Here is a 54,214-nt window from a genome sequence, read left to right on the forward strand (position 1 = left end):
GTGCGCTTTTTGGCTGTTGTTTGCTCGTAATCAGCAAACCCGAGCTGCTTGCCGCCCATCACCCCAGTCCCGGCCTTGGTATGCGCACCTATTCTCGCGTGGATGCCCTGCGTTTTCCAGAGTCTCCCTAATAAACCACCAGGGGTTGATGCTGTTGAGCTGGTCGTGAATGAGGCGTTTGATATTCCGTTTCAGCCGTTGGGCTTGATGGCGGTCTTGTTGTTGTATTTGGGCTTGTATTGAAATCATTTGAGTTTCTCCTTTTTCTTCTCACGCTGAAGCACTGGCACACCCTTCGGCATCCAGCACATCTCTTCTGTTAGTTGCTCGCAGCTGTTGCTTCTCAATCCACCGAGTAAGCACTACGGGCAGTGATTATTTATACGAGTTGTTGTTTTTACAGGGTCGCCATATGAGGATTTGCCGACACTCCAATATCCGCAGGCAAAGCCAACAAGGGCGACACATCGCGCAGGCTTGTTTTTATTGCTATTTCGCTATTGTATCACTTGGCGACGCACCCATTTTTATAGCTTAGGAATAAGCATCCTTTTTGGTTTTCCTTTCAGGCTGTCTGCCAACTCGGCATCTTCAATCTGCCTGTTGGTTTGGCATAAGTATCCAGAAGCATCTTGGTGGAGTGCCCTGCCGCCGCTGCCAAATCAGCTGGGGAGTTTCCCATCGCCAAAGCGTGAGACAGAAAACTGTGGCGTTGGGCGTAGAGGCGGCGGGGCTTCAATCCACAACGCTCCAGGCTGCGGTGCCACACACGTCCCACCAGATGGTCGTAGATATTCGTGTGGCTGGTGGGGGTGACAAACACCAATCCGTAGGGGTCATACACACCCAGCTGCTTCATCTGCTGCTGGTGTTGCCTCAGGGTCTCCAGTACCTGGGGCGTCAGTGGCACCACACGCTCCTTGCCTGTCTTAGTGGGAGCCCAACTGTGCTGACCTGAGTTGTAGCCATCACGCCTCAAGCTCTTGCTTATCAGCACTTCTCCATCCACCCACCTCAGGCAATCCCAGGTCAAACCCCTGATTTCACCATTCCTCATCCCTGTGCTAAGCCACAGCAGGAAGAGCGGGTAATACCAAGGCTCGTTGCTCTCCAAATCACTCAGCACTGCTTGGATTTCTTCCACGCTCAGCACATCGCTCAATACAGAGCGCCGCTGCCATTTGAGCTTGTGGGAAAACAGGTGGCGATTTCCCCCACAGCACTGGCGGTAGTGGGTCATCAACCCCGCAATGGTGCTATCACCCAATCCCTCTGCCCTCAACCACCCCAGGAAGCCTTCTGCGTCACTGCGGTTGCGAATGGGATTGTCATACCGCTGTAGCAGCTTGTAGGCGTGAATGGCAGCAGCCTGGCGTTTGGTCTCTGCCCTGACCCTCAACGCCTCCAGCAGCCCCACCTCCTTGCCGTTGATGAGCGGTTGATATGCCATCAGGCTGCGGTCAAAGGTGCCCTGGCAGTAGTCGCTCCAGATTTGGGCGGCGATGGCGTGTGCCTTTGCCACTGCCACAGGGTCACTCCAGCGACCCAGGCGGTTGATAAAGGCATCTCTCCCGTCAATCCGCACCCTGACCTGGAGACTGCCGTTGTTGTTTCTCAGCGATGGTGGTTTCTTCACTGGGTGCCGCTGCTGCTGACACCAGGGCTACGGCTCCACCACTGACAAAGCCAAGCCAGCCAACTCACCTTGTAGCCCTTCTTAGCTCTGGGGGTCTCTGGGAGAAAATCTGGGAGTTTTTGAGGGCAGTGGCTTGGGGGTTGGCTGGGAGACCCATTGGCAGCACTGAAATCTCAAGCCCAGCCTGAGCTCCTTGAAGTCAAGGCTCGCTTCACGCAGTGGTGAATGCCGTAGCTCACATAGACATAAAACCGCCCAGGCTCCCCAAACAGGGTTTCGTTGCTGGGGGAGCGGCGGCGATAGCCGTGGCAGGCGGGCTCGCTTTGGCAATACGCCTCCGTTTCCACCACCACGCCCCACAGCAGCTCGCCTGAGGCTTGGCGTTTCACCAGCAGGCAGCCGATGAGCTCAGGGGCAACCTGCTCGGCGGGGCGGGCGAAGAAGGCCTTCGGCAATGGATTCACCACAAGTTCGACGTGTTGCTCGCCACTGGGAGCAGCCGCCAGCAAACTGAAGTCCTTAGTGCCAAAACCAGGGTCCGCCATGCACACCACCGGTTTCTCCCTCGCCACCGTACTGATCTTTGGCAGCGGCCTTTTTGTACTAGCCACCCTGTTTTTTGGCACCAAAGGCGGCTACTACGACAGCGACGACTACGACGGCAACGGCACCGCTCACTGACCCTGACTAGGCAGCCTCTCGGCCTCAGGGCAGTCTTCGGAGGTGATCACGTCATCGGGGCTGCCGCTGCGGCAGACGTAGGCCAGCCTGGTGCTGACGGCCCCGATCGAATCGAGCCGCACGCTCTCCTCCCAGCTGTGGGTTTCGTCGTCGTCTTCAGCGTCGTAGCGCAGGGTGACGAGATCCCCCTCGAGCTCCACCACCGTGGCCTCCTCAATCCAGCGCTGCTGGTCACGCAAAAACACCCACACCGGGCGCTGTTCGGCACAAAACTGATAAAGCTTGCGGTGCAGCATGGGCCGAGGCACTGCTGGCCTTCAAACATTAGCCAGTCTCCAGGCTCTACCTGCTGTTCACCATGATCCAATCCGCCAGCTCCAATGACGCCATTCGCCTGCAACTGCGTAGCTGGCCTGAGGTGGAGACCTATCTGGAAAATTGCAAGGGCGTGATCGTGCCCCTGGGCTCCACCGAGCAGCACGGCCCCACCGGCGCCATCGGCACCGATGCGCTCACGGCCGAGGCCGTGGCCCTGGAAGTGGGCCGCCGCACCGGCGTGCTGGTGACTCCGGCCCAGGCGTTCGGCATGGCCGAGCACCACTTGGGCTTTGCTGGCACCGTGAGCCTGCAACCCTCCACCCTGCTAGCCGTTCTGCACGACGTGGTGCTGTCACTTGCCCGCCACGGCTTCGAGCGCATCTACGTGATCAACGGCCATGGCGGCAACATCGCCACCAGCAAGGCCGCCTTTGCCCAGGCCTATGCCAGCGCCGCCGATCGGGGCCTGGCGGTGGCGCCGCGGCTGCGCTGCAAGCTGGCCAATTGGTTCATGGCTGGCCCGGTAATGCAGGAGGCGCGCAGCCTTTATGGCGCGGAAGAAGGTCACCACGCCACCCCCAGCGAAATTGCCCTCACCTTGCACCTGGAGCCGAGCCTGCAGACCAAGCAGAGGCCCCTGCCTGATCCAGCCCCGGCCGGCCCCATCCACGGCCCCGAAGATTTCCGCCGCCGCCATCCGGATGGCCGCATGGGCTCAAACCCCTACCTGGCCCAGGCCAGCCATGGCGAGCGCTTCTTGGAGCTGGCCGCCACCGCCCTTGCCTCAGACCTGGAAGCCTTTCTGACCTGAGCGCTAGCGTCGGCATAACTGGTAAATCCCGATGAGCAAGATCACCGAAGACGACGTGCGCAAGGTCGCCAAGCTGGCCCGCCTAGACCTGCCCGAGGCCAAGATCGCCACTTACACCGGCCAGCTCGAGCGCATCCTCGACTACGTAGCCCACCTTGAAACAGTAGACACCGAAGGAGTGCCAGCCACCACTCGAGCGGTGGAAGTAGTAAACGTCTGCCGTGAAGATCTGGTAACCCCTACGGACGTGCGCGAAGAGCTACTAAATGAAGCTCCCCAAAGGGAGGGGGACTTCATCCGGGTGCCCAAAATCGTAGCAAGCTGAGCTGAGTCAACTATCCAGTTAACGTACCGGCGAAATTGCAGTGCGATGAAGCAACTCCAGCACTCGCCTGCGGGCATGACGGGTGGGCATTAATGCAGCAATAGGCCTAAGTTTACTGCGCTTTTTGCGATGACTTCGAACGCCAAAAAAGATATCGTAGAGGAAGTTAAAACCATCATTCTTGGTTTCAAACAAGCCAAGCCGTTGGGGCGAACCTTTGGCATCAAGGATGGGCTTAGTGGCGTGATAAGCAGGGCGGTATTCAAACCAGGGTATAGACGGCCACAGGTGATGAATAAGGTGATAATTCTGACCCATGATCAACCAATTCATCAGTCGTCCCGGATATACGCGGGAGTTGTGCCAGCGGTTGCGCGACTGGAAGGGGCGGTGGGGCAAGTAGTCAAAGAACAGGCCCAAGGTCACTCCGACCATTAGGGCAGGGGCAAACCAGCAGTTGAAAATAAAGTCAAGAAAGCCAAATTTTGCAGCGGCCACAACTATCGCCACAAATACAACCCGAGCTAGGCCCCACTCAAACAGTTCGTAACGACGCCACAAACGGCGGCGGAAGAAAAACAGCTCGTGATAGAAAAATCGTGGCGCAATCAACCACAGGGGTCCAAAAGTGCTGACGATGTGATCAGGATCGTTCTTGGGATCATTCACATGGGCATGGTGCTGCAGGTGCACCCTGGTAAAAACGGGAAAGCTGAAGCCAAGCAGCAGGGCAGCGCCATGGCCCATCACCGCATTCCAGAAGCGGTGCGGATGGGCCGCGTTGTGGCAGGCGTCGTGAATCACCGTGCCCTCTAAGTGCAGGGCCAGAAATCCGGTACCAAGCAGCACGGGCAGGGGCCAGCCAGCCACAAACCAGCCCCAAATCGTGAGGGCAGCCAAGCCGTAGCCAGCCAAAAACAGCCCAACCGTGGGGTTCCAGGCAGCAGGCGGGTCAAGAAATTCGCGCGGCACAAGCCGCGAGGGAGATGCCATTGCCCCCTCGGAGTGCACGGCAATTGAAGAGGCGCCCAGAACCTGTGTCATCTCAGCCGAACCAGATCCCAGAACGTTGCATCAAGGCAACTTAAGAAAGTGATGATGCCCACCGGGGGACTTGAACCCCCACGACCAAAGCCACTGGTACCTAAAACCAGCGCGTCTACCAATTCCGCCAGGTGGGCAGAACTGGACTGTAGAGACAGATGCGTGGAGTCGCCCACAATGGGGGACTCCACGCCTTCTGGCCATGCTCGCCACCCTGGGCGGACTCCTGGCGCTGCTGCTGGGACTCGCCATCCTGCTGCTGCCGCTGCTGGCCACCGAACTGAGCCGGCCACGGGATTCGGCCTGGGGCGCCGTAGTGCTGCTGCTGGGCCTGGTGCTTGTAACCAGTGCCGACCGGCTCACGGGCGCACCGATGCTGGGCGTGCTTTGCGGTGGCCTACTAATCGGCAGGCTCGCAGGCGAGGTTTCCCAGGGCCGTTGGCGGCAGCTCACCGCTGAGGAGCAGCAGCGGCTTTGGTCGACGGAACGCTGGCAGACGAGCCTGCAACAAGCCGGCGCCAGCCTGGCCCATCTGCTCGCCCTCCTGACCACTGCCACTTCAGGCATAAGCCAATGGCTGACTCAGCAACGCCAGCCCAAAGCCAGTGGCAAACGCTGGGTGCGCCCGGAAGAGCCGAGCTCCATAAGCGAGATCGACAGCCTGGTGATCGACAGCCTGGTGACGGCCGAAATCCCGGAACCGCAACCGCTGCCCGAGCCCTCCAGCAGCCAGGCGGGATAATCAGCTCTGCTGCCCCCAGGCGACGTGACCGCCAGCCCTGCGCCCGTCTCCTACCCCCTCTCCTACAAGGACACGCTCAACCTGCTGCAGACGCCCTTTGCGATGAGGGCCAATGCCAAGGTGCGCGAGCCGGAAATCCAGGCGTTCTGGGCCCAGCAGCGGCTCTATGAGCGCCTGAGCCAGCAGAACCCCGGCGAGGTTTTCACCCTGCACGACGGCCCTCCCTACGCCAATGGGGCCCTGCACGTGGGCCATGCCCTCAACAAAATCCTTAAGGACATCATCAACAAAACCGCCCTGCTGCAGGGCAAGCGAGCGCGGTTTGTGCCTGGCTGGGATTGCCACGGCCTACCAATCGAACTCAAGGTGCTGCAGGGGCTCAGCAGCAGCGACCGGTCCGATCTCACCCCGGTAACGCTGCGCCAGAAGGCCCACGCCTACGCCCTCGAGCAGGTGGAGGGCCAGAAGAGCGGCTTCCGCCGCTGGGGCATCTGGGCTGACTGGGAAACGCCCTATCTCACCCTGCAGAAGGACTACGAGGCCGCCCAAATCGGCGTTTTTGGCGCCATGGTGCTTGCTGGCCACATTTATCGAGGCCTCAAGCCGGTGCACTGGAGCCCCAGCTCCCGCACCGCCCTGGCCGAAGCCGAACTCGAATATCCCGACGGCCACACCTCCCCCAGCGTTTTCGCGGCCTTCCCGGTGGTGGCGCTACCCGAGGCCCTGGCCACCCAATTAGAAACAGCCGGCCTAACGGCCAAGGCGGCCACAGGGGCTGGCGGCCTGGCAGTGGCTATCTGGACCACCACCCCCTGGACACTGCCGGCCAACCTGGCGGTGTCGGTGAATGGGCGGCTCGACTACGCCATCTGCGCAGTGGCTGCCAGGGGCGACGCCCCCACCCCAGCCGCCAGCCACATGGTGGTAGCCGCTGAGCTGATTGAGAGCCTGCAAACCAGCCTGGGGCTAGAGCTCACTCCTCTTTTAATCCTTAAGGGCAGCGAGCTAGAGGGAATTACTTACCGCCATCCGCTGCTGGAGCGCACCAGCCCGGTGGTAATCGGTGGCGACTACATCACCACCGAGGCCGGCACGGGCCTGGTGCACACCGCCCCGGGCCACGGCGTAGACGACTTCAACACCGGCAAGAAATACGGCTTGCCTGTGCTTTGCCCCGTGGATGAGGCCGGCAACCTCACCGCCGAAGCCGGGCCCTTTGCTGGCACCAACGTGCTCAAGGACGCCAACCCCGCGATCCTCAGTGCCCTGGAAGCCACCGGCCTGCTGCTCAAGCAAGAGCGCTACGAACACCGCTACCCCTACGACTGGCGCACCAAAAAACCGACGATCTTCCGCGCCACCGAGCAATGGTTTGCCTCAGTGGAGGGCTTCCGCGCCGCCGCTCTTGGCGCCATCGCCGAGGTGGATTGGCTGCCGGCCAGCGGCCGCAACCGAATTGAGGCGATGGTGAGCGATCGCGGCGACTGGTGCATCAGCCGCCAGCGCACCTGGGGCGTGCCAATCCCCGTTTTCTATCACCGCGAAACGGGTGAGGTGCTGCTCAACGAAGCCACCCTGGGCCACATCCAGGCCCTGATCGCCGAGCACGGTGCGGATGTGTGGTGGCAGCGCGATGAGGCAGGCCTGCTGCCTGAGGCCTACGCCGCCGAAGCCAGCCAATGGCGCAAGGGCAGCGACACCATGGACGTGTGGTTTGACTCAGGCTCCTCCTGGGCTGGCGTGCTCCAAGAGCGCGGCCTTCACTACCCCGCCGATCTCTACCTAGAAGGCAGCGATCAGCACCGCGGCTGGTTCCAGAGCAGCTTGCTCACCTCGGTGGCCGTGAATGGCCACGCCCCCTACAAGCGGGTGCTCACCCACGGCTTCACCCTCGATGAGAAGGGCCGCAAGATGAGCAAATCGCTGGGCAACGTCGTCGATCCGGCGGTGCTGGTGGAGGGCGGCAAGAACGAAAAGCAAGAGCCGGCCTATGGCGCCGATGTGCTGCGCCTGTGGGTGAGCTCGGTGGATTACTCGGCCGACGTGCCGCTGGGGCCTGGGATCGTCAAGCAGCTGGCGGATGTGTACCGCAAGGTGCGCAACACGGCCCGCTACCTGCTGGGCAACCTGCACGACTTCGATCCGCGCCCCCAGGCTGAAGGCGGCGATGCCGTGCCCTACGACCAGCTGCCCCTGCTGGATCAGTGGATGCTGCAGCGCACCGCCGCCCTGATCGACAGCGTGACGGGAGACTTCGAGCGCTATGAGTTTTACCGCTTCTTCCAGGCCCTGCAGAACTTCTGCGTGGTGGACCTCTCCAACGTCTACCTCGACATCGCCAAGGACCGCCTCTATGTGAGCGGAGCCGATGAGTTCCGCCGCCGCAGCTGCCAAACGGTGCTGAGCCTGGTGCTGGAGCGTCTCGCTGGGCTGATCGCACCGGTGCTCTGCCACATGGCCGAGGACATCTGGCAAAACCTGCCCTACCCGGTAGCCGAAACCTCGGTGTTCGAACGGGGCTGGCCCACGGCCCCCGATGGCTGGCGCCAAGCGCAACTGGAGGCGCCGATGGAGCGAATCCTGGAGTTGCGATCTTTGGTGAATCGCCAACTGGAGAGCTGCCGCTCCAGCGGCCAGCTCGGTGCTTCGCTGGAGGCCCAGGTGCAGCTGGAGCTGGAAGCAGGCAGCACCAACACGGCGGAGGCCCTGCGCTGGCTGGCCAGCTCAAGCCACCCCAGCGTCGACAACCTGGCCGACTGGCTGCTGGTGTCGGGCCTCAAGGAAGGCGGCGTAGCGCCTGCCGAGCTGCTGGCCGAAGCCAGCGAAAACGGCATCACGGTGCGCATTGCTAAGGCCGAAGGCCAAAAATGCGAGCGCTGCTGGCATTACGAAAGCGACATCGGCCAGCACAGCGCCCATCCCAGCCTCTGCGGTCGCTGCGTGGCGGTGCTGTCCTGAACGCCAAAGGGGGTGGTCGCCACGCCGCCTGGTTGGGATGGGCTGATCTGGGGGCTCAATCCCAACCGCCGGATTCAAGGAAAACCTCAGGGGAAACGGGCCCAGCCAACAGCTGTTCCGAGGCCGGATTCAGGGGGGCCTGCAGTAATTCAGCTGTTTCGATCACCGCCCCCTCGGGCAGCAGTGGCTGGTCGGGATCGAAATCGGTGGGGTGGGTGGTGCTGCTCGAAAAACCCCGAAAAATCAGCAGCTCGTAGGGCTCAAGCGGACCTGCCGCCAACTGAAGCTGGCCCCTGAGCCGCAGCACCCGATCGGGCCGCTCCCGGCTCAATTCTTCCAGCCTGGCCAGCAGTGCCATCGCAGATGCAGCGGAGAGGGTCATGGCCAGAGAGAAGGCGGGGCGGCAGAGGAAGCAATAGGGCTGATCCTCAGAAATCGCCAGCGATTCGCCCCTGCTTCGGCAAGCGCACCAGCAGCCATTGCAACAGTCCCACTACATAGGCAACCAATCCCACGTAACCGATGAAGGCGGCCACGGCAGGGGTCCATTCACCGCCAAAAATGAAGGCAAACAGCCCCTCAACATGCCGGTGCAGGCCAAGGGGCGGCTGAATCCATACGGCGCAAAGGGACTGGGCCAAGCCTCCGGGGCCCAAACAGCCCAGGGCCGTGGCAGTAAGCAGGGCGCCAAGCACGGCCCACACCGTGAGACTCCAGCGCCAGATGCGCAGGGTCAGGGGCAAGGGACGCCAGGGCGGCAGGTCGGCCAGCTCCTCGTTGAGATCCACCCAGAACCAGACGCTCAGCACCACCAGTAGCTGGGCCAGCAGCAAAACCACAAAGCCGAGGGGCCTCCGGTCGGTGAGCAGCAGGGTTGCAAGCAGCAACAGGCTGGCCACCTTCCAATAAATCCCCAGCAGGCGCACCAAGGATCCCTCCTTGCGTAGCGACGCCCAGATCAGGAGCACTAGGGGCAAGCCGACGCTGAACAGCATCGCCAGGCGGACATCGAGCCACACCAAGGAGCGGTACAGAGGTTCTGGTAGGGCGGCGAGCACGCGTGTGGTTCGGTAAGGCGCCATTATCCGCGTCCCCGGCAAGCGATAGGGTCCAAGTCATGGCCGCCTTCTCCCTGCCCAGCTGGCTCTCCCGCACCTTCGGAGCCCGTCCAGCCCAGGCCTGGTGCCGCACCGCCCTGGCCAGCGAAACCTCGCTGCAGGCGTCGGTTGAAGAGATCGCCAGCCAGCTGCGGGGGGCCGGTCCAGCAGATCTGGCCTTGGTCTTCGTCGCAGCCAGCTACGCCAGCGACCTGCCCCGGCTGCTGCCCCTACTTCAGGAGAAACTCCCAGCCAGCCATTGGCTTGGCTGCCTGGGCGGTGGGGTGGTGGGCACCGATGCTGGCGGCACCCCCCATGAGCTGGAGAACAAACCAGCCCTGAGTGTCACCCTGCTGCGCCTACCTGGCGCCGAGCTCCACCCTTTTGCGATTGATACCGACTCCCTTCCCGACCTCGACGGCCCGGCTGATCCCTGGCGCGACCTGCTCGATGCGCCAGCAGCTCCCAGCCCCTCGATGCTGCTGCTGGTGGATCCCAGCTGCTCCCGGATCAACGATCTGATCAGTGGCCTGGATTACGCCTGTCCAGGGGCGGCGAAAATTGGCGGCGTCGCCGGCCCACACAGTGCCGGCCATGGCTCCCTGCTGTTTGGAGATCAGGTGGTTCGCGGTGCCGTCGGCTGCCTCATTGGTGGAGCCTGGCAACTCGATCCGGTGGTGGCCCAGGGCTGCCGGCCGATCGGGCCGGTTTTTGATGTGGAGCAAGTTCAGCGCAACGTGGTGCTGGAGGTGAGCCAGGGCCAGTCCCGCCGCAGCCCTGTAGCAGCGCTTCAGTCGATCCTCACGGATCTGAATCCCGAGGAGCGGGAGCTGGTGAAGCACTCGCTGTTTCTAGGCGTGGGCCGTAGCAACTTCAGCCTCAGCGCCGCAGATCCAGATGGTCCCACCGCTTTTCTGGTGCGCAACCTGCTTGGTGTCGACCCCCGCAACGGAGCCGTAGCCGTGGCTGAACGGATGCGGGTGGGACAACAGGTGCAGTTCCAACTGCGCGATGCCAGCACCTCCAGACTGGAACTGCGCCAGCTGCTGACCAGCCAGCGGGGTCGCAACCCGGAGCCCCTAGCCGCCCTGCTATTTGCCTGCCTAGGCCGTGGCGTTGGGCTCTACGGCAGCGCCGATGGCGACGTGGAACTGTGCCGGGAAGTGTTTGATCAGGTGCCCATCGCCGGATCGTTCTGCAACGGCGAAATCGGCCCGGTCGCCGGTAGCACCCATCTGCACGGCTACACCGCCAGCCTGGCCTTCCTGGTGCCGCGCGGAGAGGGCTGATGGTGCGCCAGCACGTCAATCCACTCAGCCGCTTTTTCCAGCTACCCCGGCCCCTGCCGCCGCCAGCCGAGCTTTTCAGTCAGCCGGATCTCCCCCTGCATCTGGACATTGGCTGCGCCCGCGGCCGCTTCCTACTTGCCCTGGCCCAGCACCAGCCCAACTGCAACTATCTAGGTGTTGAAATCCGCCGGCCATTGGTGGATGCCGCCGAAGCCGACCGCCAGGCCCTGGGGCTCGGCAACCTCCACTACCTCTTCTGCAACGCCAACATCAGCTTGCAGGACTGGCTGGTGGCCCTGCCAGCCGGGCTGCTGCAGCGGGTGACCATCCAGTTTCCAGATCCCTGGTTTAAGCAAAAGCATCAAAAGCGGCGGGTGCTGCAGCCCGCCCTCCTGCTGGCCCTGGCCGAGGCGCTGGGGCCTGGCCGTGAGCTGTTTATTCAGAGCGATGTGCTGGCGGTGATCACACCGATGGTGCAGCTGATCGAGGCCAGCGGCGGCTTCGATCGCCCGGCCGCCGATGGGCGCCCCTGGCGTGCCGGCAACCCCCTGGCGGTTCCAACCGAGCGCGAAACCTACGTGCTGAGCCAGGGGTTGCCGGTCTACCGGGTGCTCTACCAACGCAACGACCGCAACCTGGAAGGCCTGACCAACCTGGAAGATCAGCTCGAAGCGGTTGATAATCGGGCCTGAAGCCAGGCTGCACCCCTTGAGCGCCCCCCCAATGCCAATTTTGTTGCGCTGGCAGGGCTGCCTGCAGCGCTCTGACAGTGGTCCCCTGGGGCGGCAGCTAACCCTGATAGCCGGCCTGGTGCTCTGCGCCCTGATGGTTGGCCTGCCCCTGGTAACCCGCAGCGGCCTCAGCCTGCTGGTGCTGGCCAGTGGCCTCCTATGGCTGCTGCTGGCCCTGACCACTACCCATGGACCGCTGGTGGAGATCGACCGCTGGATTCTGGGGATCCTGGCCATCGCCCTGCTGGCCACAGGTTTCTCACCGGTGCCCCTGGCCGCCGCCAAGGGGCTGGTCAAACTTGTGAGCTATCTGGGCGTCTACGCCCTGATGCGCCAACTGCTGACCCTGGCTCCGGTCTGGTGGGACCGGATCGTGGCTGCGCTGCTGGCTGGAAACCTGGTCACCTGCGTGATCGGCATCCGCCAGCTCTACGGCGACAGCGGCGAACTAGCCCGCTGGGCTGACCCCAACTCCGTGGCCGATGGCACGGTGCGCATTTACAGCACCCTCGAAAACCCCAACCTGCTGGCGGGTTATCTGCTGCCGGTGCTGCCCCTAGCCCTCGTGGCCCTGCTGCGCTGGCCGGGGCGAGCCCGCAAGCTCTTTGCTCTCACTGCCATGGTGCTGGGCGTCGCCGCCCTGGTGCTCACCTTCAGCCGCGGCGCCTGGATGGGTTTGGTGGCCGAGGCGGCAGTGATCTTGCTTCTGCTAGCCGTGCGGGCCACCCGGGCCTGGCCCTTGCTCTGGCGGCGCCTGTTTCCCTTGCTGCTGCTGCTAGGCGGGGCCGCCCTGCTCGTGGTGCTAGTTACCCAGGTGGAGCCTCTGCGAGTGCGGGTGATGAGCCTGGTGGCCGGCCGGCAAGACAGCTCCAACAACTTCCGCATCAACGTCTGGCTTGCAGCGCTGGATATGGTCCAGGCCCGCCCGTGGCTTGGCATCGGCCCCGGCAACGACGCTTTTAACCAGATCTATCCGCTGTTTCAGCAACCCAAGTTCAACGCGCTCAGCGCTTACTCCATCCCCCTGGAGCTGGCGGTAGAAGCCGGCATTCCTGGCCTGCTGGCCGGGATCGGCCTGCTGCTGGCCAGCCTGCGCAGCGCCACCAGCCTCTGGCGCAGGGATAGCTGCTTCAGCCTGCCGGCCCTGGCGGCGATCGCCGTAATTGCTGGGCTCACGGTGCAGGGACTAACCGACACGATCTTTTTCCGGCCGGAGGTGCAACTGAGCGGCTGGTTTTGCATCGCCACCCTGGCGGCCGGAGCTAGCCGCGCCGAAGGTCGTGGCTGAGCCAAGCCTGATTGCCGGCTTCGACGCCGGCCAAACCCACACCAGCTGTCGCCTCAGCGATGCCTGCAGTGGTGAGCTGCTAGGTGAAGGCCAGGGGCCTGGAGTGTGCCATCTGGCCGCAGCCGACGGCCCCGCCCGCTTCCGCCAGGCCCTTCAAGGCAGCCTGGCGCAGGCGCGCCTGCACCTGCCGCACACCGGCACGCCCCTGCTAGCCGCCGGCATTGGCGCCAGCGGCATCGAAGTGGGCAGCTCCGTCCAGGAGCTGGGCCGGCAGCTGGCAGCCGAAGCCCTGCAACTACCCCTGGAGCGCGTAGTAGTCACGGGAGATGAGCGCACTGCCCTGCGCGGAGCCATGGGCAACCACCACCAGGGCGGCATCGTTGTGATCAGCGGCACTGGCACCATCGCCGTTGGGCGCAATCCGGCAGGCCAGGAACACCGCTGCTCCGGCTGGGGCTGGCTGCTAGATGGGGCTGGCTCGGCCACGGACATCGGCCGGGATGGCCTAGCCCTCAGCTTGGCGATGGCGGATGGACGGCAGCCCGATTCGCCCCTGCGAGCCCGGATCTGGGCAGGACTGAATGTGAGCACAGGCGACCCCCAGGCCGCTCAGGCCATCAAAGCTTTGGTTGTAGAGCCTGGCTTCGGGGCCGCAGGCTTTGCCCGCCTGGCACCGCTGGTGGCAGTCGCCGCTAGCGAGGGTGATGCTGGCGCCGCCGCCGTTGTGGAGCGCTCCGCCCAGGCCCTGGCATTAATGGCAGCCACCATCTGCACAAGGCTGCAGCTAAACGCCCCGCGAGTGTGGCCCATGGGCGGGGCGCTGGAGCACCTTGCCTTGCTGCGCTGCCGGCTGGAGGCCAGCCTTAGGGAGTACTGCCCAGGCGCTCAACTGCAGGTCCCCGCCGCAGATGCCTGCAGCGGAGCCCTGAGCCTGGCTCGGGAATGCCTGGAAGCTAGGCCGCGTTGAGGTGCTGCTCCGCTGCAGCAGCCAGCTGGCTTGACCAGTGGTCCACCAGCTGCTGATCGGCGGCCTCCACCATCACCCGCAGCAGTGGTTCGGTGCCACTGGCGCGCACCAGCACCCGGCCACGACCCTCCATCGCAATCTCCGCCTGCTCCACGGCGAGCCGCAGCGGCTCGCAGGCTTGCCACTGCTGGCGCCGTTGCCGGTCTGGCACCGTCACATTCACCAGGGCCTGGGGGTAGGGCTTGAAACTGCTATCCATCCAATCGGCCAGTGATTGGCCACTGCGATGCAACAACGTGGCCACTTGCAAAGCGGTGAGCAGCCCATCGCCACTCATGCCGTGGCGGGCCGACAAAATATGGCCCGACTGCTCGCCACCCAGGCCAGCGCCCATCTGCTCCATCGCCTGGTGGACGTATTGATCACCAACGGCGGTGCGCTCGAGCACCCCTCCCTTGGCCTGCCAGGCACGCTCAAAGCCGAGGTTTGACATCACAGTGGCAACGATGCGATTGGCTGGCAACTGGCCCGCATCAAGCAGGGACGTTCCCCAGAGATAAAGGATCTGGTCACCATCCACCACCCGGCCCCGGCCATCCACCGCCAGCATCCGATCTGCATCGCCATCGAAGCCAAAACCCATGCTGGCTCCGCTCTCCAGCACCGCACGCCTGAGCGGCCCAAGGTGGGTGCTGCCGCAGTCCACGTTGATGCGGGTTCCGTCCGGCTTGCCGTGCAACACGGTGAGTTCAGCGCCTAAGGCACGAAACGCAGCCTCTCCACAGGCAGAAGCCGAGCCCCAACAGAGGTCCAGCACAATCTTGCAACCTTCCAAGCGCCGACCCATCACGCTCGCCACCAAGGACCGCTGGTAGTCGGCTAGTAAATCGGGGCGATCGTGCACAACTCCTGTGCCCAAGAAGCCGCCGGAAGCACCTATTGCCGGTCCAGCCCCAACCCCCTGCAGCCCAGCCTCGATCGCCTGCTGCTGGCCGCGGCTCAGCTTGGCGCCGGAGGCCCCAAATACCTTGATGCCGTTGTCTTCAGGGGGGTTGTGGCTGGCGGACACCATCAGACCGCCAGCCGCGCCAAGACGGCGAATGGCGCCAGGAATCGCTGGCGTAGGGCATAGCCCCAGGGTCCATACCTCCCTACCTGCAGCCGTGAGCCCGGCGGTGAGCGCCGCCACCAGCATCGGGCCACTGCTACGGGAATCCATGCCGATGAGCACCGGCGCCCCCTGGGGCAACACCTGGCCGCACCAGAAGCCAACCTGCAAAGCCAAAGCCGGGCTCACCTGGGTTCCCACCCGGCCACGGATGCCATCGGTCCCGAAACCGGCCACACCACCCCGCAGGGGCAGGCCAACAGGATGGGGAGCCAGGTCGGCCATGGGCAGCAGCAGATGCCTCAGTGGGGTCCAGGTTACGTGGGCTGCTGCAAAGCGCTCACCATGGCTGGCCTGGGCCAGGTAGGGGCCGGAGCCCATTCAGCGCCAGCGGCGGGGCCACCAGATCCAGAGCACCAGTTCGCCAATCGTCCAGAGCAGCAGCGCACCAACCACCCAGCCCGGCAGCCAGCTCAATGGCCAAAAGGGGCGCAGCAGCAGCACCAGACCCGATACCGCCAGCACCCGCAGAGCCCGCAACCGCTGCTCAGCCCCAGGCAAGGTAGAGAGATAGGGGGGTAGGGAGGGCAGGCGCACCAGCTAAGTGGGATTCACACCTCCCCAGAATGCCGAAGCTGCGCCGCTATTGCCCTTGGCTCGCCTCCCCCTGCTGCTGGCCCTCACCTGCTTGGGCAGCGGCGCCGCCTTGGTGGGCGGCAGGGCACTACTGACCCTGATTCCCGCGCCAGACCCCAGCACACCCACCCCCACCCTGGAGCGCCTGCGGCGGTTCTCGCCCGATCCGGAGCGGCGGCGGGAGGCCAGCTTGCTGCTGCTGCCGCGCCAGGCAAAAGGCGACCTAGCCGGCGAGCGCCGGTTGCTGCGCGGCCAGGGCTGGGGTGGCGATGAGCTAGCCGCCCTGGTGCTCAAACGCGATGCCCTGGCCGCCGAAGCCCTAGGTGATCAGGCAGCCGCCCAGCAACGCTGGCAGCAGCTTGTGCGGCGCTTCCCCGACACGCCCGCCTCAGCCGATGGGCTTTATGCCCTGGGCCGGCAGCAGCCCCAGCTGCGGCAGAAACTACGCAGCCGCTTCGCCTCCCATCCCGCGGCCCTAGCAGCCGCCGTGGAGGCGGGCCCGAGCGACGCAGATCGCCTCCAGGCAGCCCTGCACCTGGCCCGTCACGGTGTGCGCTGGCCCGGTGCAGGGCCACGCTTCCGCCAGGCCTGCCAGAGCACGCCCGCAGCAGCTACCCCTGGCCAGCGGGACCAATTGGCCAGGAGCCTGGCCCAGCTAGGCGACTCGGCCGCTGCCCTGAGCTGCCTCAAGGGCAGTCCGCCGAGCCCAGCAACCCAGCTAGCCCTCAGCCGGGCCCTGCTCGGTGGCGGCAGCCAGCAGCAGGCCCAGGCCGAAAGTCTGCTGCTGCAACTGGCCAAATCCGCGCCGCGCTCCAGCCAGGCCAGCGAGGCCGCAGCCCTGCTCAGCGAACAGCCCGGGCCCAGGGCTCTCCAGGCCTTGAAGGGGCTGCCCTCTGCCCTGCAAGACACGGCCCCGGTGCAGGCGCGGCGGGCGATGGAGAGTGGCGACATCGGCGCGACGCTGGCGGTGCTGCAGCGCTGGCCCAACGATCCAGCCAGCTGGGAACTGCAGTGGCAGCAAGCCCGCCAGGCCCTGCTCAAGCGTCAATGGGCAACGGCCACAACGCTGCTGAGTGCACCGATCGGTCGCGAATTGCCGGTGGGGCTGGTGGGACGCCAGCGCTTCTGGCTGGGTTTCAGCCAGAAGCAGCAAGCCGCCACCGCCAAAGCACAACGCACCTGGAGTGATCTGATCAAACAGCATCCCGGCGGCTACTACGGCTGGCGGGCGGCGGTGCGACTAGGCCGCGGCGATCTCAACCTCGATCCCCGCAGCAGCCCGGCCCTTGTGCAACCCCAATGGCACCCCCTGGGCAGCGGCGACTGGCAGATCGACCGGCTCTGGCGCCTGGGCCAACCCCTGGAAGCCTGGGAGCACTGGCGCACGGAGCGGAGTTCCCCCCCCACTAGTCCCCAGGAGCTGATTACCGAAGGCCGGCTACGCCGAGCCGTGGGAGACCACTGGATAGGACTCGGCCAACTCGAGCAAGCCAGCCTGCGCCTACCGGTGAATGCAAACTGCGCCCTGGCCCAACAGCTTGAGCTCGACCTGCAAACCGCCAGCTTCGTGGCGGAGCTCGAGGAGGCTGGCTCAACCGCCGGGGTACCGGCAACCCTGCTGGCAGCCGTAGCAAAACAGGAATCGCGCTTCAGCCCCGGGGTGAGCTCCGGCGCCGGTGCCGTCGGCTTACTCCAACTGATGCCGGCCACCGCCGCCGAACTAGCCGGCACGCCCCTGGCAGCCGATGACCTCACCGACCCAGCCCGCAATGCCCAGTTAGGCGCGCTCTACCTAAAGCAACTGCTGGGCCAGTGGCAGGGCAACCCCGTGCTGATGGCTGCCAGCTACAACGCCGGCCCCGGTGCCACCGCTGGCTGGGTGACACCCCAACTGCAACAAGAACCGGAGCTATGGATAGAGGCCATCCCCTACCCGGAAACCCGGCTGTACGTCAAAAAAGTGCTCGGCAACTTTTGGAACTTTCAAGAGAGGCCTCTGGCTAGCTGCTAGCCACCGCTTGCCAGCCAGCGGCCCACCCATGCCCCTGACAACACGAGCACACCCAGCACCCCTGCCAGGAGCACCGGCGGGGGTGCCACCCGAATCCGAGCTAGATCGAGGCGTGCCAACAACACAGTGGTGCCCAGGATCAGCACATTGGTGAGCACTTTGAGGTGGAGCAGATAGAGGCCACCCACCGTGACGATCAAAAGGCTGATCACCAGGCTCATCACCCGACTGGCGGCCATCAAATTGGAAATCCGCTGCAGCAGCAGGTCGGGCATGGTGCACACCACCACCACCAGCAAGGCGTGGAGACAGTCAAGCGACCAGAACAAGCTGGATAACTGCCCCATCCCCGACGCTGCCGCACCCTCGAGCGGCTGGCTCCACTGCAAGCCCTCGTAAACGGATATCACTACCAGCACCAGCAGCATCGGCGCCCGCAAGGGCAGCAACAGCAGACGCAACATCGCCATCACGGGGGAGCCAGCACCAGGGAAATCGCATCCAGAGGGCAACTCGGAATGCACTGTTCGCACACCAAGCAGCGTTGCGCATCGAATTGCAGCTGCCAAGCCGGCTGGGTCAAGCTGAGGGCACCGCTGGGGCAAACGCTCGAGCAGAGGCCGCAGTCAACACAGAGACTGCGATCTACGGCTATCTGACCTGGCGCCCGGTTGAGGCCGAGTCCCTGACTTTCTAGCCAGGCTTCCGCCGCTGTTAGTTCGTCGATGTCGCCGGAGAGCTCCACCACCATGGTGCCGCTCTGGTTGGGGGAAATCTGGGCGCGCAGGATCTTGGCGGCGATATCGAAATCCACCGCCAGCCGATAGGTGATCGGCTGATGCACCGCTTCGCGGGGAAAGTGCAGGGTTAGGCGCCGTTTCACGAGGATCCGGTTCGCGGGAACAGCACGCTTACCTCCGCAAAACGCTAGCAAGCACTGGCAAAGTGCAGTCATGACCAACTCCACCCCGAATTCCGGCCTGGGGCCAAGCGAACGGCTGCTGCTAGTCGTGCTGGCGGCCCTACTGGCAGCGGGCCTGCTGTGGTTCCGGGGCGGACTGAATCCGGAGGCTCCCCTGGAGCGCTTGGCGCGCCAATCCCTGGATCTACCCGTGGCCTTGCGCAATGGCAAGCCAACGCTGGTGGAGTTCTACGCCGACTGGTGCGACGCCTGCCGCACCATGGCTCCGGCAATGGAAACGATCGAAGCCCAACACCGCGGCCAGCTCGATGTGGTGCTGCTCAACGTTGACAATCCGCGCTGGCAGCCGGAGCTGGAGCGCTACGACGTCAACGGCATTCCCCAACTAGAGCTGTTCAATCCTGCCGGTGAAGCGGTGGGCCGCTCGATTGGCGCCCGCAGCCTCAACGAACTGCGCGCCCTCAGCAGCGCCCTGATCAGCGGCAGCCCACTGCCCGCCTTCGCCGGTGTGGGCGCAGTGAGCAGCCTCGATGCGGGCGAACGCAACACAGCCTCGGCAGGTCCACCAGATGCTGCCACGATGGCCGGACCTCGCAGCCACGGTTGACGCCCGCCATGGATTCCCGTTTCCGCGTCGCCCTTATCGCCGCCACGCCTAACCCACAGCAGTGCGTTTATGCCGGCATGCACCAGGACTACAGCGAGGGTTTTGTCGCCGCAGACTCCGCCAACTGGCCGGACGAAACCAAGGCTGGAGAAATCTGCATCAAACGACTTCTCGCCGGCGAGCGCGGTCACTACGGCCCCTTAGAACACGCCCAGATCGTGCTCAACGTTGGCTGGTTTCCCCACTCGGTAATGCAGCAGGCGCGTACACACCGGGTGGGGGTGAGCTTTGACGTGCAATCAATGCGCTACACCGGCGATCGCATCTGCAAGGCCGCCAATGGTGAACTGGAACTGGAGGAGGTGTTCTATTTACGGCCCGTAGGTAGCTATAGCGACCGGCAAGGCAAAAAATACGCCTACACAGAAGAGCAGCGCTACATAGATCTGGAGCTCTGCAGTGCTGCGGCGGCACGCTACCGCGACCTTTTGGCGGCTGGCTTCGCCGAGGAACACGCCCGCGGCATCCTGCCCTTCGACTACCGCCAGCACTTTGTGGTGAGCTTCACCCTACGGGCGTTTCTGCACTTCCTTGATCTGCGCGCCAAGCTCGACGCCCAGCAGGAGATCCGTGAGCTCTGTGATCTGATGTGGCCCCACCTACAGGCTTGGACACCCCAATTCGCTGACTGGTATGAAAAGAGCCGCTTGCATAAAGCGAGACTCGCCCCATAGGGCTTTATGCGGGAAACTAAATTCTTGCCAAAGTGACGCGTTCGGGCTGGTGCTGATATTTACCAGCCCTATCTTGATAGGTAGTCTCGCAGGGATCGCCCTCAAAAAAGAGCAGCTGACAGATTCCCTCATTTGCATAAATACGGCAGTCAGCACCCGAAGAATTACTGAACTCCAGGGTGAGGTGACCCTCCCAGCCGGCTTCCGCTGGCGTCGTATTAACAATGATGCCTAGTCGGGCGTATGTGCTCTTACCCAGGCAGATCACCGTGATATTTGATGGCACCTTCATCTTCTCCAGTGCCACTCCCAAGCCATAGGAATGGGCTGGCAGGATGAAGTACTCACCGTCTTCGTCGCTGTGCAGCGGCGCCGGCTCCAGGTTCGCCGGGTTGAACCGCTTGGGGTTCATCACGGTGCCAGGCACATGCCGAAAGATCAAAAATTCCTTGGCCGACAACCGCAAGTCGTAGCCATAGGAAGAACAGCCGTAGCTGAGCACCGGGGAGCCCGCCGTAGCGGGATCGAGGTGGCGCACCAGGGTCGACTGAAATGGCTGCAACATTCCTGCCCCAGCCTGCTCGTTGATCCAGCGATCGTTCTTCAGCATCAGAGGCCTCGGCGCAACTGGGTGACCTGATCAGCCATGGCCATCAACTCAGGAGTCATGGCTGGCCCTGTCAAAATGACATCTAGATGGGCTGGGCGGCGCTCCAAGGTTGCCAACACTTCAGCCTGCTCGATGTAGCCCAGCTCCACAGCCAAGCCCAGCTCATCGAGCACCATCAGATCCACCGCACCACTGAGCAGCTGCTCGCGGCTGAAGGCCCACACCTGGCGCACCGCCTCCAACAGCTCGAGCCCCTGGTGGGCAGCTGGCTCTGACAGACAGCCGGGCACACCGGGCCGCAGCCATTGCAGTCGCCCACAGAGCCAGACGCTGCTGCCGAGGCCCTGATCTACGCCGCCCTTAAGGAACTGAGTAACTAGCACCCGGCTGCCCAAGCCGGCACTACGTAGGGCCTGGCTGAGCACGGCACCGTAACTGCCGCGGAAAGGCGCCGTATGGATTTGCAGTAAGCCCTCCGACTGGGCCACCAGCCGCAATGCCGGCGCAGCAGAAGGGGCGGACGCGGCAGCCGCCACAGCCAAAGGGCGATGGCCAGAGCGCTGAGGTTGGTGCTGGACCGCCGGAAAACCAGCTCCAGAGGAGGAGGTGAGGCCTGAGACGGGCAAGCTCGCGGTCATGAACAACCTGAATAAGAACCTTGAAAATCGAAAAACAGACCTGGGGCACCACGAGCAGCCCATGGCCTCGCGGAGCTGAATGTAGCGGGATCGGGCCGCTCCACAAGCAAACGACACCATCCCTAGCGGAAACATACGTACTGGTGCGCAGGGGCGCCGGCGGTGTCGTCTCAAACCGTGTGTATTGCTACAAGCCGCCCCCCGGGTGATCCTTAGGGTCCCGGCACTTGCCAAGACCTTGATGGTTGGCGCTACCCACGGATTTAGCCGTACCGCCAACACCCCATCGACGGGTGCTCCTGGCGTGGTGGCAGGCATGGGCAGCGCCGGCCAGGGCAACCCCACCCTGTTGGAAGTGATCCGGGGCCTGGCCGGCAGCAGTGTCGAGACGATCGAACGGGGCAAGACGATTTTTTTTCCCGGCGATCCAGCCGAGCGGGTCTATCTGCTGCGGCGCGGAGCGGTCCGGCTGTCGCGGGTATATGAATCCGGCGAGGAGATCACCGTGGCCCTGTTGCGTGAGAACAGCCTGTTTGGTGTGCTCTCGCTGCTTACCGGCCAGCGCTCCGATCGTTTTTATCACGCTGTGGCCTTCACCAGGGTCGAGATGGTGACCGCACCAGCCACCTCCGTGCGCCGGGCGATCGAGCAGGACGCCAGCGTGGGCTTGCTGCTGCTGCAGGGCCTGTCTTCGCGAATACTGCAGACCGAAACGATGATCGAAACCCTCACCCACCGCGACATGAGCTCGCGGCTGGTGAGCTTCCTGCTGGTGCTGTGCCGCGATTTCGGCGTGCCCAGCTCGGAAGGGATCACGATTGATCTGCGCCTCTCCCACCAGGCGATTGCCGAAGCGATTGGCTCCACCCGCGTCACAATCACTCGCCTGCTGGGCGACCTGCGCAACGACGGGCTGGTTCAGATCGACCGCAAAAAGATCACTGTGTTTGATCCAATCGCCCTAGCCAAGCGCTTCAGCTGAACGCCAGGGATACTGGGGCCCTCCGGGGACGTATGTGACGGGCTGGCTGCTGATCCTCGCTCTGCTCGCCCTGGGGGGAGTGCTCTCCACCCTGGGCGACCGACTCGGCAGCCTGGTGGGCAAGGCGCGCTTGAGCCTGTTGGGGATGCGGCCCCGCCGCACCGCGGTGTTGATCACGGTGCTCACCGGCAGCCTGATCAGTGCCATCTCCCTCGGCCTGATGCTGCTGGTAAGCGAGCGGCTGCGCACGGGCCTGTTTGAACTCGATCGACTGGAGCAACGGCTGCAAACCAGCCGCAGCCAACTGAGCCGCAGCAACAGCCAACTAGCCAGCAGCCGCCTGCAGGTGGCGCGGGCCGAACAGGGCAAACGCGAGGCTCAGACGCGCTTTGAGCAGGCCCAAGCCCGCGCCAGCAAATTGCGCAAAGAGCTGGCGCCACTTCTTGCACAGCGCAACCGGTTGGAGCTGGAGCGCAGCCGTCTCAGCCAGGAGGTGAAGGGGCGGGATGCGGAAATCCGCCGCACCGAAGCGGAACTAGCCCAGGTGCGCCGCAGGATTAGCGCCGGAGCCCAAGAACTTAAAGACCTGGAGAGCAACCTGATTGCCCTGCGCCGCGGCGACGTGGTGCTCAGCAGCGGTCAGACCTTGGCCAGCGCCAAGGTGACCCTTGAGCGCCCCGAGCAGGCCAAGGAGGTGATCAACGCCTTGCTGCAGCAGGCCAATCTCAACGCCTTCAGGCGGGTGCTGCCCGGCCAGCCCCCCGATCGCCAGATCCTGCTGGTACCCAAAAATGACATCAGCAAGCTGGAAGGCCTGCTGGCCAAACCCGGCAGCTGGGTGGTGAGCATTCTCTCGGCCGCCAACGTGCTGAGGGGCGAGCGCCAGGTGCTTGCCTTCCCAGACCTACGCCCCAACCGCCCAGTAGTTAAAGCAGGTGAAGTGCTGGCCAGCACCACGATCGAGGGCGACCTCACAGCCCTGGAGCCGGTTTCGCGGCGACTCAACCTGCTGCTGGCCGCTGCCTATGCCCGAGCCCAGCGCCAGGGCACATTGGTGGAAGGGCTGCAGTTCGATGCGGCCAGCTTTAAAAAGCTTGCCCGGGAGCTGAGCGAGCGCCAGCCGGGCCAGGTTGCCCAACTAGAGGCCCTCGCCATCAACAGCGCCAGCACCGCCGACCCAATTGCAGTGGAATTGCGCTGGTTGGCGGCCCCATCTCCCGCCCAATCGGGGCCGGGCCCTCGCCGCCCATGACGGGCGCTGCGGCGGGCCTGGTAGCAGGCCTCGATCCCGGGCGCAGCAAATGCGGTCTAGTGCTGGCTGATCCTGCCGTTGGCCAGATCCGGCAGGCTGCAATCCTGCCCCCACAAGCCTGCCTCGCCCTGCTCAAAAGCTGGCAGCAAGTGGGGCTTGGCCAGGTTGTGCTCGGAAATGGCACCGGCAGCCAAGACTGGTGCAGCCAACTTGGCCAGCAGCGGCTGGCCCTAGCTGTGGTGGATGAGAGCGGCAGCACCCTGGCGGCCCGCGAGCGCTACTGGCAGCTTTGGCCCCCTAGGGGCTGGAGGCGGCTGCTGCCGGCGGGCTTGCGATTGCCCCCCCGGGATATCGACGATGTGGTGGCCCAGCTGCTGATAGAGCGCTACTACGGGGTGACTATGCAACGCAGCAACCAGGAGGTGCTGAGGCGATGGCCGCTGCCGGCCGCGCCGGAGGCTGAATCGGTTTAAAAACGGGCCCGAACCGTAAAGATGTAGTCACCGCCAGGCTCGAGCTGGTAGTCGACCTTGAGCAGATAACGCAGCAGGGCATCCTGGATCAGAGCCCTGCCCAAAGAAGGCTCAACGCTGAGTTCACCGCGGTCAAAGGCCCAGCGGAAACTCCATTGGTAGCCGCCCGCACTCACCTCCCCCTCCAGCACCCGCTGGCTGAAGCTCTGGTGCAGCACCCGCAACTGGGCAGTGGTGGAGGGAAGGCGTGCCATCGGCTCAGGCTGCCGCGCCCTGGGGCTGAAAACCGTTAAGTCGGTTGCCAGCCCGCTCCAGGCCGAGGCGCTGGATCAGGCCAATACCTGCCTCCACCTCGCGCAGCACCTCCTCGAGCAGGGGCTGCTCGGCAGGCGTGAAGCGTCCGAGCACATGGCCAACTGTGCGGGCGCGGCGCTCGCCGGGATCTTGGGCGGGGGCGCCAATACCAATACGAAGCCGCGGAAAGTCCTGGGTACCTAGGTGGCTGATGGTGCTGCGCAGGCCGTTATGCCCCCCGGCACTGCCCGTAGCCCGCAGTCTCAACTTGCCGAGGGGCAGGTCCATGTCGTCAACCACCACCAGCAACTGGGCGGGCTCTAAACCAAACCAGTCAAGGGCTGCGCGGATCGAACGACCACTTTCATTCATATAGGTCTGGGGCATCAACAGCCGCAGCCGGGAAGGCCCCGAACCCACCTCAGCCACCAAGCCCTGAAGCTTGGGCTGCTGCCGAAAAGATGCACCACCAGCGCAATCGGCTAATCGCTCAAGGGCCATAAAGCCCACGTTGTGGCGAGTACCTAAGTACTTGGCTCCGGGATTACCCAGGCCCACCACCAACTGCAACGACAACTCAGGCCGCAGGACCATCGAAAGACTGCTCAATCAGCTCTGGAGCATCAGCCCCGGAGGCATCAGCTGAAACAAGCTCAGTTGCAGAAACTGCAACTGGTAGGTCAGCCGCAACAGGTTCGGCGGTGGTGATCGCCGTGCGCAGCTCCTTTTCGAACTCAGAGGAGGCCGATTGAAAACCCTTAAGAGTTCGGCCCAGGGTTTTACCGAGCTCCGGCAGGCGCTTTGGTCCGAACACCAGCAGCCCGATGGCGGCAATTACCGCCAGCTCAGGCAAGCCAATGCCAAACACGTTCATCAGCCGAGGCCGTTCCAGTTGACCGTGATGCCCTCGAGCAGCAAGGACTTGTTGTAGAGCTGCAGGATGATCAGCAGAAACACCAAGAAGAGCACCATAAAAATGCCCATGACGGGCGTGGTGCCCCAGCCGGGAACGACCTTGCCGTACTCAGAATTGAGTGGCCGCAGGATGTCTCCGAGGCGGGTGCGTTGGGCCATGTCTGCTGCAGCCTCTCGGGCATGGATTCGCTTTAAGTACTGTAAGGGCCTCGCGTACCGCGCCGCGGTTGTCCGTCGAGAGTTGTGACGCAACCCGTCACCTGCATTCCCCTTCCACCTCCATGGACCCCACCGCCACCACCAGCTCCCCGGCCCTTTCCGTGGCCCTCGCCGTGCTGGCGGTGCTGCTTTCACTCACCGGTTTTGGGGTGTACCAAGCCTTCGGGCCGCCCTCCAAGGGCCTCACCGACCCCTTTGACGACCACGACGACTGAGCGCTAAGCGCTTACCCAATCAGGGTGCACTCGCCAAAAACCCAGGCTCCACGGCGCCAGCAGCCAGGGATCTTCAGAGAGCTTTCCCTGGGAAATCAGAGGCTGATCCAGGCCATCGAGTCGCTCCAATAGCTGCCAGCTCTCTCCCACCTCCAGGTTACGGCGGCAAGGGGAACAGTTCTGCACGGTGAGCACCACGTCCCCCGACTCCCCTAGCGGCCGGCAGCCCAGTAGCAACAGCCCCTCGCCCAGGGGAGGCAGGGCCTGATGTCGTTTAGGCCGGCCCTGGGCCGCCGCCGGCCGCAGCCATAGCGGTTCCCTGAAGGCCACCGCCTGCTGGGGCACCTGGGCCCGGCACCAGCCTGCTGGGCAGGGCGCCAGGGCCAGCCGCAGGCGCTGCAGGCCGTTATCGGCGCCAGGATCGGGCCAAGTAGGCGCCCGCAGCAGCGACACACCCAACTGCTCCGGACTAGCCGACACCCCCTGGGGCCCATCGAGCAGCACCGCCAAGCCGCCGCCAGTAGCCACAGAAGCGATCCAGCTGATCGCTGGCAGCTCCCAGCGGGCCTGCTCGCGGGCAGTGACCGGCTGGGCTGGCCTTTCCAGCACCCCACCGGAGGTATCCGCCGCCCAGCGCTGGGCCGGCTGGGCCAGGGGGATCTCCAGGCGCAGCAGCTCATGGCGCTGGCGCCAGTCGACGCTGAGCACAAGCTCGAGCCAGGGGGTATTGGCAAGTAAGCGCCCCTCAAGCCGCACCGCACTGGCCCCGCACTGGCCCCGCCACACAAAACTGGTGCACAGCTCTCCCTGCTCCAGCCAGCTCGGCTCGCCCTGCCACTGCCAGGCCAGCGGATGGTCCCGGTAGCCCGTGGCGATGTCCCAGGCATCCCAAAACTCACCTCGATCGGCAAAACGCCGCCAGGCCAGAGGGCCTGCCAACTGGGGCTGATCCTGGCTATCCCACAGCTGCTCGAGGCCCCGCGGCCCCAGCTCAAAACTCACCAAACCGTTGCCGCAGCGCCAGCCCTCTCGCCACACCGGCGCCTCAACCTGAGCTGCCTCAACCTGAGCTGCCTGAGGGGCCGCCGCTGCGACCGTTTGCTCTAGGGGCAGGGCGGCCACGCCCGCCAAGAGCGGCAGCTGCAGCCACTGGCCGCCAGCCCGGGCCGGCTGGGACGGCAGCTTCACACCGCCCCAACTCCAGCAGCCCAACGGCACCCGCAGGCTGCGGGCCCGGGGAGGCAGGGGCTGGAGCTGGGCTACCCACCAACCCTCGCCCACACCCACACAGTCATCTTCACCGTCACCAGCTCCTAGCCAGGCCTGCAGAGCCCGATCCCGTTGCAGGCAGGCGCTGCGACGCGCTGCCCGCCACTGGGGCTCGGCCTGCTCGAACACCTCTGGAATCGAGGTGCCGGGCAAAATGTCGTGAAACTGCTGAAAAAGCAGCGTTCGCCAGTCGACCGTTTCAGGATCGCCGGCTAGGGCCTGGGCCAGCTCCGCCTCCCGAAGCAGCCGCTCGAGTGTGCGGTTGTGGCGCTTCTGATCAGGGCGCGAGGTGGCGCAGCCGCGATGCAGCTCCAGGTAAAGCTCGTCGCGCCACACCGGCAGCCGGGGCGCCAGCGGCTCAAGGTCAGCCAAATAACCCCGCAAGCTGCCGTGATGCTGGGGAGCAGCTTCAGCTTGCTGCTGCCAGAGCCGCAGCTGCTCGAGCATTTCAGCGCTGGGGCCTCCACCGTGGTCGCCCACTCCGGGCAGCCACAGGGCCGAATCAACCCCAGTCGCGCCTTGCCAAGCCAAGCGATAGCGCTCCATCGCCACGGGATCGCCATCGGTGCCGATCGGGGCGTTGATCAGGGCCAGCAGCTCGGAACCGCAGCGGCTGCGCCAGCGAAACAGCCGGTGGGGGAAGGGATTGGTGGCATTCCAGGCCATTTTGTGGGTGCAAAACCAACGCACGCCGGTGCTGCGAGCCACGGCCGGCAGGCCGCTGGCGAAACCAAAGCTGTCGGGCAACCAGGCCAGATAGTGCTCCAGCTCAGGGAAGCTGGCGGCGCTGAATTGCTGGCCCAGCTGAAACTGGCGCAGCAGTGAGGAGCTGCTGATCAGCACGCAGTCGCTCTCCACCCAGGGGCCGTTGATCGGTTCAAAGCGACCGGCTGCCACCGCACGCTGCAGGCGGGCGAACAGGGCCGGCCGGTGTTGCTGCAGCCAGGCGTATAGGGCCGGTGTGGAGTGGCCGAAATGCAACTCCTCGAAGCGCTCGATCAGATCCAGGGCAGAGGTGAAGGTGCGCTCGGCCGCTTGCCAGGTGTCGGCCACCGGCCAAAGCCAGGCCAGATCGAGGTGGGCATGGCCCAACACATGAAACCGACCTGTCGGCGGTTCGCCGCTGCGCAGCTGGGCAAGCTCAGCCTTGGTTTCAGCCAACAAATCCACCGGATCGGCTGGATCCAGGGGCTCGAGCTCGAGACGGCTCTCGATCAGGGCACCGTCGTCGTGCAAGGGGCTGCGCAGGCGTAACTCCAGCTCAAGGGCCTCCCCCTGCCACCAGCGCTCGGGCAGCAACCAGCGGCAAGTGGTGTCAAACAGGTCGCCGCCATGCACCGGCGCACCATCCACCCGCAGCTCCACCTGGTCGGCCCACCAGCGCAGCACCAGCCGGGCCTGGGCAACTGGCTCCGGCTGCTGCAGCTGCAGCCAGTTCGCCGGGCAAACCAGCCGCAGCCGTAGCTCCCGCCACTGGCCACCCCGCGGCCAGATCACCAACCCCCGCGCTGCCCAATCCGGACGACATTGCTGGCCCCAAGGATCTTCAAGGGCTGGTCCAAACCGCCCTCCCACTTGCACGCAGCGCCAGAGTGGTTGGAGATCCAAGCGCGAATGGGTTGGCCGCAAACGTGACTGAATCGTTTCAATCCGTGGGGTCTGCCCTAGTCCTGAGGCCTCAGGCATCGTTGGATGGCAAGCCGAGTCCCATAGGATGATCCCGCAGCTGCGGGGTCGACTAGGCCCTTCAACGCGCCTGTCACTCCCTGTCACCCGCTCGCCATTCCCCAAGGCCGAACCATGCTCGCCCTCAAGATCTCGGTTTATTCGGTCGTCTTCTTCTTTATCGGGATCTTTGTGTTCGGCTTTTTGGCCAGCGACCCCAGCCGCACCCCGAGCCGTAAAGACCTGGAAGATTGATCAGCTGGCACTAGGCAGGCAAGATCCTGATTCTGTTTGTGGGATGATCCCCGAAAGGACCTGCTGCGCCTGATTTAATCGTGCCAATTTCAGACACGCTTCCTTCAACACTTCAGGCTCAAGAAGGTCTTAAGGGCTGATGTATTTGGCTGGCAATTCCCACCGAGTGCCTCTGGGGAAATCGCCTTTAAAAAGGCTCGCCCACCAACTATTAACAGCTGCTTGCCTATCCGTCCTATTCGCTCCAGAGGCTCTGGCAGGTGATATTCCCAGCCAGCCTGGGGCAGTCAAAGCCTCTAGTTCAGTTATTCCTGCTCCCAACTTTGCTGTAATCAAGGCCGATCAGCAAAGCTACGACCAGCAACTGGGCCGGTTTGTTGCCACCGGCAACGTTGAAGCCCGCTTCAATGGCTGGCGCCTGCTGGCAGATCGAGTCGAAATGGCAGAAGCCAGCCGCAGTGTCTACGCCAGCGGGCAAATTCGCCTGATCAAAGGAGATCAATACCTGCAAGCAAGCCGTCTGCGCTATAGCGAACTAGAAGGCAGCGGCGAACTTGAAGACGTCTATGGCGTTATCGAGCAGGACACCATTCCCCGGGACATCAATTCTCAAGGGGTCACTTCTAAAGAAATCAATTCGAAAGAAGTCAATTCGAAAGAGGTCAACTCCCCAGATCCCAACGCCAAAACGAACGGTCTGCCGTCTAACTTCAGCCAACCAGCGTTTGCCTGTCCGCCACTCAGCGCAGATCCTGCCAATAGAACGCTGGTGCGGGTGTTGCCACCAGGTCGCAGCAGCCTGCCCACCATGCCAGCGCCAGCCGGCTGCCCTGGCAGTGAGCTCTCCACTCCAGCTCTATCTCTAAATAGGGCACTGGAATCAGTTGCTTTCGGCCCCCCCCAGGCGGGCGGCCCGCAGGCACAGGCGATCTCGATGGGATCTGGGAAACCTGTCGTTAAAGCAACTGAGATTGAGCAGCTGCCAGACGTGGACTCAAAGGTGAGCAACGTGACGTTCCAGCAGAGCTGGAGCACCAGCCTGAAGCTCGACCTGGGAGCCGTTATTGACACCACGGACTCGCTCAACAGCAATGGGCAGGGCTACCGCCCGCCCGCAAACAAAGCGGGCACGATCAGCCGCATTCGCTTTCAAGGAGCCCAGATCCAAATCAGAGGCAACCGCTGGACTGCCGAACAAATTGCTTTTACCAACGATCCCTTCACTCCTGCCGCCTCTTGGAGCCTGGCCCGCAAGGTGGTGGCCGTTATGGATGGGCGCGGCGTGACCCGCATCAACAGCCGCAGCAGCCAGATTCTGCTGGACGGCAAAGTTTCTTTGCCGGCAATCACAAACACAACCATCGGCGCCGAAGAATCTCGTTTTGCCTGGGATACCGATAAAGAAGATCGCGATGGCTTCTTTATTGGCTACAATCTGGAGCCAATAAAAATAGGCAAGCGGGGCAGCTTGCAACTCCAGCCCCAGCTGAATGTGCAGCGGGCCATCGAAGGCCGTACCAGTAGCTATGTGCTTCCTGGACAAAGCCTGGCTAATCCCACCAGCGAACAGACAGCCAAGCTCGCAGATATGTTCGGCCTGCTGGCGGGACTCAACCTGCCCATGGGCTGGCTCTCATTAAATGCTGAAGCCAGCCTGTCTACCCTCAACCCGGACAACTTCCGATCCGGCACCCGCAGCACCAGCCGCCTGACGGCTCCACTTAACCTGCCCGGCCATACAAGCGCAAACGCTGATCTATTTGGATCCTATCGCGAGCGCATTTACAATGGCAGCCTGGGACTTCAAACCGTAGTTTATTCCTATGGCGCCAATTTAGCTGGCAACGTGGTCTTGAATCAGCCCAAGGCTCAGGCTGCCCCCCAAAAAGCTCCCTACTTAGCACCAGTGAATCTCAACTGGGCAGCCCAATCTGGAGCCTACGAAGCAACACTATTTGAAGCAGACACCCTTAATTCTTTATGGCGTAGCTATGCCAACCTGGCAGCAAGCACCACCCTGCAGCTCTGGCAGGGCTCTGCCCTTGATGCCAGCGAAGATCCCAAGCGGGGCTTGCGCTATGCACCTGTGCCGGTAGTACCAGGCCTGGGAATCAACTTCGGAGCCAGTGGCTATGCAGCCACATATAGCGATGGAGCAAACCAGAACACCCTCACCCTGTGGGGCGGACCTTCGTTCACGCTGGGACAGTTTGATCGACCCGTATTCGATTACACCCGCTTCTCCGCCTCAATCGCTGGCACCTTTTTAAACGGCGCCAGCCCTTTCGGCTTTGACCGCACGGTAGACCTGCGCACCCTTAGTTTTCAAGCAGCGCAACAGATCTATGGCCCAATTGTGCTCGAAGCTGGCGCCACCTTCAACATCGACGATGGTTCCGATTTCTACGGCGATGCCTCCTATTCCTATGTGGAGTTGAAACTGCAACGCCGCTCCTACGAAGTTGGTGTCTACTACAGCCCCTACGACGGCATTGGCGGCATCCGCGTCAAACTCAACGACTTTAACTTCACTGGCAGCGGCACACCTTTCGTACCCAGACCTAGAAGCCGTTGAAATCTAGAAGCCGTTTAAATAAGGCAAAGATGAGGCGGTGCAATTAAGTTCTGAATCGTGGGCTAGCAACTGGGAAGTGGCATCCCATTGCCCAGAAGCCAACATCTGCTGGGGCCCAGCCTGGATATCTAGCTGCCAAAGCTGCCCTTGGGAGGATTCCAGGGAGGCCGTAGCCAGCGACAAGCTCAGCTGCTGGCCAGGATCGGCGATCAGCGTCTCTTGCAGACTCAGCACGCTGGCGTGGGATGCGGTGAAACAGGGGATTCCCAAGGCAAGACAGTTGCCATAAAAGATCTCAGCAAAGCTTTCTCCCACCACCGCCCGAATACCCCAGCGCATCAACGCCTGGGGAGCATGCTCACGACTTGAGCCACAGCCAAAGTTGCGGTTCACAACCAGCACAGAGGCTCCCTGCAGCTCTGCTCGATCGAAGGGATGCTCCCCAGAGAGCTCGGCCCGATCATCGGCAAACACCTGCTCGCCAAGCCCATCAAAGGTGACACATTTAAGAAAACGGGCTGGAATGATTCGATCGGTGTCAATGTCGTCGCCGGTGATGACAACGGCGCGCCCGCGCACAGCCGAGATAGGGCCAAAGGGAAAGCTGGAGGTGGTCATGGCCGCGGTCATGGCGTGGTGTTAATCATCTGGCGCACATCACACACTTTGCCGGCAATTGCGGCCGCAGCCACCATCGCCGGACTCATCAGCAGGGTGCGGCCGGTAGCCGAGCCCTGGCGACCCTTGAAGTTGCGATTACTTGAACTAGCGCTGATCTGGCGGCCCTCAAGCCGGTCTGGATTCATGGCCAGGCACATCGAGCAGCCGGGCTCACGCCACTCAAAGCCAGCCTCCCTAAACACCTGGTCAAGCCCTTCAGCTTCCGCAGCCGCCGCCACCTGTTCAGAGCCAGGCACCACAAAGGCCTTGATGCCCGGAGCCACATGGCGTCCCTTGGCCACCGCCGCAGCCGCCTGCAAATCGGACAGGCGCCCATTGGTGCAGCTGCCAATGAAGCAAACATCCACCGCTGTGCCTGCAATCGGAGTGCCGGGCTGCAGATCCATGTAGCGGTAGGCCTCCTGGGCCAAGGGCCGCTCATCCGGCTCTGTCTGCTCCAAGGTTGGAACCGTTTCATCTACGCCGATGCCCTGGCCGGGGGTGATCCCCCAGGTGACTGTCGGCGCAATTGCCGCAGCATCGAAGCGCACCTCGTCGTCAAAAACTGCGTCTGCACCACTGGCCAGGCCACGCCACCAGGCCACGGCCCGCTCCCAGGCTTGAGCCTTGGGGGCATAGGGCCGGCCTTGCAAGTAGGCAAAGGTGACAGCGTCGGGGTTGACGTAGCCGCAGCGGGCACCGCCCTCGATTGCCATGTTGCAGAGGGTCATGCGCTCCTCCATCGTCAAAGCATCGATGGCTGGACCGGCAAATTCGTAGGCGTAGCCCACACCACCTTTTACACCCAACACCCGGATGATGTGCAACACCAAGTCTTTGGCATAGACGCCGGGCTGCAGCTGACCCTCAACCCAAATCCTCCGCACCTTGAGCTTGCCCATCGACAGGCTCTGGCTGGCCAGCACATCGCGCACCTGGCTGGTGCCAATGCCAAAGGCAATCGCCCCAAACGCCCCGTGGGTGGAGGTGTGAGAGTCGCCGCAGGCGACGGTCATACCCGGCTGGGTGAGGCCCAATTCGGGGGCAATCACATGCACGATTCCCTGGCGGCCGCTGCCGAGGCCATGCAAAGGAATGCCGTAGTCGCTGCAGTTGCGCTCGAGGGTGGCGAGCATCTCCTCAGCCAGGGGATCAGCGAAGGGGCGCGCCTGGGATGTGGTTGGCACGATGTGATCAACCGTGGCCACGGTGCGCTCGGGGAGTCGCACCGGCAGGCCCAGATCTTTCAAGGCAGCAAAGGCCTGGGGGCTGGTCACCTCATGAATCAGGTGCAACCCGATAAACAACTGGGTGGAGCCGCCAGGCAACTGGGCCACCCGATGCAGATCCCAGACCTTGTCGTAGAGGGTGCCGGCACTCACGCAAGGTCCGTTCGACTGAGGCTTAAGCCTAAAGCTGCGCCCCGGGGCCGTCGGCCAGCCGCAGGCGCAAGCGATTGAGCGCTTCACCGCTCGTCAACCGCTGGATCCAGACCCTGCCACGCGTGGCGCCAAAGCGCACTGCCTCGCTGCTGCAACCATCCGGGCCGGCAATGGCGATATGCACAAGTCCTACCGGCTTCTCACTGCTGCTGCCCCCCGGGCCGGCGATGCCGGTCACAGCAATTGCCCAGGTGGCACCAGTTGCACGGCGAGCGCCCTCAGCCATGGCGATAGCAACCGGATCGCTCACGGCGCCTTGGCTCTCAAGCAGCGCCGGCGGCACCCCAAGCAACGCCTGCTTAATCGAGTTGGCATAGGCAATCACCCCACCAACAAAGCCATCAGAGGCTCCGGGCACCGCCGCTAGGGCCGCCCCCAGCCCCCCGCCAGTGCAGCTCTCAGCTACAGCCAGCGTCTCCCCGCGGCGGCGCATCTGCTCAAGCACCACACTGGCCAGGCTGTCGTCATCGACGCCGAAGCAGGCCCTACCGGAGCGGGCCCGGATCTGCGACTCAATCGGAGCCAGCAGGATCTGGGCTTCAGCAACGCTGCCTGCCCTGGCCGTGAGGCGCAGCTTCACTTCACCGGCGCCGGCGTAGGGAGCCACAGTTGGGTTCTCTAGGGCCAGCAGATCGGCCATCTGCTCAGCCAGAGCCGACTCGGAAACGCCCCAAAAGCGCAACATGCGACTGGCGAACACCCCCTCAGCCAAACCAGCTGAGCGCAGCCATGGCTCTGCGGTACCCGACCACATCGCCTCCATTTCGCTTGGCACGCCAGGGAAAGTGAGCACCGTGAAACCTGGCTGAATGCCCGAGGCCGCAGGCGGGGTCCAGATCATGCCGGGGGCGGTGCCGGTGGGATTTGGCAACACCGCCGCCCCTGCGGGCAGAAATGCCTGCTTGCGGTTACTGGGGGAACAGAAACGACCGCGCGCGCCGATGCGGGCCTGGATGTCAGTCCAGATCTCTGGGTGCTCCACCAGGGGCGTGTCAAAGGCAGCAGCGATAGCTTCTGTGGTTAGGTCGTCTGGGGTCGGGCCGAGGCCGCCAGTTGTAATCAACACCCGGCAGCGACCTGCCGCTTCCCGCACCGCGGCCATCAGACGGGTGCGGTTGTCACCAACCACGCTCTGGCGCTGGTGGGCGATGCCCAGGGCCGCCAGCTGCTCCGCCAGCCAGCGGGCATTGCCATTGGTGATGTTGCCGAGCAGCAGCTCGGTGCCGATGCAGAGAATCTCGGCGCTCACAGCCTCACAGCTCCCGAGTGGCCGCAGGCTGCTGCAAGGCCCGGCGAGTGCTAACCAGCACCCAGATCAGGACCGCAGTAGCCAGGGCCAGCCAGAGAAAGCGCAATTCAGCATTCACCAGCACCAGGGCCAGGGAGCCCAACCACTGGGTGAAGGCATAAATGAGCAACACGGTGCGGCGATGGCTCAGTCCCGTCCTCAGCAGCCGGTGGTGCAGGTGGCGCCGATCGGGATAGAAGGGAGAGTGGCCTTCGCTGAGGCGCCCCATGATCACTGCCGACATGTCGGCCAAGGGCAGCGACAGGATCAGCAGCGGTAGCAGCAGGCTGACGCTGGTGAGCCCCTTGGCCGGACCGACAATGCTGATCGCCGCCAAGGCAAAGCCCAAAAAATAGGAGCCGCCGTCGCCCATGAAGATGCGGGCAGGGTTGAAGTTGTGGCGCAGGAAACCGAGGCAGCTGCCGGCCAGCGCCGCGGCCAGCAGGCCAGCAGCAGGCTGATGCAGGCTGAAACTCACCGACAACAAACCGACTGCAGCGATACCGCTCACGCCCGCCGCCAGACCATCGAGACCATCAAGCCAGTTGATGGCGTTGGTGATACCCACCAACCAGATCACCGTTGCCAGCAGGCTGAACCAATCTGGCAATGGCAGCAGCAGATCAGAGCCTCCCCACCAGCCCATGGGGATCTCGATGTTGCCGATGCGCACACCCTCGTTCCAAGCAACCATCGAAATGGCCAACTGGCCGGCCAAACGGGGCAGGGGCGGCAGGGCATAGAGATCATCTGCCAGCCCGATCAAGAAAAAGCAAAGGGCTCCAGCCAGGGTGGTCCAGATCAACTGGTCCTTTTCAGCGGGAAGGTTGGCGAACCCACCCAAGGCCCAGGTGAGACCCAGTGCTGCACTGAAGGCGATAACAATGCCGACCCCTCCAAGGCGCACCATGGGAGAGGTGTGCTGCTTGCGGGAATCGGGAGCATCCACCAATCCCCAACGCAAGCCGAGTCGGCGTACCACTGGCACCACCAAAGCCGTGCACAGAGCAGCAACGGCAAAAGTGAGCAAGGCGGCCGCGTTGGGGCTGTAGGCGAGGGTCACTGAACCAGACCGAAGCAAGCCGAAAAATGGCCTTTAGCAACCAGCTTACGGGCGTTGAAGTTGATCAAGCGTGCTGAAGCTCACGCGCTGCTGTGTAAAGCGGGAAGCGCTCACAGAGAGCCGCAACCCGATCGCGGCAGCGCTGCTCAATGGCGCTGTCTTCGGGATTGAGCAGGCGATCAGCAATCACATCGGCCACCTCGCGGAAGGCGGCTTCGTCAAAACCGCGGGTGGTGCAGGCAGCGGTGCCCAGGCGCAGGCCGCTGGTCACGAAGGGCGACTGGGGATCGAAGGGCACCGTGTTCTTGTTGGCGGTGATGTGCACATCACTCACCAGCAGGTCAGCCACCTTGCCTGTTATACCGATGCCGCGCAGATCCAGCAGCACGATGTGGTTGTCGGTGCCGCCGCTCACAACGGCGATGCCGCGCTCCTGGATGCGCTCTGCGAGGGCCTGGGCGTTGGCAACCACCTGCTGGCTGTAGACGCGGAAGCAGGGCTGTAGGGCCTCACCAAAGGCCACCGCCTTGGCTGCGATCACGTGCTCAAGTGGGCCGCCCTGGCTACCGGGGAACACGGCCTTGTCGAACTGCTTGCCGAACTCGGCATCGCGGCAGAGGATCAGGCCGCCGCGGGGGCCCCTCAGGGTCTTGTGGGTGGTGGTGGTCACCACGTCGCAATGGGGCACGGGGTTGGGGTGCACGCCCGCCGCCACCAGGCCGGCGATGTGGGCCATATCGGCCAGCAGGTAGGCGCCCACCTCATCGGCGATGGCGCGGAAGGCCTGGAAATCAATGGTGCGGGGATAGGCGGAGTAGCCGCACACGATCAGCTTGGGCTTGTGCTCCAGGGCCAGCTGGCGAATGATGTCGAAATTGAGCTGCTGGGTGTCGGGGTCCACGCCGTAGTGCACGGCGTTGAACCACTTGCCGCTCACGTTCACCGGCGAGCCATGGGTGAGGTGGCCGCCATGGCTGAGGTCCATACCCAGGATCGTGTCGCCGGGCTGCAACAGCGCCAGGAACACGGCGAAGTTGGCCTGGGCACCGCTGTGGGGCTGCACGTTGGCCCAGGCGGCACCAAACAACTGCTTGGCCCGCTCAATCGCCAGCTCCTCGATCGCATCCACATGCTCACAGCCGCCGTAGTAGCGCTTGGATGGCAGGCCTTCGGCATATTTGTTTGTGAGCACCGAGCCCTGGGCCTCCATCACGGCTCGGGAGGCGAAGTTCTCAGATGCAATCAGCTCCAGGTGAGTTTCCTGGCGCTGCAGCTCCTTTTCAATCAGCCCGGCGATGGCGGGGTCTCCGGCAGCTAGGGACTGGTTGAGGGCAGCACCGCCGGAGTTGGTCATGGTTAAGGGTTGAATCGTTTGATGATCGTAAAGACCGGAGCCGGGCATCGGACACCTCAACGTCGAAGCCAACCCACAAAAAAACCGCCCTAAGGCGGTTTTGAAAGAAGCGCGCCTGGAGAGATTCGAACTCCCGACCCTCTGATCCGTAGTCAGATGCTCTAATCCGCTGAGCTACAAGCGCATGGGACCATTCTCACCGCACGGAGGGCCCATCCGTCAAACACCCCGTCCTCGCCTCCCCATCAATGCCCATCCGCTGGTACGGCCCCGCCAACCCCGAAGACCCCACCTACAGGCACTTCGAACGGATCGTGAACCTGACGCTCCACGCCGCCCTATTCGCCGCCCTGAACAGTGGCCTCTGGTTGGTACAGGAAATGCGTCACCCCTGGGCCCACCTCAACTGGCTCAGCTTGGGTTGGTTGGTGGTGTTGCTGGCTCACGCTGGCGCTGTAGTGGTTCTGCGTCCAACCCCCCGGCCATGACCCTCTCCGCCACAGACCTCAAAGAACTGGAACTGGTCCTGGCAGATCGCCTTTATGTGCAAGTTGCCAGTTGGCACCTCTACCTCGGCGACGCCGGCCTGGCCCAGGCCCTGGCGATCGAATGTTCCGCCAGGCTGGACCAGGGGGCGGAGGTGTGCGCGCGCCAGGCCCTTGAGGCGGTGCAGGTGCCGATCGGCGCCGGCTCCACCCGGCTGCCCCTGGCTCGGCTGGTGCCCGCCGGCCAGCTGCGGGATCTCGAAGAGGTGCTGGAGCAGTTTTGCCGATAAGGTTGCGGGAACTGGCGACGGGCTGTGCTGGTCATTGAGGTAACCAACGCCCGCGATGTGGTGCGTCAACGCCTGGGTCGCCTGGGCGGACGCCTAATCGGCAAGGTGGTGGACGCCGAGGCCCAGGTTGAAAAAGCCCTTATTCAGGAGCTAGAGACGGCCTTCAAGGAATTCGGCATTGAGGCACGCATCTTTTCGGTGGACGGCCCCCGGATGCTGGGTCGCTCCCACCTGGAGATTCCCGTTCAGGTGCGAGCTGAACGGGACGTTCGCCTCGACCCCTAGCGCCTGGCGCCAATTCGAGGCAAGCGATCCCGCAACTGGTCGGTCAAATCCTTGACCTCTGGCACCTTGGCAAGGCTGGCCACCACGCCATAGATCAGCACACCAACTCCGCCGGCAAAGCTGCACTCCAGGAGCCGCCCCCAAAGACCAGTGGGCCAGGCCACAAATACTGACACGCCCCAGGCCACCAGTCCGGCCAGTACGGCAGCACCGAACAGCAGCATCGTGTCGCGCAGCCACAGCCGCAATGGCAGCCCGCCGAGCTTGGTCTGCAACGCCAGCAGCAAACCCACACAGGTGATCAGATTCACCGCCACGGTGGCCAGCACCAGGCCGGCAGCGCCGCAATAGAGGCCAGGCAGCAGCTGGGTAGCGCCGGGCACCGGTCCGCCCACGAAAGCCCAGCAGAAGAGCGCATTCAGCCCAATCCCCGCCATCGACCAGCGGAACGGGGTAACCCCATCGCCGAGGGCGTAAAACACCCGCACCAGCACGTCGCGAGCCAGATAGGCGGGCATGCCGATGCCGTAAGCCATCAGCAGGTTGCCCACCAACTCCGCAGCACCGGCATTGAAAGCTCCCCGCTCATAGATCAAAGCCACGATCGGCAAAGCCAGCGCCACCATCAACGCCCCCAGGGGCAGCATGCTGGCGTTGGAAAGCATCAGCCCCTGGCGGATACGACCGACCAGCTCAGGTCGATCGTCCGGTGCCGTCAGCCGGGCATAAACCGGCAGTAGGGGCACCAGCAGGGCATTGGAGAGCAGCCCTAGGGGCGTTTGCACGAGCAGGTTGGCGTAGCCGAGACCCGCCGCGGCCGCCGGGATGCCCGAAGCGAAAAACAGGGACACAAACACGTTGATCTGCAGCATCCCCGAGGAGAGGGTGGCGGGCCCCATCACCTGCAGCACCTCGCGCACACCGGGGTCCCTCCAGTCCCACACCAGCTGAAAGCGTTGCAGCCCTTGCCGTGCCAGGGCTGGCAGCTGGATCAGCCACTGCAGCACCGCCCCCAAAGTTGTGGAGCCGGCCAGCACCACGCCGCCGAGCACCGCCGTGGTGGGCAGGGTGATCGCTGCACCGAGCTGCCACCACAGCACAGCGATACCAGCGATCACGGCCACGCTCGAGAGCAAGGGGCTCACCGAGGGCAACCAAAATTCATCAGCAGCATTGAGGGCTCCAAAGCCCAGGCCGATCAGCCCGGCAAATAGGGCCATCGGCGCCATCCAACGCAGCTGCAGTACGGCGATGTCGTGGCGGGTGGCATCCAGGCCCGGGCCCACCAGGGTGATCAGGGGGCCAGCGAACACCAGCAGCAACACCGTCACCCCGAGCAACCCCGCCCCCACCAGGGTGTTGATTGCTGCCAGCACGTAGGCCCCCTCTTGGCGGGGCCGGCGGGCCAGCACGCTCACCATGGCGCTGTGGAAAGGTCCGTTAATGCCGCCCAGCAGGATCAGCAGAAAGCCGGGCAGCACGTAGGCGTAGTTGTAGGCGTCGTAAGCAGCGCCAACGCCGAAGGCTGCTGCAATGGCCTGCTGCCGCACCAAGCCGGCCAACTTGCTGAGGGCAGTGGCCACTGCCACAACCAGGGCAATGCGCCTGAGGGACTTTGCCATCAAGTGGGACCCAAGGCCCGGGAGTTGGCGGCAGTATGGCTGGCCTGCTCCAATCCATCCCACCCCGCCCGCCATGGCCACCTGCGTGCTTAGCCTCGGCCCCCTGATAGAGGGCACCTTGGTGAAGCGCTACAAGCGCTTCCTGGCCGATATCGAACTAGAAAACGGCGAGCTGGTCACGGCCCACTGCGCCAACACCGGGCCTATGACCGGAGTGCTGCACCCCGGCGGAAGGGTGCGCTTGCGCCACGCCCCTTCCCCCAGCCGCAAGCTTGCCTGGACCTGGGAGCAGGCCCAAGTGCCTGGCGCCGATGGCACGCCCATCTGGGTGGGGATCAACACGGCCCTCCCCAACCATCTGGTGCGGGCCACGATTGAGGCCGGTTGCCTGGAGCCCTGGCTGGGGCCGATCGCAGCCATCCGAGCCGAGGTGCCCTATGGCGAAGGGCGCCGCAGCCGCATCGACCTGCTGCTCACCCCAGCGGAAAACGCCGCCGATGCCAGGCCGATCTACCTGGAGGTGAAAAACACCACCTGGAGCGAAGGGGAGCTGGCCCTTTTCCCAGACACCGTTACTGAACGGGGCCAAAAACACCTGGTGGAGCTGATGGCCCTGCTGCCAGAGAGCCGGTCCGTACTGGTGCCCTGCCTTAGTCGCGGCGATGTGAGCCGCTTTGCCCCGGGCGACGCGGCCGACCCGCGCTATGGCGAACTGTTTCGCCAGGCCCTGGCAGCGGGCGTGGAGGTACTGCCCTGCCGCTACAGCTTCAGCGCCAGCGAGGTGAACTGGCATGGAATTGCGGCTGTGGAAACCCACGGTCCCGCCCTTGGGGCTGGCTAAGCGCCACAATCCCGCGATGCTCCCGTTCCACTGGCTCACCCAGACCATCGCCCTGGGCCTGGGCATTTCCTTCAGCCCACTCAACATCGCTCTGGTGGCCCTGCTGCTGCTGGGCCCCAACCCGCTGCGACGCTGCTCCACCTACCTGGGGGGCTGGATACTCGCCAACGGTGGCGCGCTGGCAGCGGTGGTGCTGGTAGGCAGTCGCTTCAGTTGGGCCATGCAGCTGGGCAGCCGCGGCCAAGTGCTGATGGACCTGATCGGTGCCGGAGCCTTGGTGGCCTTGGGGCTGTTCCAACTAACCCCTGCAGCAGCCATCGGTGAAGAGAGCTGGGCGATGCAACTGATGGGCCAGCTACCCGAGCTCGACTGGTTTCCCCTGCTCGGGCTGGGGGCCGGCTGTGCCTTGGTCAGCCCGGAAAATCTGGTTTTTTACGCCAAGGAAGGGGGCATGTTGCTCACCAACCACACCTCCCTGCGCGGGGATCTCGAGGTGGGCGCCGTATTTGTGGCCATAACCACCTCGCTACTGCTGCTGCCACCACTGGCCTGGCTGCTGAGCGGCGGCAGGTTGCGCCAGCCCCTGAGCCGCCTCAACGACTGGCTTGTGCATCGGGCCGAATGGCTGGTGGGGGTGTTCGCCCTAGTGCTGGGGGTCTATCTGGGCTGGCAGGGAATTGAGGGCCTCCACCAGATGACCCTGGGAGCCGCAGCTCTGACCTAAGTGGCCCATAGAGTTGATTCACCGAGACCTCGACGCTGTGGATACCCGCGCCTTCAAACGCTCCTTACACCACTCGGAGCGTTACAACCGCAGAGGCTTCGGTTTGGGCAATGAGGTGGCAGGCAGCCTGGAGCAGGCCTACCAAAGCGATCTGATCGCCAAGCTGCGGGAAAGCGGCTACTCGCTCGAGAGCGGCCGCCTCACCGTGCGGCTGGCTGAAGCTTTTGGTTTCTGCTGGGGCGTAGAGCGGGCAGTGGCGATGGCCTACGAAACTCGGCGCCACTACCCCACTGAACGGATCTGGATCACCAACGAAATCATCCACAACCCTTCGGTCAACGATCACCTGCGCGACATGAACGTGCTGTTCATCTCCGTGGAAGACGGCATGAAAGATTTTTCGGAGGTTGCCAGCGGTGATGTAGTGATACTGCCTGCATTCGGCGCCACCGTTCAGGAGATGCAGCTGCTAAGCGAGCGGGGCTGCCACATCGTTGATACGACCTGCCCCTGGGTCTCCAAGGTGTGGAACACGGTGGAAAAGCACAAAAAGCACTCCTTCACCTCGATCATCCACGGCAAGGTGAAGCACGAGGAAACCCTCGCCACCAGCAGCTTCGCCGGCACCTACTTGGTGGTGCTCGACTTGGCCGAAGCCCAAATGGTGAGCGAGTACATCCTCGGCAATGGCGATCGGGAATCATTCATGGCCCGCTTTGCCAAAGCCTGCTCGCCTGGCTTTGATCCCGACCGCGATCTGATCCGGGTGGGCGTCGCAAACCAGACCACCATGTTGAAGAGCGAAACCGAAGAGATTGGCCGCCTGTTCGAGCGCACCATGCTGCAGCGCTTCGGCCCCATTGAGCTCAATGAGCACTTCCTGGCCTTCAACACCATTTGCGACGCCACCCAGGAGCGCCAAGACGCCATTTTCGCCCTAGTTGATGAGCCCCTCGACCTGATGGTGGTGATCGGCGGTTACAACTCGTCCAATACCACCCACCTGCAGGAGATCGCCGTCAGCCGCGGCATCCGCTCCTTCCACATTGACACCCCCGAGCGCATTGGCCCTGGCAACCGCATCGAGCACATGCCCCTAGGGGGCGAGCTCGAAATCGAGCTGCCCTTCCTGCCTGAAGGGCCAATCCGAGTGGGCATAACCTCCGGGGCTTCCACTCCCGACCGGGTGGTGGAAGACGTGATCGAGCGGCTGATCGAACTCTGCGAAGCCTGAGCAGAACCAAGGTGTCCGGGTGTCACAGCGGGCGGCACTTAGGCCCACCATGGGCTTTACATTGATTAAAGAACGTCTTGAACAAGTCCGGCATCCTGCTGCCAGGGCTGGTCAAACGCCAGGAGTTGCCGTTGTTGCCTTTGTCGTTGTCAACCGCACCAGCCCAAGCGTCGTCCAAGGGAGAGCTGGGCTCCGGTCTGTTGCTGCGCCACAGCGATGATCCGAGGGTGCGGCGCTATGCCAGTGCCTTTGCCGACGTGATGGAAATGCGGGCCAGCGCGCCCGTTGTCTCCGAATACCTCGATCACCACGAGGGGTGGTTTCGCCGTTGCGCTACCCCGATGACTGTGGAACCCCTGGGCAAGCGGGGCTACGCGCTGACTTTGGGCACCTTTGGCAACTTCGGCTTCGAAGTGGAGCCCACCATCGGCCTGGAATTGCTGCCCCAAAACCAGGGGCTGTACCGAATTTTGACCGTGCCCCACCCCGGCGGCGATCCCAAGCTTGAAGGGCTTTACGACGTCGAGTTCAACGCCTCGCTGCAACTCGACCAAGCCAATGATGCTGCCGTAGCTTCCAACGATCCCAGGCCCCAAACTTTGGTGCGCTGGGAGCTCGACCTGAGCGTCTGGGTACGCCTACCCGGGGTGATCACCCTGCTGCCTGATGGGCTGGTGCAGTCGAGCGGCGACCACCTGCTCCGTCAGATCGTGAGGCAGATCTCTCGCCGGCTCACCTGGAAGGTGCAGGAAGATTTCCACGGCAGCCACGATCTGGAGTGCCCACCCCGGCGAAGCGCCCAGTTCTAAATCAACTGGGCTGTCTTTCTTACTTGAGACCTAGAACCGAAACCAGCACTCAGGCCGGGCGGTTTTCCCAGATTTTGTTGAGGATCTGAAAGCCACTCACCGCCTGCCACAGAAACAGGGTCATCATTGCCATGTTGAGGCCCACATGGACCTTGCGGGCGATCAGATTGCCCTGCTGCATCAGGGAGGTAAGCGACACCGCCAGGGCGATCAAGCAGGTCATGCCAATGCCCACAAGCAGGTGGGGGCCCACAAATAATTTGCCGTTATTGAGGTAGGTAACGGCCATACCGCCGAAGGTACCCAGCACGGTGATCGCCAGGATCAGGCCGCCGATCTGGAAATGGCGCTTGGCAAACTGCCCCTTGATCAGCTGCTTGCGGGTCTCAGCATCTGCGGTGCGGGTTTTCTTGGCCTTGATGCCAAGCAGCATCCCGTAGCTGGAGAGGGCCAGCAGACCCAGCATCAACAGGGGATGGAGGAAGTTGAGGTTGTAGGCGAGGGCTTCGGGCATGGCGTCAGAGGGGGCCAAGGGATGGCTGCGGCAAGTGCCCAGCAGAACAGGACTTATGGAGCGAAACTACAACTCACTGCGCCCCAGCAAGGGCGTTAATGAAGAAAATGACGGCGACCGGTTACCACCATCGCCAAGCCAAGGGCATTGCAGGCAGTGATCGAATCGGCATCGCGCACGCTGCCGCCAGGCTGAATCACAGCAGTGATGCCCTGACCAGCGGCCAGCCGCACGGTGTCATCGAAGGGGAAGAAGCCATCGCTAGCAAGCACCGCGCCCCTGGCCCGATCCCCGGCCGCTTCCAAGGCCAGCCTGGCCGAGCCAACCCGATTCATCTGGCCGGCGCCAATGCCCAGGCTCTGACCACCCTTGGCCACGGTGATGGCATTGGAGCGCACGTGGCGGGCCAGCTTCCAGGCAAAACCGAGGTCGTCGAGCTCTTGGGCTGTGGGCTGGCGTTCGCTCACCACCTGCCAGGCCGCGCCATCAACCGGTTGATCGTCTAGCTCCTGTACCAGTACCCCGCCCAGCAGGGTGCGCAGCTGGCGCCTGGACGCCAGAGCGATCGCCGCAGGATTCAATTCCAGCAGGCGCAGATTGGCTTTCGTGGCCAGCCGCTCCGATGCCGGTCCATCAAAGCCAGGCGCCACTACACATTCAAGAAACAGGCTGGTCAGCAATTCGGCGGTGGCTAGATCGACCACACAGTTGATAGCCACAATGCCTCCGAAGGCTGAGAGCCGATCGGCGTCAAGGGCCCGGCTGAGGGCAGCGGCGCCGTTGTGGCCGATTGCTACGCCGCAGGGGTTGGTGTGCTTGACCACAACCGCCGCGGGCTGGGCCCCGGGGCCGTAGCCAAACTCCCGCACGGTGGCTAGAGCCGCATCCAGATCGATCAAGTTGTTGTAGCTGAGCTCCTTGCCCTGCAGTTGCACCGCGGCGCCCCAGCCGGCAGCGGGCTCGCTGTGCCAGGTGGCCTGTTGGTGGGGGTTTTCGCCGTAGCGCAGGCTCTGGCGGGCGGGCAGTTCGAGTCGCAGGGGCGCCGCCACCGCTGAGGGGAGCTCGGCTGCGCCGGCCAGCTGGCCCGCAAGCCAGCTGCTGATCGCCGTGTCGTAGCTGGCGGTGTGCTGAAAAGCTTCCAGCGCCAGCTGGCGCCGCAGGGCAGCGCTGATGGCTCCGGTGCGCAGGCACTCAAGAAAGGGTCCGTATTGGCTGGGGCTGGTCAGCACCACCACATCGGCGTGATTTTTGGCCGCTGCCCGCACCATTGCCGGTCCACCGATATCGATGTTCTCGATGGCGGTATCGAATGCCACCTCGGGGTTGGCAACGGTTTCTCGAAATGGGTAAAGGTTGACCACCACCACGTCGATCGGGGCAATGCCCTGGGCCTCCAGATCAGCCTGGTGGCTGGGCTCGCAGCGGCGGGCCAGGATGCCGCCATGGATGCGTGGGTGCAGGGTCTTGACCCTGCCACCCAGGATCTCAGGGGCCCCGGTGTGCTCCGCCACCTTGGTGACCTCAAGCCCGGCCGCCTTGAGGGCCGCAGCGGTGCCGCCACTTGAAATCAACTGATAGCCAGCCTCCAGCAGCCCCTCGGCCAAGGGCACCAGGCCCTCCTTATTGGAGACGCTTAGAAGGGCCGTGGGGGCCATGGCTGCCTTAAGTGCAGGTATGAAGGCCAACCTACGCAGCAATCGATCCCCCGCCATGAGTAGCCAAACCAGCCAGCCCAACGACCAACTGATCCGCAGTGGCCCGGATCGGTGTGACCGGCGCCTTGTGCTGCTGCACGGCTGGGGAGCGGATGCCGACGATCTGCTCGACCTGGCCGAGGTGCTGGTGGGGCCAGCGGTGAGCGTGGTGGCCCTGCGGGCACCACTGCCGCATCCAAGCGGTAGCGGCCGCCAGTGGTACGACCTGCAACAGCCAAATTGGCCCCAGCTACCTGCCGCTCGAACCCAGCTGCTAGAGCGGCTCCTCGCCCTAGCTGTAGAGGTGCCCCTGCAGCAAACGGCTCTGCTGGGCTTCTCCCAAGGCGCCGCAATGGCCCTTGATGTGGCCACAGCCGGCAGCGGCCTACCCCTGGCCGGCCTGATCGGCTGCAGCGGCTACCCCCATCCCGGCTGGCAACCAACCGCAGCATCCCTGCCAAAAATCCTGCTCACCCATGGCGAACAGGATCCTGTGGTGCCCTACGGAGCCAGTGAGGCCATAAAAGAGCAGTTGCAACTCGGTGGCATCGACACCGAACTGGTTGGCTTTACAGGCGGCCACACCATTGACAGCTGCCTGTTTCCTGCCCTGCGGAGCTACTTGGCCAGCAAGTGGTCATGCTGAACAACCAGCGGCCCAGATGAGTTCCGCCAGGGCAAAGCCAAGCTCAGACGAAGGCGTATTCGTACTCCTCCATTTCTTCCCAGTCGTCGGCGGCGAGGGCTTCGATGCCTTCGAAAAGCACCTCCTCACCGATGCGGTCGACGATCGTGCGCAGTGAGGGAAACAGGAAATGGTTTTCCTCGGCGTATTGGGCGCTGAACAGGCCCTTTTCGCCCCAGAAGAAGCGATCAGTGGTGTGCTCGTTGCGGCGCACGTTCAGAATTGCTGGGGGCACCAATAGCTCCTCAGCAATGAAGCGGCGTGCTGCCGTGACCGGCTTGTGGGAGCCGGTCTCGAGATTAAAGGTGGGGACATGCGCCAGCACCCGCTGGCCCGCGAGCCGGCGACGGCTAATCCGCTTGCGCTTTTTGGACATTGAACTGCTCCCGAGAAGGAGGAATTAGGAGAAGGAAAAGAAACCGGAGGGGGAACGGACAGTGGGAGCGCAAGACATGCGCAGCGTCCGTGACTCAGCCCACCCGCACCCCCCAAAATTTGGAGAGCAGGGCGACGCCCAAACGTTCTGTTGTCCGAGAGAGTCAGCAGGCCCAGGGGTCAGCGACGCCACACCCCGCCCATTCGGGGTGCAGAACAACAGGAAGCAAGATCGGCGAAAGTTGGATCTGTTACTGCTGTAGCCTGAATTGCCTAAATGGGCAACAAAGGGTGAGGGCGTCACGACGACGAGCCGCTGCCCGCTTGCGGACCGCGCCGTATTGGTCGATACCGCTCATCTTAAGACTTTTTTCTGGTTTTCCCACGCCTTATCCAAACTTATTGGAAGAGGGCCAGGGCTGAGGGCAGCAGATGCAAGTCTCCAACCGCTTTCTCGCCCTACTGCGCTTCCAGCTAGCCCAGTTCGCTGATCGCAGCGACCTCAGCTCCCTGGTGGTTTACGTCACCCAGCCCGGTGAAGCCAACGCCCCCATCCTTGTACCAATCGGCCAGTGGCCGAGTGACGGCCGAGCCCTGCCTGCGGTCGAAGCCGGCAGTCCGCTGAGCTTGCCAGCGGAGGAGCGGCGCTGGCTGCCGCTGCGCCACCAAAGGGTGCTGCTGGGCGCGATCCAGGTGGAAACCAGCGTGGTGCCCTGGCCAGACAGCCTCGGGCAGCGGCTCCAGGCCGTCGCCCTGTGTCTTACCGAAGCGCTCTGCCTTGATCTGGAACAACAGCAGTTGCAGCAGACCCTCGAGCAACAGCAAGCAGAATTGGGCCTGCTGTTGCACCAGCTGCGCAACCCCCTCGCCGCCCTGCGCACCTTCGGCCAACTACTGCTGCGGCGCCTCGAACAGGACCAGCAGAACCGACCTCTGGTGGAAGGCTTGCTGGCGGAAGAGCGCCAGCTCAACCGCTACGTGGATGCCCTCAGCCAGCTGGGCCGCCACGAACAAGCCGCCGTCAGCGGCGAAGCGGCGGCGCCCCTGCTACTTCCCCCCGGGCTGGTGGGGCCCGAGGGCCAACCCCTGCTCGACTGGCTTGAGCCCTTGATGCAGCGGGCTGCTGCCACGGCCTCTCTGCAGGGCCGCCCCTGGCATCCGCCATCCTGCTTGCCCAACTGGCACGGGGACAGTGGTGCCGTGGCTGAAATTTTGGCCAACCTGCTGAACAACGCCTTTCGATACAGCCCCAGCGGCACGGCCATCGGCCTGGACTGCCAAGCACTGGCGTCAGGGGACTGGCAACTGACGGTGTGGGATGGCGGCGAGCCGATCGCCGAAAATGAGCGCCAGGCCATCTTTGAGCAGGGTTTCCGGGGGCGGCAGGGGCAGGGCCGGCCGGGGACGGGGCTGGGACTGGCCCTGGCCAGGGATCTGGCCCGCAGCCTCGGTGGCGAGCTCAACCTGGTGTTGCCGCCGGCGGCCGTTGCACGGCAACTGCCCGAGCGGGGCAACGCCTTTTGCCTCAGGCTGCCAGCCGCGGCCCCAAGCCCAGCAGCAGGGCCATGAGCAGCAGGGCCAGAGCTTCTGTCCATTCGACACAGGCTCCGTAGCTATCGCCGCTATGGCCGCCGAGACGGCGGCCGAGCCATAGGGGCACTAGCACCGCTGGCAGCAAACCCACCCCCTGGGGCCAGGGCCAGCGGGTCCAGGCCGCTAGGCCCAGGGCCAGGGCGAACACCAGCAGGGCCGGCACCAGTTCCGCGGCCAGACCCCGCCAGTGCTGCCGGTGAAAAGCAGCACTGCCCTGCTGCCTCAAATATGGAAACCACTGCATGGCCAAAAGGGGTGACACCCGGCCCCAGAAAGCTGCCCAGAGCATGGCCAGCGGGGCAGCGGCCCCTAGGCAAAGCAGGGCTGCTGCCTTGATCAGCAGCACCACCACCAAGGCCTGCACCCCCGATGCGCCCACCCGGCTATCTGCCATCGCCTCCAAGGCCCTAGGGCCGGCGCCCAAGCCATCGGCCGTATCCATTGCGCCATCAACGTGCAAGCCACCGGTGAGCACCAACCCGAGCGCCAGCACCAAGGCCACCTGGGCTCCAAGGGGCAACCAGCCAGCGGCAAGCCACCAGAAAAGGCCCTGCAGCCCGCCCAGCACCAGGCCGATCAGGGGAGCGAAGCGGGCAATGCGCTCAAAGCGCGGCGGCACTCCTGGCCAGGCGGGCAGCACCGAATAAAACACCCAGGCACCGGCCAGATCGCCCAACCAGCCGGGAATCGCCCCAGAAAAAGACTTCGGCACGGGCTCTAGCAAGCGACACCTAGCGTCGGGACAGCACCTGTTCGGCGCAATCAGCTTCCCACCAGCGTTCTCCTTCGACATCACGGCGCAGTGCAGCCGCACCCGGGCCCGCTGCGGCTGCTTTCACACCCCCCATGGCGTTGTCACCACACCGCGGTTCATGCCCGTGGGCACCCTGGCCACGGTGAAAGGGGTTACGGCGTCCCAACTGCGGGACACCGGCGCCCAGATGGTGCTCTCCAACACCTATCACCTACACCTGCAGCCGGGCGAGCAGATCGTGGCTGATGCCGGTGGCCTGCACCGCTTCATGGGTTGGGACGGGCCGATGCTCACCGATTCCGGCGGCTTCCAGGTTTTCAGCCTCGGCGACATCAACACCATCGACGACCACGGCGTGGTGTTCCGCTCACCGCGCGACGGCGCCCGCATCGAGCTCACCCCCGAGCGCTCGATGGCGATCCAGATGGCCCTGGGGGCTGATGTGGCCATGGCCTTCGACCAATGCCCCCCCTATCCCGCCAGTGAGGCAGACGTAGCCGCCGCCTGCCGGCGCACCCACAGCTGGCTGGAGCGCTGCATCACCAGCCACACCAAGGCCGACCAGGCCCTGTTTGGCATCGTCCAAGGGGGCTGCTTCCCCCACCTGCGCCAGGAATCGGCCCAGGTGGTGGCCTCCATGGGCCTGCCCGGGATAGCCGTGGGCGGCGTGAGTGTGGGCGAGCCCACCGAGGAAATGCATCGGATCGTGCGCCAGCTGGGGCCGCTGCTGCCTGATGCCGTACCTCACTACCTAATGGGCATAGGCACCCTGCGGGAAATGGCCATCGCCGTGGCCAACGGCTTCGACCTGTTTGATTGCGTGATTCCCACACGCCTCGGCCGCCATGGCGCGGCCTTAGTGGGTGGCGAACGCTGGAACCTCAAGAACTCCCGCTTCCGCCACGACCACACCCCCATGGATGCCAGCTGCCCCTGCCCAGCCTGCCGCCAGCACAGCAGGGCCTACCTGCACCACCTAATCAAGAGCGAGGAGCTGCTGGGCAAGATTCTGTTGAGTTTGCACAACATCACCCAGTTGGTGCGCTTCTCCACCGCCATGGGGCAGGCCATCCGCGACGGCTGTTTTGCAGAGGATTTCGCTCCCTGGGAACCGGACTCCCCAGCCGCCCACACGTGGTAGCGTCCGCCCCTAGCTCAGTGAATTCCGGGATGGCTACCTACGCCCTGCAAACCCTGGCCCAACTCCCCGAGGCCTACCAAGCCTTCGGACCACTGGTCGACATCCTGCCGATCATTCCCCTGTTCTTTCTGCTACTTGCCTTCGTGTGGCAAGCCTCCGTCGGCTTTCGCTGAATCCGGCCTCAGCCCTTCCTGAGCACCTCCCAGGCAAATTTGGGTAGGGAGAGCATTCGGCGCCAGCGACTGGGCTCCTGAATCAGCCGGTACAACCATTCGATCTGCAGGGCTCCCATCCAAGCGGGGGCTCTTTTTTTGACCCCAGCCCAAACGTCAAAGCTGCCGCCCACACCCATCCAGAGGCCGCCACTGCGCCCAGGCAGCTGCTGAATCCAGGTTTCCTGGCGGGGTACGCCTAGGGCCGCCAGCACTAGGTCGGGCCGAGCTGCCAGCAGCTGCTGCTCCAACCCTGGCCAGGCTTCAGCCGGTTGGTAGCCATGGGCATGGAGCACCAGCTTTAGGCCGGGGAGCTCCTGGCGCAAGCGCGCGGTGAGCTGCTCCATCACCGCCGGTGAGGCCCCCACCAAAGCCACCCTCCAGCCATGGGAAGCCGCGTGAGTGAGCAAATCACGGGCCAGCTCAATTCCAGGACTACGCCGCACCCGGTAGCCCTGGCGGCCTAGGGCCCAGACCACGCCGGCACCATCTGGAATCACCAGGTCCGCCGCGGCGATGGCAGCCCCCAAGGCGGGATCAGCCTTTGCCGCCATTGTCATCTCAGCATTCAGGGTGACGATCTGCCCACCACTGCGCTGCCGCAGGGCCAAGGCCGCTTCAAACACATCAGGACACACGCTCACCGGCACCCCCAGAACCCTGGTGCGCATTGGCTCAGTTGCTGTTGATGCCATCAGGGGGGTGAGGTGGGGGTGGAGAATATATGGCTGGCCTACCACTGGCATAGGGACATCCATGGCGCAATCCCTGCCACTGAACAATCCGGCCCATCAGCCGGAACCCGAAGTTTCAGCCGCCCTGGATCCGGCTCAGGCCTGGGCCCTGCTTCAGGACCTTGATAGTCAAATTGATCGGGTGGTGTTGAGCCGCCAACACCCGATTACGGGACTGCTGCCAGCCAGCACCGCCCATACCGTGCACGGCAACTACGCAGACGCCTGGGTGCGCGACTGCGTTTATTCAATCCAATGCGTCTGGGGACTTGCCCTGGCCCATCGCCGCCTGCGGGGGGCCAGTCGCCGCGTATACGAGCTTGAAGCGAGGGTGCTGCAACTGATGCGCGGCCTGCTCAACGCCATGCTGCGCCAGGCCCCGAAGGTGGAGCGCTTCAAGCACAGCCTGCATCGCCTGCATGCCATCCACGCCAAGTTCGACACGGCCACCGGCGCTGCTGTAGTGGCCGATGACGGCTGGGGGCATCTGCAACTCGATGCCACGGCGCTGTTTCTGCTCCAACTCGCCCAGCTGACCCGCTCAGGCCTGGTGGTGGTGCAAAGCAGCCACGAGCGCGACTTCGTGCAAAACCTGGTGTACTACGTGGCCCGTGCGTACCGCGTAGCCGACTACGGCATTTGGGAAAGGGGCGACAAAGGCAACCACGGCCTCCCAGAGCGCAACGCCAGCTCGATTGGCCTGGTAAAGGCCGCTCTCGAATCCCTGGAGGGACTCGATCTCTACGGACCCCACGGTGATGGCCGCAGCTGTCTGGTGATCCCCCACGACGCCATCGTGAGGCTGCGCCGGGCTCTAGACGCCCTGCTGCCGCGGGAATCAGCGAGCAAGGAGGTTGACAGCGCCTGTCTGGCGGTGATCGGCTATCCCGCCTGGGCCGTGGACGACCCAGAGCTGCGGCGGCGCACCCGCGCCAAGATTCGCGCCGAGCTGGGTGGGGCCTACGGATATAAACGCTTCCGCCGCGATGGCCACCAAACCGTGGTCGAAGACCACACCCGCCTGCACTACGAGCGGGAGGAGCTGGCGGAGTTTGAGCACATCGAATGCGAATGGCCCCTGTTTTGGGCTTATGAACTAATCACGGCCTGCTGCGAAGAGCGCTGGGAGGAGGCCCGCCAATGGCGCCAGCGCCTCCATGAAGTGAGCCTGGAGCAAGCGGAGGGTGCCCTGCTCCCCGAGCTCTACCTCGTTCCCGAAGCAGCCATAGCAGCCGAACGGCAACAGCCCGGCAGCCAGCGCCGGCTGGCAAACCCCAACGTGCCCTTGCTGTGGACCCAAAGCCTCACCTGGCTCTCAGACCTGTTGCTTGCCGGATTAATAAGTCCAGAAGATCTCGATCCAACCGGGCGACGCCGGCCCAGCACTCTTGGCGCCGACCGGGTGCTGGTGGCGCTGGTGCCAGCTAACGCGGCTATCTCAGCCAGCCTGGAGGCGGCTGGACTGCCCCTGGCCCATCGCCCCAGTGACAACTCCGACCCCAGCAGCCCCAATACGGCGATCCACATCGGCGGCTCCCAGGAGCTGGCGATGCGGATGGCCCAGGTGGGTGCAAACCCCGCCCTCGGCCTCAGCGGCCATCCACCCGTGCGGATGGAAACCATGGCTACGGCTCGCCTTTACCGGCAGGGAACCAGCTGTTTTGCGTTTTTCCCAGCCGTGCTGGAGGAAGACACCTTCTACCTGGCAGACGATCCTGAGCAGCTCGTGGACGCCGTGACCGCCGAACTGCGCCTGTTGCAGCGCCACTGGCGCGGAAGCGGCTCGCCGCTGCTGCTGCTGCCGATCGCCGAGGGTGCCTTCCAGGCCAACCCTGATGCCTTCTTAAGGCTGGGGCAGCAGTTGCAGGCAGGCCAGCTGGACGGCGTGCCCGTGCAGCTGGCCCCGCTGGCAGAACTCATCGACCAGGGCAGCTGGGTGGAGCTGCCCGCCCAAGCGCCGGGGGCCGTGCTTCTGCCGCCTGCACCCATACCCTCCCCGTTGCGGGCTGGTACCAGCCAGACCCCCCTTAGCGCCAAGGAGGAGCAAGAACTCGAACGCGAGGACATCAGCATTGGCGAACTCGCCGATCGGCTCTGGCGCAGCTCCTCCCTGGAAGAGCAGGGCGAGGTGCTGGAGCAACTGGTGCGGCGCCTAGGGCCCGACTCCCGGCTGCAGGGGCCGGCCGGCAGCCAACCAGTACGCCTGCATGACCTGTTGGAGGAGGTCTACCGCCGCGCCCTGGCCGAAGCCGACTGGAACGTGGTGCGGCGGGTGGCTGGCGCCCTCGATCTGGTCCATCCCCAGCTGGAAGATGCCCTCACCGACCTGCTGGTGCGCCAGAAGCAGGTGGTGGTAGGACGCAATTACACCAGCGATTCGCGCATCAGCGAGCCCCAGGGCAGCGCCAGCATCGCCGCCATGATCCGTCGCTTCAGCGGCGAAGACGGCCGTGAATGGATGCTGCAGCAGGAATTGCTACTTGCCCTCGACAGCCTGGCCCGCCACGAGCCGGCCCTGCTGAGCGGCAGCCTCACCCTGCAACTGGGCCAGCTGCTGCTGTTGCTCACCGGCGAACTGGCCAGCGAAGCCGAGCTCAACCCCATCGACGCCTTCGAGGCCCTTTGCGATCAGCCCCCCCACGCCATCCAGCGCCGGCTGCGGACCGTGCTGGCTGACCTGGAACATGCAAAAGCCTCCCTGCAGCGCCAGGAGCAGCTGCATGTGAGCGGCCGGGTGCGTTGGGACGTTCCCGATCCTCTGGCAGAGCTACCCAAGGGAGGCTGCTGGCTGCAACACCGGCTGCGGCTCGGGGCCCTAGGGCGCGTGCCCCGCGATTTCTATCCCGGTATCTGGGATCTACTGCACCACTGCCACGGCATCGTCATCGGCGACAAGCTGGAGAAGCGCAACCGACTGGACAGCGGTCCCCTATTGAGTGAAAAGACACCTGGCGAACGTAATTTCGCCGCCCTTGTCGATCACCTACTCAGCAAAATCGAAGCGCCGGACTATCGCCAGCTATGTACGGAAACCCTGCTCACCTTGATCACCTTTATGGGTGCTAATCCCGAGGTGGTATTTGACGACGACCTGGTGTTAGACGTGGTGATCGGTCACGCCGTGCGGGTGGGCTGGCAGCAACGCCAC

General features: G+C 63.9%; 57 protein-coding genes, 2 tRNA genes and 1 pseudogene (1 of these 60 cut by a window edge). 30 read left to right on the forward strand and 30 right to left on the reverse strand.

All coding sequences use genetic code 11. The features are described from left to right. Window positions 1-565: 565 nt before the first annotated feature. Together KBZ22_RS06985 and KBZ22_RS06990 are read right to left on the reverse strand one after the other, a co-directional pair. Window positions 566-1,585 carry a site-specific integrase gene (locus tag KBZ22_RS06985; protein WP_255021518.1) on the reverse strand — a complete coding sequence of 340 codons (1,020 nt, stop codon included), beginning with the start codon at window positions 1,583-1,585 and terminating at the stop codon, window positions 566-568. A 227-nt stretch (window positions 1,586-1,812) separates the two neighbouring features. After that, a pseudogene (locus KBZ22_RS06990) lies at window positions 1,813-2,181 on the reverse strand (DNA-3-methyladenine glycosylase); the annotation flags it as partial. Here KBZ22_RS06990 and KBZ22_RS06995 point away from each other — a divergent pair. Next, on the forward strand, window positions 2,180-2,317 hold the full coding sequence (locus KBZ22_RS06995) for a hypothetical protein (protein ID WP_193486239.1): 138 nt from the start codon (window positions 2,180-2,182) through the stop codon (window positions 2,315-2,317). The pseudogene KBZ22_RS06990 and the gene KBZ22_RS06995 overlap by 2 nt on opposite strands. Here KBZ22_RS06995 and KBZ22_RS07000 read toward each other — a convergent pair. Then, entirely contained in the window at window positions 2,311-2,613 is a 303-nt protein-coding gene (locus KBZ22_RS07000) for a glycine/sarcosine/betaine reductase component B subunit (RefSeq protein ID WP_254998811.1), read from the reverse strand. The genes KBZ22_RS06995 and KBZ22_RS07000 overlap by 7 nt on opposite strands. A 62-nt stretch (window positions 2,614-2,675) precedes the next feature. Here KBZ22_RS07000 and KBZ22_RS07005 point away from each other — a divergent pair, with 62 nt between their 5' ends. Together KBZ22_RS07005 and gatC are read left to right on the forward strand one after the other, a co-directional pair. Next, window positions 2,676-3,446: a creatininase family protein gene (locus tag KBZ22_RS07005; RefSeq protein ID WP_254935113.1), complete on the forward strand. Its 771-nt coding sequence runs from the start codon at window positions 2,676-2,678 to the stop codon at window positions 3,444-3,446. A gap of 31 nt (window positions 3,447-3,477) precedes the next feature. Beyond that, a complete protein-coding gene (gene gatC, locus KBZ22_RS07010; protein WP_255021519.1) occupies window positions 3,478-3,771 on the forward strand; it encodes an Asp-tRNA(Asn)/Glu-tRNA(Gln) amidotransferase subunit GatC in 294 nt (97 codons plus the stop codon). 18 nt (window positions 3,772-3,789) lie between these two features. On the opposite strand, the gene crtR is transcribed toward gatC, so the two are convergent. Together crtR and KBZ22_RS07020 are read right to left on the reverse strand one after the other, a co-directional pair. Beyond that, a complete protein-coding gene (crtR, locus tag KBZ22_RS07015; protein WP_255021618.1) occupies window positions 3,790-4,764 on the reverse strand; it encodes a beta-carotene hydroxylase in 975 nt (324 codons plus the stop codon). 106 nt (window positions 4,765-4,870) lie between these two features. After that, a tRNA-Leu gene (locus tag KBZ22_RS07020) sits at window positions 4,871-4,952 on the reverse strand. Between the two features lie 65 nt (window positions 4,953-5,017). On the opposite strand from KBZ22_RS07020, the gene KBZ22_RS07025 reads away from it, so the two are divergent. Both KBZ22_RS07025 and ileS read left to right on the forward strand, forming a co-directional pair. Next, window positions 5,018-5,557, forward strand: a complete 540-nt coding sequence (locus tag KBZ22_RS07025; protein ID WP_255021520.1) for a Ycf66 family protein — start codon at window positions 5,018-5,020, stop codon at window positions 5,555-5,557. A gap of 24 nt (window positions 5,558-5,581) precedes the next feature. After that, complete coding sequence (gene ileS, locus KBZ22_RS07030; protein WP_315858600.1) at window positions 5,582-8,515, forward strand: isoleucine--tRNA ligase; 2,934 nt, start codon at window positions 5,582-5,584, stop codon at window positions 8,513-8,515. A gap of 55 nt (window positions 8,516-8,570) precedes the next feature. On the opposite strand, the gene KBZ22_RS07035 is transcribed toward ileS, so the two are convergent. Next, window positions 8,571-8,897, reverse strand: a complete 327-nt coding sequence (locus tag KBZ22_RS07035; protein ID WP_241518269.1) for a hypothetical protein — start codon at window positions 8,895-8,897, stop codon at window positions 8,571-8,573. A 46-nt stretch (window positions 8,898-8,943) separates the two neighbouring features. Further along, entirely contained in the window at window positions 8,944-9,597 is a 654-nt protein-coding gene (locus KBZ22_RS07040; protein ID WP_255021521.1) for a DUF3177 family protein, read from the reverse strand. Between the two features lie 35 nt (window positions 9,598-9,632). On the opposite strand from KBZ22_RS07040, the gene KBZ22_RS07045 reads away from it, so the two are divergent. The 4 genes from KBZ22_RS07045 to KBZ22_RS07060 are packed head-to-tail and all read left to right on the forward strand — an operon-like array spanning window position 9,633 to window position 13,887. Next, window positions 9,633-10,901, forward strand: coding sequence for an FIST N-terminal domain-containing protein (locus KBZ22_RS07045; protein ID WP_254931349.1), 1,269 nt, complete (start codon window positions 9,633-9,635; stop codon window positions 10,899-10,901). Between the two features lie 2 nt (window positions 10,902-10,903). Further along, the gene (gene trmB, locus KBZ22_RS07050) at window positions 10,904-11,593 is read left to right on the forward strand and encodes a tRNA (guanosine(46)-N7)-methyltransferase TrmB (RefSeq protein ID WP_255021620.1); all 690 of its coding nucleotides are present in this window, start codon (window positions 10,904-10,906) and stop codon (window positions 11,591-11,593) included. 31 nt (window positions 11,594-11,624) lie between these two features. Then, a complete protein-coding gene (locus tag KBZ22_RS07055; RefSeq protein WP_255021621.1) occupies window positions 11,625-12,920 on the forward strand; it encodes an IctB family putative bicarbonate transporter in 1,296 nt (431 codons plus the stop codon). Continuing rightward, complete coding sequence (locus KBZ22_RS07060) at window positions 12,913-13,887, forward strand: BadF/BadG/BcrA/BcrD ATPase family protein (protein ID WP_255021522.1); 975 nt, start codon at window positions 12,913-12,915, stop codon at window positions 13,885-13,887. Before KBZ22_RS07055 ends, KBZ22_RS07060 begins: the two co-directional genes overlap by 8 nt. Here KBZ22_RS07060 and glmM read toward each other — a convergent pair. Continuing rightward, window positions 13,874-15,280 (reverse strand): phosphoglucosamine mutase, encoded by a 1,407-nt coding sequence (gene glmM / locus KBZ22_RS07065; protein ID WP_255021622.1) that lies wholly within the window; start codon window positions 15,278-15,280, stop codon window positions 13,874-13,876. The two genes, KBZ22_RS07060 and glmM, sit on opposite strands and share 14 nt — an antisense overlap. A gap of 96 nt (window positions 15,281-15,376) precedes the next feature. Next, window positions 15,377-15,592 (reverse strand): hypothetical protein, encoded by a 216-nt coding sequence (locus tag KBZ22_RS07070; RefSeq protein ID WP_106632295.1) that lies wholly within the window; start codon window positions 15,590-15,592, stop codon window positions 15,377-15,379. A gap of 55 nt (window positions 15,593-15,647) precedes the next feature. Between KBZ22_RS07070 and KBZ22_RS07075 the strand changes: the two genes are divergently transcribed. Next, window positions 15,648-17,642 (forward strand): lytic transglycosylase domain-containing protein, encoded by a 1,995-nt coding sequence (locus KBZ22_RS07075; protein ID WP_255021523.1) that lies wholly within the window; start codon window positions 15,648-15,650, stop codon window positions 17,640-17,642. On the opposite strand, the gene KBZ22_RS07080 is transcribed toward KBZ22_RS07075, so the two are convergent. Then, window positions 17,639-18,112 carry a hypothetical protein gene (locus tag KBZ22_RS07080; RefSeq protein ID WP_106632293.1) on the reverse strand — a complete coding sequence of 158 codons (474 nt, stop codon included), beginning with the start codon at window positions 18,110-18,112 and terminating at the stop codon, window positions 17,639-17,641. The genes KBZ22_RS07075 and KBZ22_RS07080 overlap by 4 nt on opposite strands. Further along, the gene (locus KBZ22_RS07085; RefSeq protein WP_254998825.1) at window positions 18,112-18,525 is read right to left on the reverse strand and encodes an NIL domain-containing protein; all 414 of its coding nucleotides are present in this window, start codon (window positions 18,523-18,525) and stop codon (window positions 18,112-18,114) included. Before KBZ22_RS07085 ends, KBZ22_RS07080 begins: the two co-directional genes overlap by 1 nt. A gap of 70 nt (window positions 18,526-18,595) precedes the next feature. On the opposite strand from KBZ22_RS07085, the gene KBZ22_RS07090 reads away from it, so the two are divergent. Continuing rightward, on the forward strand, window positions 18,596-19,171 hold the full coding sequence (locus tag KBZ22_RS07090; RefSeq protein WP_255021524.1) for a thioredoxin domain-containing protein: 576 nt from the start codon (window positions 18,596-18,598) through the stop codon (window positions 19,169-19,171). A gap of 8 nt (window positions 19,172-19,179) precedes the next feature. Then, entirely contained in the window at window positions 19,180-19,905 is a 726-nt protein-coding gene (gene thyX / locus KBZ22_RS07095; RefSeq protein WP_255021525.1) for an FAD-dependent thymidylate synthase, read from the forward strand. 16 nt (window positions 19,906-19,921) lie between these two features. On the opposite strand, the gene dcd is transcribed toward thyX, so the two are convergent. Together dcd and KBZ22_RS07105 are read right to left on the reverse strand one after the other, a co-directional pair. Next, window positions 19,922-20,515 (reverse strand): dCTP deaminase, encoded by a 594-nt coding sequence (gene dcd, locus KBZ22_RS07100; protein WP_255021526.1) that lies wholly within the window; start codon window positions 20,513-20,515, stop codon window positions 19,922-19,924. Continuing rightward, window positions 20,515-21,153, reverse strand: a complete 639-nt coding sequence (locus KBZ22_RS07105; protein WP_106632288.1) for a cob(I)yrinic acid a,c-diamide adenosyltransferase — start codon at window positions 21,151-21,153, stop codon at window positions 20,515-20,517. Before KBZ22_RS07105 ends, dcd begins: the two co-directional genes overlap by 1 nt. A 241-nt stretch (window positions 21,154-21,394) precedes the next feature. Between KBZ22_RS07105 and ntcA the strand changes: the two genes are divergently transcribed. The 3 genes from ntcA to KBZ22_RS07120 are packed head-to-tail and all read left to right on the forward strand — an operon-like array spanning window position 21,395 to window position 23,860. Beyond that, window positions 21,395-22,135 (forward strand): global nitrogen regulator NtcA, encoded by a 741-nt coding sequence (gene ntcA / locus KBZ22_RS07110; protein WP_106632287.1) that lies wholly within the window; start codon window positions 21,395-21,397, stop codon window positions 22,133-22,135. A gap of 34 nt (window positions 22,136-22,169) precedes the next feature. Next, window positions 22,170-23,387: a DUF3084 domain-containing protein gene (locus KBZ22_RS07115; RefSeq protein ID WP_255021527.1), complete on the forward strand. Its 1,218-nt coding sequence runs from the start codon at window positions 22,170-22,172 to the stop codon at window positions 23,385-23,387. After that, on the forward strand, window positions 23,384-23,860 hold the full coding sequence (locus tag KBZ22_RS07120; protein ID WP_255021528.1) for a resolvase: 477 nt from the start codon (window positions 23,384-23,386) through the stop codon (window positions 23,858-23,860). Before KBZ22_RS07115 ends, KBZ22_RS07120 begins: the two co-directional genes overlap by 4 nt. Here KBZ22_RS07120 and KBZ22_RS07125 read toward each other — a convergent pair. Genes KBZ22_RS07125 through psbH form a run of 4 tightly spaced genes read right to left on the reverse strand, consistent with a single transcriptional unit; the run spans window position 23,857 to window position 25,228 of the window. Continuing rightward, window positions 23,857-24,114: a DUF3146 family protein gene (locus KBZ22_RS07125; RefSeq protein WP_106632284.1), complete on the reverse strand. Its 258-nt coding sequence runs from the start codon at window positions 24,112-24,114 to the stop codon at window positions 23,857-23,859. The genes KBZ22_RS07120 and KBZ22_RS07125 overlap by 4 nt on opposite strands. Before the next feature lie 4 nt (window positions 24,115-24,118). Then, on the reverse strand, window positions 24,119-24,748 hold the full coding sequence (gene pth, locus KBZ22_RS07130; RefSeq protein ID WP_255021529.1) for an aminoacyl-tRNA hydrolase: 630 nt from the start codon (window positions 24,746-24,748) through the stop codon (window positions 24,119-24,121). Further along, the gene (locus KBZ22_RS07135; RefSeq protein WP_255021530.1) at window positions 24,732-25,028 is read right to left on the reverse strand and encodes a TatA/E family twin arginine-targeting protein translocase; all 297 of its coding nucleotides are present in this window, start codon (window positions 25,026-25,028) and stop codon (window positions 24,732-24,734) included. Before KBZ22_RS07135 ends, pth begins: the two co-directional genes overlap by 17 nt. Then, on the reverse strand, window positions 25,028-25,228 hold the full coding sequence (gene psbH / locus KBZ22_RS07140; protein WP_094559148.1) for a photosystem II reaction center phosphoprotein PsbH: 201 nt from the start codon (window positions 25,226-25,228) through the stop codon (window positions 25,028-25,030). Before psbH ends, KBZ22_RS07135 begins: the two co-directional genes overlap by 1 nt. Before the next feature lie 122 nt (window positions 25,229-25,350). On the opposite strand from psbH, the gene psbN reads away from it, so the two are divergent. After that, on the forward strand, window positions 25,351-25,503 hold the full coding sequence (gene psbN, locus KBZ22_RS07145) for a photosystem II reaction center protein PsbN (protein ID WP_106632281.1): 153 nt from the start codon (window positions 25,351-25,353) through the stop codon (window positions 25,501-25,503). A gap of 3 nt (window positions 25,504-25,506) precedes the next feature. On the opposite strand, the gene KBZ22_RS07150 is transcribed toward psbN, so the two are convergent. Continuing rightward, complete coding sequence (locus KBZ22_RS07150; protein ID WP_255021531.1) at window positions 25,507-28,269, reverse strand: alpha-mannosidase; 2,763 nt, start codon at window positions 28,267-28,269, stop codon at window positions 25,507-25,509. Between the two features lie 303 nt (window positions 28,270-28,572). Between KBZ22_RS07150 and KBZ22_RS07155 the strand changes: the two genes are divergently transcribed. Together KBZ22_RS07155 and KBZ22_RS07160 are read left to right on the forward strand one after the other, a co-directional pair. Further along, window positions 28,573-28,692, forward strand: coding sequence for a photosystem II reaction center protein I (locus KBZ22_RS07155; RefSeq protein WP_006172424.1), 120 nt, complete (start codon window positions 28,573-28,575; stop codon window positions 28,690-28,692). A gap of 166 nt (window positions 28,693-28,858) precedes the next feature. Next, window positions 28,859-31,267, forward strand: coding sequence for a DUF3769 domain-containing protein (locus KBZ22_RS07160; protein WP_255021532.1), 2,409 nt, complete (start codon window positions 28,859-28,861; stop codon window positions 31,265-31,267). A 3-nt stretch (window positions 31,268-31,270) separates the two neighbouring features. Here the strand turns inward: KBZ22_RS07160 and KBZ22_RS07165 are convergent, their stop codons facing one another. From KBZ22_RS07165 to KBZ22_RS07190, 6 genes are all read right to left on the reverse strand, one after another. After that, a complete protein-coding gene (locus tag KBZ22_RS07165) occupies window positions 31,271-31,885 on the reverse strand; it encodes a 3-isopropylmalate dehydratase small subunit 2 (RefSeq protein ID WP_255021533.1) in 615 nt (204 codons plus the stop codon). An 8-nt stretch (window positions 31,886-31,893) separates the two neighbouring features. Then, window positions 31,894-33,309, reverse strand: a complete 1,416-nt coding sequence (gene leuC, locus KBZ22_RS07170) for a 3-isopropylmalate dehydratase large subunit (protein ID WP_255021534.1) — start codon at window positions 33,307-33,309, stop codon at window positions 31,894-31,896. A gap of 28 nt (window positions 33,310-33,337) precedes the next feature. Further along, window positions 33,338-34,618 carry a competence/damage-inducible protein A gene (locus tag KBZ22_RS07175; protein ID WP_255021535.1) on the reverse strand — a complete coding sequence of 427 codons (1,281 nt, stop codon included), beginning with the start codon at window positions 34,616-34,618 and terminating at the stop codon, window positions 33,338-33,340. A 4-nt stretch (window positions 34,619-34,622) separates the two neighbouring features. Then, complete coding sequence (locus KBZ22_RS07180; protein ID WP_255021536.1) at window positions 34,623-35,720, reverse strand: glycosyltransferase family 4 protein; 1,098 nt, start codon at window positions 35,718-35,720, stop codon at window positions 34,623-34,625. Window positions 35,721-35,784: 64 nt separating this feature from the next. Further along, window positions 35,785-37,074 carry a serine hydroxymethyltransferase gene (gene glyA / locus KBZ22_RS07185; RefSeq protein ID WP_255021537.1) on the reverse strand — a complete coding sequence of 430 codons (1,290 nt, stop codon included), beginning with the start codon at window positions 37,072-37,074 and terminating at the stop codon, window positions 35,785-35,787. Window positions 37,075-37,184: 110 nt separating this feature from the next. Then, window positions 37,185-37,258 (reverse strand) — tRNA-Arg (locus tag KBZ22_RS07190). A 64-nt stretch (window positions 37,259-37,322) separates the two neighbouring features. Between KBZ22_RS07190 and KBZ22_RS07195 the strand changes: the two genes are divergently transcribed. Genes KBZ22_RS07195 through KBZ22_RS07205 form a run of 3 tightly spaced genes read left to right on the forward strand, consistent with a single transcriptional unit; the run spans window position 37,323 to window position 38,134 of the window. Continuing rightward, on the forward strand, window positions 37,323-37,562 hold the full coding sequence (locus KBZ22_RS07195) for a hypothetical protein (protein WP_106632274.1): 240 nt from the start codon (window positions 37,323-37,325) through the stop codon (window positions 37,560-37,562). Beyond that, entirely contained in the window at window positions 37,559-37,849 is a 291-nt protein-coding gene (locus tag KBZ22_RS07200; protein WP_254942928.1) for a DUF3181 family protein, read from the forward strand. Before KBZ22_RS07195 ends, KBZ22_RS07200 begins: the two co-directional genes overlap by 4 nt. Before the next feature lie 24 nt (window positions 37,850-37,873). Then, window positions 37,874-38,134: a cytochrome-c oxidase gene (locus KBZ22_RS07205; protein WP_254935140.1), complete on the forward strand. Its 261-nt coding sequence runs from the start codon at window positions 37,874-37,876 to the stop codon at window positions 38,132-38,134. On the opposite strand, the gene murJ is transcribed toward KBZ22_RS07205, so the two are convergent. Continuing rightward, window positions 38,131-39,756: a murein biosynthesis integral membrane protein MurJ gene (gene murJ / locus KBZ22_RS07210; RefSeq protein WP_255021538.1), complete on the reverse strand. Its 1,626-nt coding sequence runs from the start codon at window positions 39,754-39,756 to the stop codon at window positions 38,131-38,133. The two genes, KBZ22_RS07205 and murJ, sit on opposite strands and share 4 nt — an antisense overlap. 73 nt (window positions 39,757-39,829) lie before the next feature. Here murJ and sfsA point away from each other — a divergent pair, with 73 nt between their 5' ends. The 4 genes from sfsA (at window position 39,830) to KBZ22_RS07230 (ending at window position 43,364) form a co-directional block, all read left to right on the forward strand. Next, window positions 39,830-40,597, forward strand: a complete 768-nt coding sequence (gene sfsA / locus KBZ22_RS07215; protein ID WP_255021539.1) for a DNA/RNA nuclease SfsA — start codon at window positions 39,830-39,832, stop codon at window positions 40,595-40,597. Between the two features lie 16 nt (window positions 40,598-40,613). Next, a complete protein-coding gene (locus KBZ22_RS07220; protein ID WP_254942372.1) occupies window positions 40,614-41,321 on the forward strand; it encodes a GAP family protein in 708 nt (235 codons plus the stop codon). A gap of 37 nt (window positions 41,322-41,358) precedes the next feature. Beyond that, window positions 41,359-42,555 (forward strand): 4-hydroxy-3-methylbut-2-enyl diphosphate reductase, encoded by a 1,197-nt coding sequence (locus tag KBZ22_RS07225; RefSeq protein ID WP_106632331.1) that lies wholly within the window; start codon window positions 41,359-41,361, stop codon window positions 42,553-42,555. A gap of 146 nt (window positions 42,556-42,701) precedes the next feature. Continuing rightward, window positions 42,702-43,364 carry a DUF1997 domain-containing protein gene (locus KBZ22_RS07230; protein WP_396111833.1) on the forward strand — a complete coding sequence of 221 codons (663 nt, stop codon included), beginning with the start codon at window positions 42,702-42,704 and terminating at the stop codon, window positions 43,362-43,364. A 49-nt stretch (window positions 43,365-43,413) separates the two neighbouring features. On the opposite strand, the gene KBZ22_RS07235 is transcribed toward KBZ22_RS07230, so the two are convergent. Next, window positions 43,414-43,878: a DUF4079 domain-containing protein gene (locus KBZ22_RS07235; RefSeq protein WP_254942373.1), complete on the reverse strand. Its 465-nt coding sequence runs from the start codon at window positions 43,876-43,878 to the stop codon at window positions 43,414-43,416. Between the two features lie 95 nt (window positions 43,879-43,973). Beyond that, window positions 43,974-45,533 (reverse strand): bifunctional phosphoribosylaminoimidazolecarboxamide formyltransferase/IMP cyclohydrolase, encoded by a 1,560-nt coding sequence (gene purH / locus KBZ22_RS07240; protein ID WP_255021540.1) that lies wholly within the window; start codon window positions 45,531-45,533, stop codon window positions 43,974-43,976. Window positions 45,534-45,588: 55 nt separating this feature from the next. Here purH and KBZ22_RS07245 point away from each other — a divergent pair, with 55 nt between their 5' ends. Then, window positions 45,589-46,218 carry an alpha/beta hydrolase gene (locus KBZ22_RS07245; RefSeq protein ID WP_255021541.1) on the forward strand — a complete coding sequence of 210 codons (630 nt, stop codon included), beginning with the start codon at window positions 45,589-45,591 and terminating at the stop codon, window positions 46,216-46,218. Window positions 46,219-46,261: 43 nt separating this feature from the next. Here the strand turns inward: KBZ22_RS07245 and KBZ22_RS07250 are convergent, their stop codons facing one another. After that, window positions 46,262-46,633, reverse strand: coding sequence for a DUF3155 domain-containing protein (locus tag KBZ22_RS07250; protein ID WP_106632267.1), 372 nt, complete (start codon window positions 46,631-46,633; stop codon window positions 46,262-46,264). Between the two features lie 431 nt (window positions 46,634-47,064). Here KBZ22_RS07250 and KBZ22_RS07255 point away from each other — a divergent pair, with 431 nt between their 5' ends. After that, a complete protein-coding gene (locus tag KBZ22_RS07255; RefSeq protein WP_255021543.1) occupies window positions 47,065-48,201 on the forward strand; it encodes a sensor histidine kinase KdpD in 1,137 nt (378 codons plus the stop codon). Here KBZ22_RS07255 and KBZ22_RS07260 read toward each other — a convergent pair. Then, window positions 48,158-48,937, reverse strand: coding sequence for an adenosylcobinamide-GDP ribazoletransferase (locus tag KBZ22_RS07260; RefSeq protein ID WP_254942377.1), 780 nt, complete (start codon window positions 48,935-48,937; stop codon window positions 48,158-48,160). The genes KBZ22_RS07255 and KBZ22_RS07260 overlap by 44 nt on opposite strands. Before the next feature lie 49 nt (window positions 48,938-48,986). Between KBZ22_RS07260 and tgt the strand changes: the two genes are divergently transcribed. Further along, window positions 48,987-50,120 (forward strand): tRNA guanosine(34) transglycosylase Tgt, encoded by a 1,134-nt coding sequence (tgt, locus tag KBZ22_RS07265; protein WP_255021624.1) that lies wholly within the window; start codon window positions 48,987-48,989, stop codon window positions 50,118-50,120. Window positions 50,121-50,149: 29 nt separating this feature from the next. Further along, window positions 50,150-50,293 (forward strand): photosystem II reaction center protein K, encoded by a 144-nt coding sequence (locus KBZ22_RS07270; protein WP_106632264.1) that lies wholly within the window; start codon window positions 50,150-50,152, stop codon window positions 50,291-50,293. An 8-nt stretch (window positions 50,294-50,301) separates the two neighbouring features. On the opposite strand, the gene KBZ22_RS07275 is transcribed toward KBZ22_RS07270, so the two are convergent. Further along, a complete protein-coding gene (locus KBZ22_RS07275; RefSeq protein ID WP_255021625.1) occupies window positions 50,302-51,027 on the reverse strand; it encodes a WecB/TagA/CpsF family glycosyltransferase in 726 nt (241 codons plus the stop codon). Window positions 51,028-51,088: 61 nt separating this feature from the next. Here KBZ22_RS07275 and KBZ22_RS07280 point away from each other — a divergent pair, with 61 nt between their 5' ends. Continuing rightward, window positions 51,089-54,214 carry the 5' portion of a glycoside hydrolase family 15 protein gene (locus KBZ22_RS07280; RefSeq protein WP_255021544.1) on the forward strand. Its footprint extends 162 nt past the window's final position, so the window shows 3,126 of its 3,288 coding nt (coding positions 1-3,126); it begins with the start codon at window positions 51,089-51,091; its stop codon lies beyond the right edge, outside the window.

This window comes from Cyanobium sp. L1E-Cus (assembly GCF_024345755.1).
Taxonomy (GTDB): Bacteria; Cyanobacteriota; Cyanobacteriia; order PCC-6307; family Cyanobiaceae; genus Cyanobium_A; species Cyanobium_A usitatum.

Excerpts from the sequence above, each read along its gene's own strand:
- KBZ22_RS07220 (WP_254942372.1), top strand. The coding sequence starts at position 40,614 with ATGCTCCCGTTCCACTGGCTCACCCAGACCATCGCCCTGGGCCTGGGC.
- KBZ22_RS07250 (WP_106632267.1), bottom strand. The coding sequence starts at position 46,633 with ATGTCCAAAAAGCGCAAGCGGATTAGCCGTCGCCGGCTCGCGGGCCAG.
- KBZ22_RS07200 (WP_254942928.1), top strand. The coding sequence starts at position 37,559 with ATGACCCTCTCCGCCACAGACCTCAAAGAACTGGAACTGGTCCTGGCA.
- KBZ22_RS07035 (WP_241518269.1), bottom strand. The coding sequence starts at position 8,897 with ATGACCCTCTCCGCTGCATCTGCGATGGCACTGCTGGCCAGGCTGGAA.
- KBZ22_RS07155 (WP_006172424.1), top strand. The coding sequence starts at position 28,573 with ATGCTCGCCCTCAAGATCTCGGTTTATTCGGTCGTCTTCTTCTTTATC.
- KBZ22_RS07005 (WP_254935113.1), top strand. The coding sequence starts at position 2,676 with ATGATCCAATCCGCCAGCTCCAATGACGCCATTCGCCTGCAACTGCGT.
- KBZ22_RS07235 (WP_254942373.1), bottom strand. The coding sequence starts at position 43,878 with ATGCCCGAAGCCCTCGCCTACAACCTCAACTTCCTCCATCCCCTGTTG.
- ntcA (WP_106632287.1), top strand. The coding sequence starts at position 21,395 with ATGGTTGGCGCTACCCACGGATTTAGCCGTACCGCCAACACCCCATCG.
- glmM (WP_255021622.1), bottom strand. The coding sequence starts at position 15,280 with ATGGCCGACCTGGCTCCCCATCCTGTTGGCCTGCCCCTGCGGGGTGGT.
- sfsA (WP_255021539.1), top strand. The coding sequence starts at position 39,830 with ATGGCCACCTGCGTGCTTAGCCTCGGCCCCCTGATAGAGGGCACCTTG.
- KBZ22_RS07135 (WP_255021530.1), bottom strand. The coding sequence starts at position 25,028 with ATGAACGTGTTTGGCATTGGCTTGCCTGAGCTGGCGGTAATTGCCGCC.
- KBZ22_RS07025 (WP_255021520.1), top strand. The coding sequence starts at position 5,018 with ATGCTCGCCACCCTGGGCGGACTCCTGGCGCTGCTGCTGGGACTCGCC.
- KBZ22_RS07255 (WP_255021543.1), top strand. The coding sequence starts at position 47,065 with ATGCAAGTCTCCAACCGCTTTCTCGCCCTACTGCGCTTCCAGCTAGCC.
- KBZ22_RS07120 (WP_255021528.1), top strand. The coding sequence starts at position 23,384 with ATGACGGGCGCTGCGGCGGGCCTGGTAGCAGGCCTCGATCCCGGGCGC.
- KBZ22_RS07055 (WP_255021621.1), top strand. The coding sequence starts at position 11,625 with ATGCCAATTTTGTTGCGCTGGCAGGGCTGCCTGCAGCGCTCTGACAGT.
- thyX (WP_255021525.1), top strand. The coding sequence starts at position 19,180 with ATGGATTCCCGTTTCCGCGTCGCCCTTATCGCCGCCACGCCTAACCCA.
- KBZ22_RS07245 (WP_255021541.1), top strand. The coding sequence starts at position 45,589 with ATGAGTAGCCAAACCAGCCAGCCCAACGACCAACTGATCCGCAGTGGC.
- KBZ22_RS07045 (WP_254931349.1), top strand. The coding sequence starts at position 9,633 with ATGGCCGCCTTCTCCCTGCCCAGCTGGCTCTCCCGCACCTTCGGAGCC.
- glyA (WP_255021537.1), bottom strand. The coding sequence starts at position 37,074 with ATGACCAACTCCGGCGGTGCTGCCCTCAACCAGTCCCTAGCTGCCGGA.
- KBZ22_RS07165 (WP_255021533.1), bottom strand. The coding sequence starts at position 31,885 with ATGACCACCTCCAGCTTTCCCTTTGGCCCTATCTCGGCTGTGCGCGGG.
- KBZ22_RS07080 (WP_106632293.1), bottom strand. The coding sequence starts at position 18,112 with ATGGCGATGTTGCGTCTGCTGTTGCTGCCCTTGCGGGCGCCGATGCTG.
- KBZ22_RS06995 (WP_193486239.1), top strand. The coding sequence starts at position 2,180 with ATGCACACCACCGGTTTCTCCCTCGCCACCGTACTGATCTTTGGCAGC.
- psbH (WP_094559148.1), bottom strand. The coding sequence starts at position 25,228 with ATGGCCCAACGCACCCGCCTCGGAGACATCCTGCGGCCACTCAATTCT.
- KBZ22_RS07270 (WP_106632264.1), top strand. The coding sequence starts at position 50,150 with ATGGCTACCTACGCCCTGCAAACCCTGGCCCAACTCCCCGAGGCCTAC.
- psbN (WP_106632281.1), top strand. The coding sequence starts at position 25,351 with ATGGACCCCACCGCCACCACCAGCTCCCCGGCCCTTTCCGTGGCCCTC.
- purH (WP_255021540.1), bottom strand. The coding sequence starts at position 45,533 with ATGGCCCCCACGGCCCTTCTAAGCGTCTCCAATAAGGAGGGCCTGGTG.
- murJ (WP_255021538.1), bottom strand. The coding sequence starts at position 39,756 with ATGGCAAAGTCCCTCAGGCGCATTGCCCTGGTTGTGGCAGTGGCCACT.
- gatC (WP_255021519.1), top strand. The coding sequence starts at position 3,478 with ATGAGCAAGATCACCGAAGACGACGTGCGCAAGGTCGCCAAGCTGGCC.
- KBZ22_RS07000 (WP_254998811.1), bottom strand. The coding sequence starts at position 2,613 with ATGCTGCACCGCAAGCTTTATCAGTTTTGTGCCGAACAGCGCCCGGTG.
- crtR (WP_255021618.1), bottom strand. The coding sequence starts at position 4,764 with ATGGCATCTCCCTCGCGGCTTGTGCCGCGCGAATTTCTTGACCCGCCT.
- KBZ22_RS07090 (WP_255021524.1), top strand. The coding sequence starts at position 18,596 with ATGACCAACTCCACCCCGAATTCCGGCCTGGGGCCAAGCGAACGGCTG.
- dcd (WP_255021526.1), bottom strand. The coding sequence starts at position 20,515 with ATGCTGAAGAACGATCGCTGGATCAACGAGCAGGCTGGGGCAGGAATG.
- KBZ22_RS07275 (WP_255021625.1), bottom strand. The coding sequence starts at position 51,027 with ATGGCATCAACAGCAACTGAGCCAATGCGCACCAGGGTTCTGGGGGTG.
- KBZ22_RS07195 (WP_106632274.1), top strand. The coding sequence starts at position 37,323 with ATGCCCATCCGCTGGTACGGCCCCGCCAACCCCGAAGACCCCACCTAC.
- KBZ22_RS07125 (WP_106632284.1), bottom strand. The coding sequence starts at position 24,114 with ATGGCACGCCTTCCCTCCACCACTGCCCAGTTGCGGGTGCTGCACCAG.
- pth (WP_255021529.1), bottom strand. The coding sequence starts at position 24,748 with ATGGTCCTGCGGCCTGAGTTGTCGTTGCAGTTGGTGGTGGGCCTGGGT.
- KBZ22_RS07040 (WP_255021521.1), bottom strand. The coding sequence starts at position 9,597 with ATGGCGCCTTACCGAACCACACGCGTGCTCGCCGCCCTACCAGAACCT.
- KBZ22_RS07105 (WP_106632288.1), bottom strand. The coding sequence starts at position 21,153 with ATGACCGCGAGCTTGCCCGTCTCAGGCCTCACCTCCTCCTCTGGAGCT.